Source organism: Frateuria sp. sgz306004 (assembly GCF_057750885.1).
Window position 1 is genome coordinate 629,087 of record NZ_JBYLFE010000002.1, and the last position, 57,671, is coordinate 686,757.

40 protein-coding genes (2 of these 40 running past the window's edge) are annotated in these 57,671 nt (G+C 65.9%); 20 read left to right on the forward strand and 20 right to left on the reverse strand.

Annotated elements, in window-relative coordinates; all coding sequences use genetic code 11:
* Positions 1-1,379 carry the 5' portion of a 1-deoxy-D-xylulose-5-phosphate synthase gene (gene dxs / locus AC3G2C_RS06070; RefSeq protein ID WP_488383715.1) on the reverse strand. 511 nt of this gene lie to the left of the window's left edge, so only the first 1,379 of its 1,890 coding nucleotides appear in the window; it begins with the start codon at positions 1,377-1,379; its stop codon lies off the left edge, out of view.
* Positions 1,380-1,520: 141 nt separating this feature from the next.
* On the opposite strand from dxs, the gene AC3G2C_RS06075 reads away from it, so the two are divergent.
* Positions 1,521-1,940 carry a low affinity iron permease family protein gene (locus AC3G2C_RS06075; RefSeq protein WP_488383716.1) on the forward strand — a complete coding sequence of 140 codons (420 nt, stop codon included), beginning with the start codon at positions 1,521-1,523 and terminating at the stop codon, positions 1,938-1,940.
* A gap of 3 nt (positions 1,941-1,943) precedes the next feature.
* Here the strand turns inward: AC3G2C_RS06075 and AC3G2C_RS06080 are convergent, their stop codons facing one another.
* Positions 1,944-2,546 carry an HNH endonuclease gene (locus AC3G2C_RS06080; protein ID WP_488383717.1) on the reverse strand — a complete coding sequence of 201 codons (603 nt, stop codon included), beginning with the start codon at positions 2,544-2,546 and terminating at the stop codon, positions 1,944-1,946.
* Between the two features lie 255 nt (positions 2,547-2,801).
* Here AC3G2C_RS06080 and AC3G2C_RS06085 point away from each other — a divergent pair, with 255 nt between their 5' ends.
* Together AC3G2C_RS06085 and AC3G2C_RS06090 are read left to right on the forward strand one after the other, a co-directional pair.
* Positions 2,802-3,566 carry a SapC family protein gene (locus AC3G2C_RS06085; protein ID WP_488383718.1) on the forward strand — a complete coding sequence of 255 codons (765 nt, stop codon included), beginning with the start codon at positions 2,802-2,804 and terminating at the stop codon, positions 3,564-3,566.
* 191 nt (positions 3,567-3,757) lie between these two features.
* A complete protein-coding gene (locus AC3G2C_RS06090; RefSeq protein ID WP_488383719.1) occupies positions 3,758-4,159 on the forward strand; it encodes an ester cyclase in 402 nt (133 codons plus the stop codon).
* Between the two features lie 45 nt (positions 4,160-4,204).
* Here AC3G2C_RS06090 and AC3G2C_RS06095 read toward each other — a convergent pair whose 3' ends face one another.
* The 4 genes from AC3G2C_RS06095 to AC3G2C_RS06110 all read right to left on the reverse strand — a co-directional run bounded on the left by AC3G2C_RS06095 (position 4,205) and on the right by AC3G2C_RS06110 (position 8,270).
* A complete protein-coding gene (locus tag AC3G2C_RS06095; RefSeq protein ID WP_488383720.1) occupies positions 4,205-4,906 on the reverse strand; it encodes a DUF899 family protein in 702 nt (233 codons plus the stop codon).
* Positions 4,907-4,971: 65 nt separating this feature from the next.
* Complete coding sequence (locus AC3G2C_RS06100; protein ID WP_488383721.1) at positions 4,972-5,445, reverse strand: GNAT family N-acetyltransferase; 474 nt, start codon at positions 5,443-5,445, stop codon at positions 4,972-4,974.
* Between the two features lie 529 nt (positions 5,446-5,974).
* The gene (locus tag AC3G2C_RS06105; RefSeq protein ID WP_488383722.1) at positions 5,975-7,750 is read right to left on the reverse strand and encodes an acyl-CoA dehydrogenase C-terminal domain-containing protein; all 1,776 of its coding nucleotides are present in this window, start codon (positions 7,748-7,750) and stop codon (positions 5,975-5,977) included.
* A gap of 37 nt (positions 7,751-7,787) precedes the next feature.
* Positions 7,788-8,270 (reverse strand): hypothetical protein, encoded by a 483-nt coding sequence (locus AC3G2C_RS06110; RefSeq protein WP_488383723.1) that lies wholly within the window; start codon positions 8,268-8,270, stop codon positions 7,788-7,790.
* A gap of 192 nt (positions 8,271-8,462) precedes the next feature.
* Here AC3G2C_RS06110 and AC3G2C_RS06115 point away from each other — a divergent pair, with 192 nt between their 5' ends.
* Positions 8,463-8,933, forward strand: a complete 471-nt coding sequence (locus AC3G2C_RS06115) for an SET domain-containing protein (RefSeq protein ID WP_488383724.1) — start codon at positions 8,463-8,465, stop codon at positions 8,931-8,933.
* Between the two features lie 107 nt (positions 8,934-9,040).
* Positions 9,041-9,502, forward strand: coding sequence for a cupin domain-containing protein (locus tag AC3G2C_RS06120; protein ID WP_488383725.1), 462 nt, complete (start codon positions 9,041-9,043; stop codon positions 9,500-9,502).
* A gap of 12 nt (positions 9,503-9,514) precedes the next feature.
* Here the strand turns inward: AC3G2C_RS06120 and AC3G2C_RS06125 are convergent, their stop codons facing one another.
* The gene (locus tag AC3G2C_RS06125) at positions 9,515-10,021 is read right to left on the reverse strand and encodes a GreA/GreB family elongation factor (protein ID WP_488383726.1); all 507 of its coding nucleotides are present in this window, start codon (positions 10,019-10,021) and stop codon (positions 9,515-9,517) included.
* 137 nt (positions 10,022-10,158) lie between these two features.
* Positions 10,159-12,198: an elongation factor G gene (gene fusA / locus AC3G2C_RS06130; RefSeq protein WP_488383727.1), complete on the reverse strand. Its 2,040-nt coding sequence runs from the start codon at positions 12,196-12,198 to the stop codon at positions 10,159-10,161.
* A gap of 400 nt (positions 12,199-12,598) precedes the next feature.
* Between fusA and AC3G2C_RS06135 the strand changes: the two genes are divergently transcribed.
* Entirely contained in the window at positions 12,599-13,486 is an 888-nt protein-coding gene (locus tag AC3G2C_RS06135; RefSeq protein ID WP_488383728.1) for a hypothetical protein, read from the forward strand.
* An 82-nt stretch (positions 13,487-13,568) separates the two neighbouring features.
* Positions 13,569-15,458, forward strand: coding sequence for a hypothetical protein (locus tag AC3G2C_RS06140; protein ID WP_488383729.1), 1,890 nt, complete (start codon positions 13,569-13,571; stop codon positions 15,456-15,458).
* 45 nt (positions 15,459-15,503) lie between these two features.
* On the opposite strand, the gene AC3G2C_RS06145 is transcribed toward AC3G2C_RS06140, so the two are convergent.
* The 6 genes from AC3G2C_RS06145 to AC3G2C_RS06170 all read right to left on the reverse strand — a co-directional run bounded on the left by AC3G2C_RS06145 (position 15,504) and on the right by AC3G2C_RS06170 (position 24,844).
* Positions 15,504-16,088, reverse strand: coding sequence for a DUF4136 domain-containing protein (locus AC3G2C_RS06145; RefSeq protein WP_488383730.1), 585 nt, complete (start codon positions 16,086-16,088; stop codon positions 15,504-15,506).
* Between the two features lie 88 nt (positions 16,089-16,176).
* Entirely contained in the window at positions 16,177-18,426 is a 2,250-nt protein-coding gene (locus AC3G2C_RS06150) for a patatin-like phospholipase family protein (RefSeq protein ID WP_488383731.1), read from the reverse strand.
* Between the two features lie 173 nt (positions 18,427-18,599).
* Entirely contained in the window at positions 18,600-20,867 is a 2,268-nt protein-coding gene (locus AC3G2C_RS06155; RefSeq protein ID WP_488383732.1) for a xanthine dehydrogenase family protein molybdopterin-binding subunit, read from the reverse strand.
* Positions 20,864-21,394, reverse strand: a complete 531-nt coding sequence (locus tag AC3G2C_RS06160) for a (2Fe-2S)-binding protein (protein WP_488383733.1) — start codon at positions 21,392-21,394, stop codon at positions 20,864-20,866. The genes AC3G2C_RS06155 and AC3G2C_RS06160 overlap by 4 nt, the downstream gene beginning before the upstream one ends.
* A 51-nt stretch (positions 21,395-21,445) precedes the next feature.
* Positions 21,446-22,771 carry an APC family permease gene (locus tag AC3G2C_RS06165; protein ID WP_488383734.1) on the reverse strand — a complete coding sequence of 442 codons (1,326 nt, stop codon included), beginning with the start codon at positions 22,769-22,771 and terminating at the stop codon, positions 21,446-21,448.
* A gap of 150 nt (positions 22,772-22,921) precedes the next feature.
* Positions 22,922-24,844, reverse strand: a complete 1,923-nt coding sequence (locus tag AC3G2C_RS06170) for a S53 family peptidase (protein WP_488383735.1) — start codon at positions 24,842-24,844, stop codon at positions 22,922-22,924.
* A gap of 438 nt (positions 24,845-25,282) precedes the next feature.
* Here AC3G2C_RS06170 and AC3G2C_RS06175 point away from each other — a divergent pair, with 438 nt between their 5' ends.
* The 8 genes from AC3G2C_RS06175 (at position 25,283) to AC3G2C_RS06210 (ending at position 35,027) form a co-directional block, all read left to right on the forward strand.
* Entirely contained in the window at positions 25,283-26,797 is a 1,515-nt protein-coding gene (locus tag AC3G2C_RS06175; RefSeq protein WP_488383736.1) for a fumarate hydratase, read from the forward strand.
* A gap of 434 nt (positions 26,798-27,231) precedes the next feature.
* Entirely contained in the window at positions 27,232-29,799 is a 2,568-nt protein-coding gene (locus tag AC3G2C_RS06180) for a bifunctional aspartate kinase/diaminopimelate decarboxylase (protein WP_488383773.1), read from the forward strand.
* Between the two features lie 126 nt (positions 29,800-29,925).
* A complete protein-coding gene (locus AC3G2C_RS06185; RefSeq protein ID WP_488383737.1) occupies positions 29,926-30,840 on the forward strand; it encodes a glycosyltransferase family 2 protein in 915 nt (304 codons plus the stop codon).
* Between the two features lie 330 nt (positions 30,841-31,170).
* Entirely contained in the window at positions 31,171-31,254 is an 84-nt protein-coding gene (locus AC3G2C_RS06190; RefSeq protein WP_488383774.1) for a DUF559 domain-containing protein, read from the forward strand.
* 103 nt (positions 31,255-31,357) lie between these two features.
* Complete coding sequence (murL, locus tag AC3G2C_RS06195) at positions 31,358-32,701, forward strand: UDP-N-acetyl-alpha-D-muramoyl-L-alanyl-L-glutamate epimerase (protein ID WP_488383738.1); 1,344 nt, start codon at positions 31,358-31,360, stop codon at positions 32,699-32,701.
* A 14-nt stretch (positions 32,702-32,715) separates the two neighbouring features.
* The gene (gene murD, locus AC3G2C_RS06200) at positions 32,716-34,071 is read left to right on the forward strand and encodes a UDP-N-acetylmuramoyl-L-alanine--D-glutamate ligase (protein ID WP_488383775.1); all 1,356 of its coding nucleotides are present in this window, start codon (positions 32,716-32,718) and stop codon (positions 34,069-34,071) included.
* A 63-nt stretch (positions 34,072-34,134) separates the two neighbouring features.
* Positions 34,135-34,620: a GNAT family N-acetyltransferase gene (locus tag AC3G2C_RS06205; RefSeq protein WP_488383739.1), complete on the forward strand. Its 486-nt coding sequence runs from the start codon at positions 34,135-34,137 to the stop codon at positions 34,618-34,620.
* Between the two features lie 29 nt (positions 34,621-34,649).
* Positions 34,650-35,027, forward strand: coding sequence for a DUF6632 domain-containing protein (locus tag AC3G2C_RS06210; RefSeq protein ID WP_488383740.1), 378 nt, complete (start codon positions 34,650-34,652; stop codon positions 35,025-35,027).
* 145 nt (positions 35,028-35,172) lie between these two features.
* Here AC3G2C_RS06210 and AC3G2C_RS06215 read toward each other — a convergent pair whose 3' ends face one another.
* From AC3G2C_RS06215 to AC3G2C_RS06235, 5 genes are all read right to left on the reverse strand, one after another.
* Positions 35,173-37,251 carry a M13 family metallopeptidase gene (locus AC3G2C_RS06215; protein ID WP_488383741.1) on the reverse strand — a complete coding sequence of 693 codons (2,079 nt, stop codon included), beginning with the start codon at positions 37,249-37,251 and terminating at the stop codon, positions 35,173-35,175.
* 139 nt (positions 37,252-37,390) lie between these two features.
* Positions 37,391-41,194, reverse strand: coding sequence for a translocation/assembly module TamB domain-containing protein (locus AC3G2C_RS06220; RefSeq protein WP_488383742.1), 3,804 nt, complete (start codon positions 41,192-41,194; stop codon positions 37,391-37,393).
* Between the two features lie 10 nt (positions 41,195-41,204).
* A complete protein-coding gene (locus tag AC3G2C_RS06225) occupies positions 41,205-42,965 on the reverse strand; it encodes an autotransporter assembly complex protein TamA (RefSeq protein ID WP_488383743.1) in 1,761 nt (586 codons plus the stop codon).
* A 115-nt stretch (positions 42,966-43,080) separates the two neighbouring features.
* Positions 43,081-45,708 (reverse strand): glycosyltransferase, encoded by a 2,628-nt coding sequence (locus tag AC3G2C_RS06230; protein WP_488383744.1) that lies wholly within the window; start codon positions 45,706-45,708, stop codon positions 43,081-43,083.
* 227 nt (positions 45,709-45,935) lie between these two features.
* A complete protein-coding gene (locus AC3G2C_RS06235; protein ID WP_488383745.1) occupies positions 45,936-46,403 on the reverse strand; it encodes a Dps family protein in 468 nt (155 codons plus the stop codon).
* A 494-nt stretch (positions 46,404-46,897) separates the two neighbouring features.
* Between AC3G2C_RS06235 and hrpA the strand changes: the two genes are divergently transcribed.
* Positions 46,898-50,926, forward strand: coding sequence for an ATP-dependent RNA helicase HrpA (gene hrpA, locus AC3G2C_RS06240; protein ID WP_488383746.1), 4,029 nt, complete (start codon positions 46,898-46,900; stop codon positions 50,924-50,926).
* Between the two features lie 39 nt (positions 50,927-50,965).
* On the opposite strand, the gene AC3G2C_RS06245 is transcribed toward hrpA, so the two are convergent.
* Entirely contained in the window at positions 50,966-51,442 is a 477-nt protein-coding gene (locus AC3G2C_RS06245; protein ID WP_488383747.1) for a hypothetical protein, read from the reverse strand.
* A 111-nt stretch (positions 51,443-51,553) separates the two neighbouring features.
* On the opposite strand from AC3G2C_RS06245, the gene AC3G2C_RS06250 reads away from it, so the two are divergent.
* The 4 genes from AC3G2C_RS06250 to mrcB form a co-directional block, all read left to right on the forward strand.
* A complete protein-coding gene (locus AC3G2C_RS06250; protein WP_488383748.1) occupies positions 51,554-53,689 on the forward strand; it encodes a RelA/SpoT family protein in 2,136 nt (711 codons plus the stop codon).
* Positions 53,690-53,766: 77 nt separating this feature from the next.
* A complete protein-coding gene (locus AC3G2C_RS06255; RefSeq protein ID WP_488383749.1) occupies positions 53,767-55,476 on the forward strand; it encodes a tetratricopeptide repeat protein in 1,710 nt (569 codons plus the stop codon).
* 9 nt (positions 55,477-55,485) lie between these two features.
* Positions 55,486-56,331: an SDR family oxidoreductase gene (locus tag AC3G2C_RS06260; RefSeq protein WP_488383750.1), complete on the forward strand. Its 846-nt coding sequence runs from the start codon at positions 55,486-55,488 to the stop codon at positions 56,329-56,331.
* Positions 56,332-56,457: 126 nt separating this feature from the next.
* Positions 56,458-57,671 carry the 5' portion of a penicillin-binding protein 1B gene (mrcB, locus tag AC3G2C_RS06265; RefSeq protein WP_488383751.1) on the forward strand. It continues 1,114 nt past the right edge of the window, so only the first 1,214 of its 2,328 coding nucleotides appear in the window; its start codon is at positions 56,458-56,460; its stop codon lies beyond the right edge, outside the window.

Consider the following 57,671-nt stretch of genomic DNA (forward strand, 5'->3'; position numbering starts at 1 on the left):
AGCATGGTGCGGCACTCGTTCTCGTCGGCCGGCGCCATGATCACCATGTTGGGCAGGCAGCGCATGAAGGAGAGATCGAAGCTGCCGGAGTGCGTCGCGCCGTCCGGGCCGACCACGCCCGCGCGGTCGATGGCGAAGGTCACGTCCAGGTTCTGCAGCGATACGTCGTGGATGGCCTGGTCGTAAGCGCGCTGCAGGAAGGTGGAGTAGATCGCCACCACCGGCTTGGCGCCTTCGCAGGCCATGCCGGCGGCCAGCGTCACCGCGTGCTGCTCGGCAATCGCCACGTCGAAGTAACGCTGCGGGTATTCCTTGGAGAAACGCACCAGGCCCGAGCCCTCGCGCATGGCAGGGGTGATGCCCAGCAGGCGCTCGTCGGCGGCGGCCATATCGCACAGCCAGTCGCTGAACACGTCGGTGTAAGTGGGCTTGGACGGGCCGGACTTCTTCACCAGGCCCGCCTGCGGATCGAACGGACCCACTGCGTGATACTCGATCTGCGCCTGCTCGGCGGGCGCGTAGCCCTTGCCCTTGGTGGTGATCACGTGCAGCAACTGTGGGCCGGGCAGGTCTTTCACCATGCGCAGCGCGGCGAGCAGTTGCGGAATATTGTGGCCGTCGATCGGGCCGGTGTAGTGGAAGCCCAGTTCCTCGAACAGCGTGCTGGGCACGAACATGCCCTTGGCGTGCTCCTCCCAGCGCTTGAAGAAGCGACCGAACAGCGACTGCTTGGGAATGGCGCGCTTGGCGCGCTCGCGCCACTGGTTGAGTGTCCGGCTGGACATGGCGCGCGCGGCCATCTTGGTCAGCGCGCCCACGTTCTCGCTGATGGACATGCCGTTGTCGTTGAACACGACCAGCATGTTCGGTTCCACGTCGCCGCCGTGATTGAGCGCCTCGAAGGCCATGCCGGCGGTCATCGCGCCGTCGCCGATCACCGCCACGAACTTGCGCGGGTCACCCTTGCGCTGTGCGGCGATGGCCATGCCCAGCGCGGCCGAGATGGACGTGGAGGAGTGGCCGACGCCAAAGGTGTCGTACTCGCTTTCCTCGCGGCTCGGGAACGGCGCCAGGCCATCCTTCTTCTTGATGGTGGTGATGCGGTCGCGACGTCCGGTGAGGATCTTGTGCGGGTAGCACTGGTGGCCCACGTCCCACACCAGGCGATCAGTCGGCGTGTCAAATACGTGGTGCAGCGCCACGGTCAGCTCCACCACGCCCAGGCCGGCACCGAAGTGCCCGCCGGAGCTGGCGACGGCTTCGATCAAATACTGACGCAGCTCATCGGCAACGGCCGGCAGCTCATCGTCGGCAATGCGGCGCAGGTCGGCTGGCGTCTCAATGGTCGCCAGATGGGGGAAGCGAGACAGATCGTTCATCGGCATATTGTTGGCCCAGAGCAGGGGCGGGGCAAGGGCGGCCGCGAGGAAACTTGCGGTCAATCCGCAGGATGCCCTCTCCACGCACCGCAGACACGCTCGGCGGGAGGCTTGTCCCTCGTGCCCCGCCGAGACCCTCTTATGAGCATCAGCAAGGCTTTCCAGCGGTTTGCAGAGGCCGTGGCCCGGTATTCAGGTAGGCCAGCCACCTTTGTTCTGGCGGTGGTCGTGGTGGTCGCGTGGGCGGCCACCGGCCCCATGTTCCATTTTGGCGATACCTGGCAACTGGTGATCAATACCGGCACTACCATCGTGACCTTTCTGATGGTGTTTCTTATCCAGAACACCCAGAACCGCGACACGGCGGCCTTGCAGATCAAGCTGGACGAGTTGATCCGCAGTTCGTCCGCCCACAACGCGCTACTCAACCTGGAGGCGCTGGATGAGGCCGCGCTGGACAGGATTCGCCGCCATTACACCCGATTGGCGCACCTGGCGGCGGAATCGGCGGTGGAGGACATCGAGCGCGCATTGAATAAGGACGAGGTGCGCGGCGACTGAGCGTCAGGCCATGTGTTGCCGGCGGTCCCGCGGCAGATGGTTCACCAGGAACTCCATCTGGTCGGCCAGGATGTTGCGGTTGGACAGGATCAGGTGCTCCACCCAACTGGGCCGGTAGGGCACCGCAAGCAGTGGCATATGGGCCTGCTGGGGCGTGCGGTTGGCCTTACGCAGGTTGCAGGCCAGGCAGGCGCTGACCACGTTCTCCCAGGTGTCCTTACCCCGATGGGAGATGGGCACCACATGGTCGCGGGTCAGCTCGCCGCGGCTGAAGCGCTCGCCGCAATACAGGCACAGGAAGCGGTCGCGGGCGAACAGCGCGCTGTTGGTAAGCGCCGGCGAGGGGTCGATGGCGTGATCGCGGCAATGCCCGGTGCTGGCGACGATGGGATGCAGGGAAAGCCGGCTCTGCTCGCCGCTCAAGCGGTTGTGGCCGCCGTGGACGGTGAGACAGGGATCGCCCAGGGTCCAGGCAACGGCTTCGCGTACATAGAGGCAAACGGCCTCCTGCCAGCTGATCCAATCCAGTATGCGGCCAGCGGCATCCAGCGAAAGCACGCGGGTCGAATGAAGGTCGACAACGCGGCCAGGTACTTCCATCAGCATGCAAAACCGTCCTTCAACCCAGGGGAATGAACGTTCGGGCGCAGCAACGATGCTCGTAACGCGGCCAGCATAGACCATCTTTCGTTACAGAACACACGCAAATGGTTGTCAGGGCAGGCAGAACTGTCCTACGGAGGGGGTTCGCGAGGGGCGGCAGGCGCTGATATAGTGTTTGTTCATCTAAAGACCCGTGGCCGGGTTTGGGAGGGGGAGCCTCGGTGGCGACCCCGGCGCGGCAGGGGAGAGGTAGTAATCGTGTCCGAAGTTCTTTTCTACGAGCGTCCCGTTCCGCTCAACCGCAACCAGCACAAGGACCTGCGCATCAAGCCCGTGCCGAACCTGAAGTTCGCCACCACGGCGCACTCGGTGCCGCTCACTGGCGTGGAGTTCCCTGCGGCGGCTCGTGACCTGCCGATCCTGTTCGGCGGCACCACGGTGGAAGACGCCGGCCCGATGGCCCTGCTGGGTCTGCGCCAGAACGAGAACCTGTTCATCGACGCCAACGGTTTCTGGGAACAGAACATCTACATCCCGGCCTTCATCCGCCGCTATCCGTTCGTGCTGGCCGAGAAGCCGGCCGGTCAGGAAGGCGACGACTTCACCGTGTTCCTCGACGAAGCCTATGAAGGCTTCAGCACCGCCGAAGGCGACCGCTTGTTCAAGGAAGACGGCACCGACACCGACATGCTGACCAACGCCGTGCGTTTCCTCGGCGAGTTCCAGCAGCACGTGACCCGCACGCAGTGGTTCATGGAGCAGCTGCGCAAGCACGACCTGCTCGAGCCGCGCAACATTCGCCTGGAGAAGGATGGCAAGGCCATCAACCTCAATGGCCTGTTCGTGGTGAACGAAGACAAGCTGCGACAGCTCGACGAAAAGACCACGCACGAGTTCGCCCGCGAAGGCGTGTTCGGCTGGATCTACGCGCACCTGCTGTCGCTGGCCAACATCGACCGCGTGTCGCTGCGCCTGAGCCAGCGCGAGCAGGCCGAAGAAGCGGCCTCGGCCGTCAAGAACTGAGGTACCCGACGCCGCGCTCCTTCATGGGGTGCGGCGTCACCGCCCGCGGCGCGCAAGGCGCCGCGGACGCCGGAAAGATGGTGTGTGACGCTGCCGTCCTCACGTCTTCCACGCGAAGTGGGCGATATGCTCCTCCTCGCGCGTACTCACCCGGGCAGGGTAGGTGTGCGCCCAGGCGCAGGGGGCGCTGCATGTCCGAACAGAACAAGCGTGTCGTATTGACCTATGTGGACGCCTTCAATCGCGGCGACCTCGAGGGTGTGTGCGCCACGTTTGCGTCGGATGCGCTTGTTCACGGTGTTCTGGGCTGGGGCGGAGTAGAAGCTGCGCGGCCGCTCTGGAGCGAGTTGATGCGCTGCTTCCAGGTCAGCCTGGAAGTGGATGCGATGGTGTCCGAAGGTGACACCGTGGCGGTTCGCTACACCGAGCGCGGTCGCTCCGTTGCGCCCTTTCGTGGTGGCCCGGTGACCGGTCGTGACTACGAAGTGCTCGCGATGGAGTGGTTCGCGGTCAAGGAAGGCCATATCGAGCGACGCTGGGGCGTGCGTGATGCCGGTGCCATGTTTCGCCAGATGGGGTTGCCGTTGCCCTGACGCCTCCTGCTCGCCGAGCTTGTGACAGCGCCTGATCGCGCAGCATCAGTAGTGCAGGCTGGGCCGCCAATCCGCGCCACGGCCTCCGGGCGTGCAATCGAGCACATGCCACAGCGGCCAGATCGCATCGACGTGGCGCGGGTCCTGACCCGGCTCCGGCGGCACGAACATCAGCTCGCTGCACCAGGTGTGATGAATGGCGCCGTCGCGTTTTACGAACACATTGAGCGCAGGCATCTGCCGGCCGTCGCTGCTCTCGCCGTGGTAGTCGGCGTTGTACGTATTGTGCGCACTGGAGAGCAGATGCAGGTGACGCCAGCCGCGTTCGCGCGCGAAATGGCGAATGCGCTGGATAGGCGATTTCGCTACGACCGCCACGTTGATGCGCTGGCTCAAGTGGGGCACCTGGCCGTCCAATGCATCCAGGATGGAGGTGCACGATGGGCAAGGCTGCGCCATCGATGGTCCGTACATGAAGCTGTAGATCGCCAGCGTGTCGTGACCATCGACGAACAGCTCCGACAGGCACACCTGCCGTTCGATGTCGGTATCGACGGGCGTGTCGCCCTCATCGTCGAAGTGATAATCCACCGGTACCGCGCCACCCAGCGGCAAGGCGCGACGAAGCGCGGCAGTGTCTTCGATCTGTCGACGAAGCTCGATCTCCGCGCGCAGTAAACGGTCGCGCGCGGCGCGATAGGTACTGGACTCTCCGGGAAAGCGCACGGTGTGCAGCGGCTCGTTCATGGATCGTCTCCGATCATGTCGCGGCCGTGAGCGCCACGGTCAGGCGTCTCTCCCGCATACCGGGCTCATCGCACGGGCTTGGCCAATCGCAGCAGGTCGGCGGCGTAGCCCGCGCTTTCGTATATGGCTCGCGCCCGCTCGTTGCCCGGGAACACGGCCAGCGTCACCAGTTGGCAACGATGTTCGCGTGCCCATGTCTCGGCATGCTCGAGCAAGGCTCGGCCGGCACCGCGTCCTTCGTGCTGCTCGGCCACGGCGATGTCGGAGATGTGGCAGTTGTTACGCCCGGTGAAGTAATCCTGCGTTTTCTGCAGGTGGACAAAACCCACCGCCGCGCCGTCTTCGTCCTCGGCCACGAACAGGAAGCTGTTGGCCGGCTGGTCTTCCAGGTGGCGCAACAGGTCCTTGCGTATGCCTTCGATGCATTCGTGACGCCGCCGCCAGGGAGGCAGGGAGAAGTTCACGAAACGGGGTACCAATCCGAGGATGAAGTCGTCGTCGTCCTCAGCGAGGCGGATCAGGTATGTGGTATCGCTCATGCGGGTGTGACCGGACAGCGAGAGGGGTCTGCCGTTTCTACACCCAAGGGGCGCGGGGTGGTAGTCCCTTGCGTTGTGCCGGGGAGGGGCGCCGTATCTGCCGTGCTCCTGCCCGGGCGTCATTCGCCAGCTTGCTCGCCTGCGAACGCAGGGACTCCTCGTGCGGCGACGGGCTTCCGAATTCCAGCCGGAGGCCGGATCGCGTTCTCTTGCTTGCGGCGGTTTCAACTGGTCGACGCAACAACATCGCGTCGCCGGCAGGCGATCGAAACGCCCGCCGCGCAGGCGGCCAGATCGCCATATCGTTGCAGCTGCGCGAACGCGGACAAAGCAGTTCAACCTTCGTCAGAACGACAAGAGAATTCCCACCACGCACATGTCGTACAGCTCCAGAGCGCGCCGCGCACAACGCGCGCAAACTACCGATCAAAACACCCTCGTGGCTCCCCCGTTGTCCAAGAAACACGAAAAAAAACGGCCCCTCTGCGAGGGGCCGTCCAGCGTTCCATCAAAAGCGGAGAATCACGCCTCAGGCAATCGCCGGCAACGTATCCACACCCGCCTCAATCGCCGCCTTGTGCATCAGACAACGCGGCAGGATGCGTGCGAAATAGAACTTCGCCGTATCGCGCTTGGCCTGCTTAAACGACTCCTGCTGACTGCTGTTGGCCAACGCCGCCACGCTGCGGGCCCACATGTAAGCCAGCGTGATGTAGCCGGAGTAGTACAGGTAGTCGCTGGCGGCGGCACCGAGTTCTTCCGGGTTGGCCATGACGCGCTGCGCCAGGGCGATGGTCAGGTCCGCCCACTCCTTGGTGTGCGCGGCCAGCGGGCCGATCAGGCCGGCCATGGCCGGGTCCTGGGCGTGCTGCTGGCAGAACGCCTGGATCTCCTTGGCGAACAGCTTGAAGCCTGCGCCTTGCAACTGGAGGATTTTGCGGCCCAGCAAGTCCGCCGCCTGGATGCCCGTGGTGCCTTCGTACAGGGTGATGATGCGGGCGTCGCGCACGAACTGCTCCACGCCGTTCTCGCCGATGTAGCCGTGGCCGCCGTACACCTGCAGCGCTTCCTTGGTGCACTCCTGGGCCAGCTCGGTTACCACGCCCTTGGCGATGGGGATGAGGAAGGCCACCAGGTCGCTGGCCGTCTTGCGGGTGGCCTCGTCGACGCCGCGCGCTTCCACGTCGGTCTGCAGCGAGGTGTACAGCAGCAGCGTGCGCGAGGCTTCCACGAACGCGCGCTGGGTGAGCAGCATGCGGCGCACGTCCGGCTGCACCAGCAGGTTGTCGGCCGGCTTGTCGGGGAACTTGGTGCCGGAGAGCGAACGACCCTGCAGACGCTCGCGCGCGTAGTTGAGGCTGTTCTGCAGTGCGCGCTCGGCCAGCGCCAGGCCCTGCACGCCCACGCCCAGGCGCGCGGCGTTCATCATGGTGAACATGGCGGCCAGGCCCTTGTGCGGCTGGCCGATCAGGTAGCCTTCGGCGGCGTCGAAGTTCATCACGCAGGTGGCCGAGCCCTTCAGGCCCATCTTGTGCTCGATGGCGCCGGCGGCGGCGCTGTTCCGCGCGCCCAGCGAGCCATCGGCGTTCACCTTGAACTTGGGCACGATGAACATGGAAATGCCGCGGCTGCCGGCCGGTGCGTCGGGCAGGCGGGCCAGTACAAGATGGATGATGTTCTCGGCCAGGTCATGCTCGCCAGCGCTGATGAAGATCTTGGTGCCGGTGATCTTGTAGCTGCCGTTCTCGCCGGGCTCGGCGCGGGTCTTGAGCAGGCCCAGGTCCGAACCGGCCTGCGGCTCGGTCAGGCACATGGTGCCGGTCCAGCGGCCTTCCACGATGGGCTTGAGGTAGGTGTTCTGCTGTTCCTCGGTGCCGTGCAGCTCCATCGCATGGCAGGCGCCTTCGGAGAGCAGCGGGTAAAGGCTCCAGGAGAGGTTGCCCGACTGGAAGATTTCGGTGGTGGCCGTGCCGATCGTGTTGGGCAGGCCCTGGCCGCCGAAGTGCTCACTCTGGGTGAGGCCGGTCCAGCCACCTTCGGCGAAGGCCTTGAAGGCTTCCTTGAAGCCCTTGGGCGTGGTCACGGTCTGCGTGGCCTTGTCGTACACGCAGCCTTCGGCGTCGCCACTGGCATTGAACGGGGCGAGCAGGGCTTCGCTCAGGCGGCCGGCTTCTTCGAGCACAGCGTCGAACAGGTCGCGCGTGTGGCCTTCGCCATTTTGCAGTTGGGTGAGGACGGCTTCGGCGCCAAGCACGTCAAAGAGGGCAAAACGCTGGTCGTCGAGCGGGGCCTTGTAGATGGTCATGGCGAAGTTCCTTCGGTGGTAGTGCGGGCGCTGAAGCTCAGCGCCAGGTGTTGGGGATGCCCGGCACCGGCGAAAGCCAGTCGTTGCCGTGGAAGGTGAAATCCCGAGCTTCCTTTTCCTGCTCGGGCTTGGCGTTGGCGCTGCCGCTCACGCTGTAGGGCACGGAGCCGGCGCTGCCCTTGACCGCGGCGGCCTTGAGGGTGGCGGTCATCTCCGGCGTGGGCAGCACGGTGATCTGGGTGACGTCGGCGGCAAAGGCGGGAATATCGAGGTCGAAGCGGCTGTGCAGGCGCACCGGCACCAGCTCGGCCACCTTCAGCTCGCCGTCGAGGCTGTGGAAATCCATGCCGCCGTAGCTGTTGTTCTGGATGCGCAGGGTCAGGCGCCACTCGCCATTGGGCAGGGTGGCCATCTCCTGCACGCTCACGGTGGGCGGAAACACGCTCTTGCGCGGCGGCCCGCAGGCCACCAGCCCGGCTACCAGACACACAAGCACCGCACAGCGAAGCAGTCGTCCCATGGGTTCACCTCAAACGATTGTTTGAATCTTAGCAGGAGGACCTTGCCGTCTGTCCACGGGGGAGGGCAAGGCGATGGATCTCAGCGCGAATGCGATCACGCCTTATCGATGGAGGCCAGCGGGCGCCGGAGGTTCCCATTGCGCAGCGCAACAGGCATCATCCTTGGCTCTTTCTTTGTATACAGCCCACTTATGACCCGTCGCATCGTTGCCCGTCGCTCGCCTATCCATGGCAATGGCGTTTTCGCCGTCGCCCCGATCAAGAAGGGCGAGGAAATCATCGAGTACAAGGGCACGCTGATGACCCACGGCGAAGCCGATGTGATGTACGGGGACGGCGGCGAAACGGGCCATACGTTCCTGTTCACGCTCAACGACGAGTATCTGATCGACGCGAACCGCAAGGGCAACACGGCGCGCTGGATCAACCACAGCTGCGATCCCAACTGCCAGGCGCTGATCGAAGAAAGCGCCGATGGCAATCCGCGCAAGGATCGCGTGCTGATCGAGGCGATCCGCAATATCAAGCCGGGCGAAGAGCTGACCTACGACTACGGCATAACGCTTGAGGTGCCGCACACCGCGCGCCTGAAGAAGCTGTGGAAGTGCCTGTGTGGCTCGAAGAACTGCACGGGCACGCTGCTCAAGTCCAAGAAGGCTTGAGTTCACGCGATGTTGCAGACGGCGATGCGGTTGCATCGCCGCCGCGGCTTTTTTTCTCGCCTGCAAGGCATTCCCGTGAAAGCACGGTTGTCTGGAGATCGCTTTCCATGAAGAACGCGCTGTTGGCCCTGTTGCTTGCCCTGGGTGTCACAGGGGCCGCCCAGGCGGCGGACGCCGCCAAGGTGATTTCGCCTGGCGACCTGCCGTTCGTCACCGTGTCGCCAGGTGTGCGCCTGAAGGAACTCACCGGTCGCGCCGCGCCGGTGGGGGCGCGCTCGCAGTTGGGCAGCGTGGCGCTGTTCGAGCTCGATCCGGGCCGTGCCAGCGCGTGGAGTCACAACAAGGAGGGTGAGGAATCGTTCTTCATCCTCGCCGGGCATGGCGAGGTATGGACCGGCAGCACGCCGCATGCGGTGGGCCCGGGCGACTACATCCTGGTGCCGCCGTCGGTGGTGCGCTCCATCCGCGCCAGCAAGGGCGAAACGCTCACCTTCTATGCCATCACCACGCCGGCCTGGAGCAAGGACGACGACGTGCTGGTCGCGCCGCCGGCCGGCGCGCCCAAGTAATCGTCGCTTGCGTTAATCAGCATCGGGCGGGTAATCGATCGCCACCACTTCCACGGTGACATCGCCCGACGGCCGGGGCCACACCACCTCGTCGCCTACGCGCGCGCCCAGCAGGGCCTTGGCCAGCGGCGAGGCGTAACTCACCAAGCCGTGCTCCACGTCGGCCTCGTCCTCGCCAACGATGCGATAGCGCAGTTGGCCCTCTTCACTGTCCACGATGACCCGCGCGCCGAAAGCCACGCGGTCGCGAGGCTGCTGCGTCAGATCCACCTCGATGGCGCTGCCCACGCGGGCATTGAGCCAGCGCAGCTCGCGCTCCACCTCGCCAAGTTCGCGTTGTTGCGGCAGGGTGTCGCCGCTGGCGCGTAAGGCGTCGCGTCGCTCGCGTTGTGCCACCAGGCGCGCGCGCAAAAGAGCCAGGCCGCGTGGGGTCACGTAGTTGGGGTGTTCACTGAGCGGGATGTCCGGCAGGCGTTCGCCGACGGACTCGTCCGCGTCCTTCACGAAGGAGCGGCTCATCGCAGGCCTCCAGCGCCGTAGCGTTCGGCGCGTTCGTATACGGTGCATATGGCGGCGCGTATGGCGCGCCTCAAGGCGTACAGGACTTGCGCGGACAGCGGATCGGCGCCGCCCGCGCGGATCGCCAGGCGGGGGCGTCAATCCTCGTCCAGATGTGGCTTCCATGCCTCGCTGAGCTGCTTTTGCACCGGCGGCGGCACCGGCTCGTAGTGGCTGAGGTCGAGGCTGTAGCGGCCGCGGCCGCCGGTCATGGCCTTGAGTTCGGTGGGGTAGTCGATCAACTCCGCCAGCGGCGCCTGCGCCTTGATGACCAGTTCGCCACCGCGAAGGGCATCGGTGCCGAGGATGCGCGCGCGTTTGCTGGCGAGGCCGCCCGTGACATCGCCGACGTTGGCTTCGGGAATCGCCACTTCCACATCCACGATGGGTTCGAGCACGACGGGTCGCGCCTTGCCTACCGCGTCGAGAAACGCCTTTTTGCCGGCACTGATAAAGGCCACTTCCTTGGAGTCGACCGGGTGGTACTTGCCGTCGTACACGGTTACGCGCAGGTCTTGGATGGGGTAGCCGGCGATGGCGCCGTTCTCCATTGCTTGGCGCACGCCTTTCTCGATCGCCGGCAAAAATTGGTTGGGAATAACGCCACCTTTCACCGCGTCGATAAACTCGAAACCAGCGCCGCGATCGAGCGGTTCCACGCGCAAAAACACTTCACCGAATTGGCCCGCGCCACCGGTCTGCTTTTTGTGGCGGTGGTGCCCTTCGGCATGGCCCACGATGGTTTCCCGATACGCAATGCGCGGCGGATGCGTCACCACTTCTACGCCGTAACGCTCTTTCATGCGCTCCAGCATGATCTTCAAGTGCAGATCCGATAGGCCTCGCGCCACGGTTTCGTTGAGCTCCTTGTGGTGCTCCACGCGAAAACAGGGGTCTTCCTCGGCCAATCGCGCCAGTGCTTGCGAGAGCTTCTGCTCCTGGCCCTTGTGCTTGGGTTCCAGAGCCAAGCCAAACATGGGTTGCGGGAAGCGCATGGGGGCGAGATGGATGCGATCTTCGTCGTGCGAATCGTGCAGCACGGCGTCGAAGTGGATTTCCTCCACCTTCGCCACCGCCGCGATGTCGCCGGGAATCGCCTGCTCGATCTCCTCGTGCGTCTTGCCGCGCAATCGAAACAAGTGACCGACCTTGAACGGCTTCTTGTTGTCGTCGATGAATAGCGAGGTGTCGCGACGAATCGTGCCCTGCCACACGCGGAACACACCAAGCTTGCCGACGAAGGGGTCGTTGACGATTTTGAAGACGTCGGCAATCACATGCTGGCGCGCATCGGCATTGACGGTGATCGATTCGTCGTCGCCATTGAGAAAGGGGGGCGTGTTGCCTTCGGCCGGGTTGGGTAGCAAGCGGTCGGCCAGTTCGAGAAACTCGTTGACGCCTACGCCCGTGCGCGCGCTGAGAAAACAGATGGGGACGAGGTGCCCTTCGCGCAGGCATTGCTCGAAGGCGTCGTGCAATTCCTTGGGGCTGAGGTCTTCTTCGCCTGAGTCGAGATAATGACCCATCACCGATTCGTTGATCTCCACCACCTGGTCCAGGATGCGCTGGTGCGCCTCGCGCAACGAGGAGAAATCGGTGACGCCGTCGCTGTGGAAAAAGCAGTCGAGCACGCGCTTGCCACCATCCGCTGGCAGGTTCACGGGCAGACACTGGCTGCCGAATTCATCACGCAATGCGTCCACCAGCGCACCGAGCTTGGCCGCGTCGGCGTCGATCTTGTTCACCACGATGATGCGTGCCACGCCGCGTTCGCCGGCGCGCTCCATCATGCGACGCGTGCCGTACTCGATGCCATTGATGGCGTTCACCACGATGGCGACGGTTTCCACCGCGGCGAAGGCCGAAAGCGTGGGGCCGCGAAAGTCCGCGTAGCCTGCGGTGTCGATAAGATGGATGCGGCTTTCGCCGAACGGCACGCTGGCGATGGCGGTATCGATGGAGTGGCCGCGTGCCTTTTCCTGCTCGTCGGTATCCGATTGCGTACTGCCGCGCTCGACCGAACCCTGGGTCTGGATCACGCCGCCGGCATGCAGCAAGGCCTCGAACAAGGTGGTCTTGCCGGCGCCGGCGTGTCCGGCGAGCGCGATGTTGCGGATGTTTTCCGTGTTGTACGACACGATGCGACCCTCCCATGCAAGGGCGCGAAATCGTGCTGGCGATGACCTGCGGCGCCGCACGAAGCCGCGCTGGCGGCTGACGATGGCGGGCCGTCATGGTCGTCCAGGCGTGCGGGACGCGGGGGCGGTCATGGCGGGTACGGTCGGGGTGACCGTACGCATAGCCTTGAGCCATTGCCCCCCGGGGTCAAGTTGCACTGCGGGGAACCCGCGAGCGTTCTGTTGGTCAGCAGATGACTTCCCCGCGTGACAGCCTCGAAGGAACCAAGCTGTGCGCACTTCCCAGGCTGGACGGTAGGGCTGTCTCATCGAACACACAGAGCAGGTTGAACACCACCGCTGGACGCCGCCCGACTCCCATGCCCGGGGACTGGCGCCCCTCGATGGACCCACGCGCGCGATGCTGCATCAGCTGCGCTGGCGTCGGGCGCCGCCGGATCGGCGGCGCCGCTGGTTGGCGCTGGGCATCGTGCTGGTGCTGCACGTGCTGTTCGCCGTGTTCACCTGGCATGAAATGCACGTGATGCGTCCCGACGAGGCGACACCGGCGCGCACCGGGGCGCTGTTGGTTCGCTTGATTCCTCGCCCAGTTACCAAAACGGCGCCAGCGCCGGTCGAAACGCTGCCAGCTCCGTCGCCTCCCGTTACCCCTAAGCCGCCACAAGTGCATGAGGCGCCGGCCAAGAACGCCATGAGCGTGAGCCTGCCCGCGAAGGAAGCCGCGCCGGCCATGACCGCCTCGGTGGCCACTCCTCCGCAACTGTTCGATCCGACCGGACAGCCCTTGTTGCCCCCGCAGCCGGGACAGCCCGCGCCCAGCCCGGGGGGCTATGTACAGCGAACGCCGCAGGGCGACACCCAGGTGATGCAGCACAGCAGCCCCGTGACCTACAAGGCGACGCGTTTCGAGAAGGATTGGTCCAAGGGCGGCGGTAGCTCGGTGGACGACGCGCTCAAGCGCGCGGTGGACAGCACCACCGTTACCCACACGTTCCATGTCGCGCCAGGTGTGCGTATTCACTGCGCGGTGACGCTCGTGGCGTTGGCCGGCGGCTGCGGTGGTGATCCGCCGCCCCAGCCCAGCAGCAAGAGCCGCGATATGCGCCTGAATATGGCGCCGGCGAACACGTTGGTGCCGGATATCAACCCGGTCAAGGCGCCGAGCCTGCAGGAGTGCATCGACATCTACCGCGCGGACAAGCCGTTGCCGCAGGGCTGCCCCGTCGATACGCCCACGCGTTCGGTGGACGCCGAGATGCGCGAGCGCGCGCAACGAGGCGGCTCGTAAGCAGGCGCTGCGGTTAGCCAGAAAGGCGCAGCGCCCCGTTACACTGCGCCCTATGGAAAGGGAATCCGCGCACCGACTGACCGTGACGTTGCCATCGCCCAAGTCGGCGGCGGAGGCTGCGCGCGTGTATCGCCGCCGCCGCACCGAGCGGCCACGCGAGCGCTGGCTGCGCATCCTGGGCATGGTCGGCGCGTTGCTGGTGCATCTGGGTTTTATGGTGGGCGTGATCCTGGGCCCTGCCTATGAGCTTGAAGATCTCCCGGACAACAGCCCGCCGCTGGTGGTGCGACTGATCGAGAAACCCAAGGAAGAGCCCCCGCCGCCCCCGCCGGTGCGCGGCACGCCGCCCAAGCAAGTGGGGCCGGTACATCGCGGCAACGCCAACAATGCGCCACGCACGGCACGCCAGAGCAGTTCGTCCACACAGACGAATACCGAGCTGGCGCCCATTCCCGTGCCTGCCCTGCAAACGCCGGTGATCGCCAAGGCATCCAAGGCCAGCGCACCCAAACCGACCATCACGGCTGCACCGTTACCGCCGGTCACGCTGCCCAAACCGGCGCCGGCGGAGCAGTTGCAGCCGGTTCCGGTGGCGCCAACGCCGCCCCAGGTCGCACTGGAGACGCCACCGACGCCCACGCCAGCACCACCTAAGTTTCAACCCGAACCGGTGCGCAAGCCGCAGTTGGAGGGCAACCAGCCGCAACCGCCGCCGGCATCCTTGGCCATTCCCGAGGTGCCGCCGCAGTCGGCGCCCCCGGTGAGCGTGCCGACCATCGCCATGGAAAAGGCCGCGCTGGTGAACACCAAGCCCAGCCTGGCGCAGGTGACCCGGCCAGAGTTGCCGGCCGCGCCGCCGGAGCCGGAGATGCAGGCAGTGCCGCTACCGGCGCAGGCGGCACCCACGGTCAACCTGCAACCGCAACCTAGTACCGTCACCACGGTGGTGCCGCGTCAGCAGGCACGCGTGGAGGCGCCTGCCATTCGCGTGGCTGAGGCGGAGTTGGAAGCCGTGCCACTGCCACCCCAGCCGCAACCGAGCCTGGAACACCCGCAAGCGCCGCGCCTGCAGACGGTGGCTCCCACTGCGATTGCGCTGGAAGCCAAGCCCAGCGTGGCGCGCCCGCAGATCTCCACGGAACCGCCGGCGAGCGAGCCGGCCAATCAGCCCAGCGCCGCTTCGGCGCCCGCGAATGCAGCGGCTTCGTCCAGCTCTGCCAGTGCCCAGGCGAATGCCAGTGAGGCGAGCAACGCGCCGGGCGAAAGCGGTGTGAGCAGCGCGCCCAACGCCACGCCACAAGGCAGCGCCAGCGGCACGCCGGGCCAGCTCAACGGCGTGGCCCAATCGCCGACGACTGGCGGCAAGAACGGCTTGAACTTGTCGTTGCCGCCAGGCCAAGGGCAGGGGCAGGGCGCGAGCGGACAAGCCGGGCAGGGCGCGGCCAACAATGGCGTCAACGGCACCTACGTGCAGCTCAAGCCGCGCGGCAACACCGAGATCATGTCGCACGGCACGCCCAACATCGGCTATCAGGCCACGCGCTTCGAGAAGGATTGGACGCCCGAAGGCGAAAGCTCCATCGACACCGCGCTGCGTCGCGCGGTGGAGAAAACCACCGTGCGTCATACATTCAACCTGCCTCGTGGCGTGCGCGTGGAATGCGTGGTGATGCCGCTGTTCCCGATGGCGTTGCTTGGCTGCGGCGACGGCAACCCGCCACCCAAGCCGGTGGACGACGTGGTCTACGACAAGATGAAGATGGCGCCGACCAACCCGCTGGTGCCGCCGGCGGCCACCGTCGCTGCGCCGGCCGTAGCCACAGTAAAGCTGGACAACAGCGCGCAGTGCGCCGCGGCGCGCGTGGCAGGCGGCCCGATGCCGCCGGGCTGTGGTGTGGACTCGGCTCCGACGCCCACGGTACCGGCACGCGCCAGCAGTAGCTGGGTGCCGGCAAGCGACCAGTTCCACTGATCGGGCCGGCGCGACGCCCAGCGGGGCGTCGCGAGGGGCAGGCGCTTAGCGCAGGATGCCGTCGGTCTTGAGCTTGGGAATCAGCGTCTGTGCGAGCTGCGTGGTGGCCTTGGGAATGTTCTTTCGGCCTACCGCCTCGGTGGTCACCGTCCACACCAGCTTCTCGGTGCGCGGATCCCACACGCTGGTTTCCAGCGTCACCACGTCGTACTGGGTGACGTCCGGCGTGGCGGCCCACGCACCGCCGTACCAGCCCCAGAAACCGCCATACATCGGGCCGGAGGGCGTCACGCTGATGCGTTGCTCCACGCGCTGCACGCGCGTGACCAGCACGGCGGTGGCGCCACTCTGCTTGACCAGGTCGCGCAGGTTCATAGCCCCTTCGTTGCCGGCCGGAATCTGCGTGTAACTGGGCGTGGCCTGGACGCCGGCGGCGCGCAATTGCTGGGCGAAGGTATCCTCGAAGACGCGGCGTACCGTTTCGCTGCGGGAAATACCCACCACCACCACGTTGGATGCCGGCGGCCCCGGCCAGGACGTGTCACGCCATTGATTGGTCACACTGACGGAAGCGCACGCGCCGAGCAGCAGGGCGGCGGCGAGCACAAGCAGGACATGCAAACGTTTCATGCGCAGGCTCCTGGGCACAGCCTCGTTAAGAGTAAAAACTCATGGTGGCTACTCGAACGTGCACGCAGCGCGACAGTTGACGCCCCACTCACTGCGTGGGGCGCAGCAGCGAGCCGAAAGTGAGGTAGACCGACGAATGGCCGCCCTGGGCCAGGCCGTAGCCGAGGAACAGCGGCCCCAACGGCGTCTGCACGCCCAGGAACATGCTGCCGGCGTAGATCAGCGACCCCAGTTGCACCTGGCTCTTGCTGGCCCAGGTATTGCCCGCTTCCAGGCTGGCACCGATGTAGACCGGCGTGGAGAAGATCGCATCCATTTGGCCAGTGCGGCGATACACCACCGCGCGCGCCAACGCGGCCTGGTTGCCGTTCAATGAGCGCTCGGCGTAACCGGACAGGTTGAGAAAGCCGCCGAGGAAGCTCTGCGTTTCGAAAAGCGTGGCATTGTTGAGCGAGCTGGATAGGCGCAAGCCAAGCAGCACGTTGTAGCGGCCATCGGCGACACGGCTGAGATCGGGCACCCAGTCGGCGCTCAGGCGCGCAGCGTCGGCGTTGATGCTGCCGCCCATCCAATGGCGATACCACTCGTAGTCGAAAGAGAGGCGCGCGCCGCGTGAGGGAAACTGAGCATTGTCCAGGCTATCCCAATCCGCGCCTACCCTGGCCAGGCTGTATTGGGTGGTCTGGCTGAGCGTGAAATCCGCCGGGTTGCCAATGCGCAGGTCGCCGCTGTCGCGTCCGCGCTGGAGTGCGCCCGAGATTCGCCAGTTGTCCGTTGCCGACCACCCGGTTTCCAGGCCCATGTAACGCCGCTTCACGCGGTATTCGGCGAGCTGGCGATCGCCGTCTTCGGTATAGACCGGATAGTTCTCGCTGCGCACTAAGGCATAGGGCATGACGTAGCCGCCAGCGCCGCGCCAGAAGGGCTGGAAAAACTCGGTGGCCGCGCCGCTATAGCGGCCTCCCCACACCGTGTTGCGCCACTCCGCACCCATGCGATTGATGTTGGTGGCGTTGAGTTCGGCCGATAGGAGGTATTCGCTGCGTCCTTTGAAATCGTCGTCCAGCTGAAAGCCGAGCTTGCCGTACAACGGCCCCCACGGCTTGTCGTTGGGGATGATCAGCAGCCCACGCTGGTCGCCTTTCTGCTGCAGGCGATAGTCGATCTGTTGGTAGCTGCCGCGCCCGTACAGGCTGCCGATCTGATCTTCGAGCTTTTCCGGATCGAACGGTTTGCCGACATCCTTGCTGAGCCGTTCCTTGACGTACTTGGCGGTGTCGGTGTGGCTGCTGTCCACCTTGAGGAAGGCGATCAAGCCGGGGTCGAAGTCGCGCTTGCGATGCTTTGCTTCGAACGCCGCCCATTGCTCGGGTGACGCGGCGAGCGCACGCAGACGAGGCAGGGCGGCTTCGGCCGCCGCGCGACCGATGGCGATGGCCTCCGCGCCGCGGTTGAACTCCGCCGCGCTCATCTCGCCCAATTCCGGCGTGATCAGGATGTCGTCGGGCGCGAGCAAATCGAGTTGGCGGCGGGTCTTGTCCTCCATCAGCGCGCTTACCATCTGGTTGAGCACGGCGACCGGGTTGCTGAGCTGCTCGCGTTGCAGCAGGGGCGAGCTGACGTTCACCACAATCAGGCGATGTGCACCCATCTCGCGCACCACGTCGATAGGCACGTTGTCCATCAAGCCGCCATCGACCAATAGTTGATCGTCGATGCGGGTGGGTGCGAAGGCGCCCGGCACCGACATGCTGGAGCGAATCGACAGTGCCAGATCGCCCGCGCCGAATACCACTGGCTTACCGGCGACGATATCGGTGGCGATCGCGCGGAAGGGAATGGAAAGCTGGTCGAAATCGTGCACATCCCAGGTGGAAATAAGCAGTCGACGCAGCAGCAATAGCAGCTTCTGACCCTGCACCACGCCAGCGGGCGTGATGATGTGGCCGTTCTTGTAGCCCACCTCGAAATTGAGCAGGTAGCGGTAGTCGGCGTCCTTGCGCCGCATGGGCATGTCCGAACGCGCGGGGTCGTCGGAGAACAGGTCTTTCCAATCGAGCGTGGTGACGAGGTGTTCCATCTCGTCAGGGCGATAGCCGGCTGCGTACAGGCCGCCCACGATGGCTCCCATGCTGGTGCCGGCCACGTTGCACACAGGAATGTGTTCGCGCTCCAGCACCTCCAGCACGCCGATATGCGCGGCGCCACGCGCACCGCCACCGCCGAGTACCAAGCCCACGCATGCTTGCGAGGTCGAAGGAGGCGATGTTTGCGCTGCAAGCGGTGTAACGGCGATGAACAGCGACAACAAGCCGAGCCAGGCAAGGGGGCGACGCATGGAGTTTCCTTTCAGCCGTGGACGCGGCGAAAGTTCCAAGGTTGCCGCTGGAGGCATCCTATGACAGGAGCACGAGCTTTCGCACGATGCTGAAGGCGACTTCGCTTGCAGCGCCATGCCGCCTCGAGCGGCACACCCTGGAAACGCCAGGCGTTTCCAGGGTGACGCAAGCGTTACAGCATGCGCAGCAATTCCTTCATCAACGGCAGGCGACGCACGCGCACCGCGCTCACGCGGAACACGGCGTTGGCCAGCGCTGGTGCAGCCGAAGGCATGGCCAGGAAGCTGGCGCCGGTGGGGTCACGGTCACCAGGCACCACGATGACTTCGGTGGTGTCGGGCAACTGCGCCATGTTGGCCAGGGGGTAGTCCTTCCAGTTGCGCTGTTGTACCTGGCTGTCCTTGTAGGTGATGGACAGGTTGAGCGCGGCGGAGAGCGCATCGAGCGTCGCGCCGGCAATCTGCTTTTCCAGTCCCAGCGGGTTGATGACGCGACCCACGTCCACGGCGCACACCACGCGCTCGATGTTCAGGCGCTCACCTTGCAACGAGGCCTCCACCGCGTGCGCCACATAGGCGCCATCGATGTGCCAGCAGGCGACGCCAAAACCGTTGACGGTGCGCAGCCAGTTCTTCCAGCCAAGACGATCGGTGACCAACTTGAGCACGTTGGCGAGACGGCCGGTATCGAGCGAGCGGCCATCGCCAAGCGTAATCATGCGCGGCTCGCCGATCAGGCGCAGACGCGTGACCAACGGGTCTTCCTTCAGCGAATAAGCGATTTCGTCTATGAAGCTTTCGACCGCGAAGGCGTTGCTCAGGTGCGGCATGCCGCGTGCGGGGCCGCGTGGCATGGCCGACTGCAGCGCATACCAATCGCTGCGCAGGTTAGGCACGAGGCCGGCGGGCAACTGGTGCGCGTCCACTTCGGACGTCCATAGCTGGTTGTCCGGCACGCCGCGCTGGGCGAGTGCGGAAGCGCTGGCCATGCGTTGGTTCCAGGTGACGATCTGGCGCTTGCCGTCGAGCGTGGCGCTGAGCTTGTGCACGCTGGCGGAGCGGTAATAGTCCTGGGTGAGGTCTTCGTCACGCGTCCACAGCAGCTTGACGGGCTTGTCCACCTGCTTGGCGAGCATCACGGCTTCGGCCACGTAGTCGTGATCCAGGCGACGGCCATAGCCGCCGCCTACACGCGGTACGCGAATCTGTATCTGCGTGGGCGTCAGGCCGGTAAGGCGCTGTACCACGCGCCAAGCCTGCTGCGGTGCCTGGGTGGGCACCACCAGGGTGGCACTGTCCTTGTCCACGCGCACCACGCAGTTCATTGGCTCGCTGGTGGCATGCGCCAGCCAAGGCTGCACGTAGGTGGCCTCAAGGCGACGCGCAGCTTTTTTGCTGGCAGCTTCAAGGTCACCGTCGTTGCGCACACGCGCAGCGGGCGTGGCGTCCTTGTCGTTCACCAGATCGGCGGCTTGTTGCTCGAACCAGGCGCTGCTTTCGCTCTGGCTGCCGGCCTTCCATTGCAGCTTGAGCTTGGCGCGACCTTGCAGGGCGGCCCAGGTGTTTTCCGCGAGTACGGCCACCGCCGGCGCGCGCACGGTCTGGCCAAGTGGCACGCCTGCTTCAGGCTTGAGTTGAATGACCTTGACCACGCCCTTCACCGCCAGGGTGTCGGTAGTGTCCAGGCTTTCCACGCTGCCGTCGGTCCAGGGGCAATGGCTGAGCACCGCCACCAGGGTGTCGCCGGCGTAGTTGTCGAGGGTAAAGAGGGCTTGTCCGGTGACGATGGCGCGTGCGTCCACATCTCCGGCCGGCTGACCGATCAGGGTGTAGCGGTCGGGCGTTTTCACGGCGACCGGCGAGGTCGGCGGTGCGATTTTGGCGGCCGCCTCGGCTAGCGCGCCGTATCCCAGGCGCCGGCCATCGGGGGCGATGACATTGTTTTGTTCGCAGCGTAGGCGATCGGCCGGCACGCCAAGGCGGCGGGCGGCGGCTTGCAGCAACAACCAGCGAGCGAGCGCGCCAGCCTGGCGCAGATCGGCCCAGGCGGCAGGAATGGAGTCACCCAGCCCGCTCGTTTGATGACCATAGGCCCAGCGCGGCTTGCCGTTGTCGTCTTCCACGCCCAGGCCCAGCGGCACCACGGTGACGCGGGTCCAGTCGGCGTCCAACTCGTCGGCGATGATGCGCGGCAGCGCGGTGGCGGTGCCGGTGCCGGTATCCGGGTCACGCGCGCCGATGATCACGCTGCCATCGGCATCGACGCGCACGTAAGCACCCAGGCCGTACAGCGCATCGCCCAGCAGGGCGGCGGGCACGGGTGCATCCACTGCTTCGGCGAACGGAATGCCCACGATGAGAGCACCGGCGGTGCCGGCGAGCACCTTGAGGAATTGGCGGCGTGCCGGGCGTGCCAGGGTGTCGTGATGGCGGGTGCTCATGCGCGGCCTCCATTGGCCACGCGCTTGATCGCACGGCGCACACGGGTCTGGCAGCCGCAGCGGCACAAGTTGGGCAACTGGTCGATATCGTTGTCGCTAGGCTGCGGATGGCGGTTGAGTAGGTCCAGCGAGGCCATCAGCCAGCCGGGTGTGCAGTAGCCGCAGCCAATGGCATCTTCATCCACGAACGCCTGCTGCAGCGGATGCAGCTTGCCGTCGGCGGCGGCGAGCCCTTCCACGGTAGTGACGGACTTGCCGGCCAGATCGATCAGCCGGTGCTGGGAGGCGGAAGCAAGCTTGCCCTCGATCAGCACCAGGTCATAGCCACCCTCGCCGTGCTCGCCGCTGTACTTGGTGCCAGTGAGGCGCAGCACATCGCGCAGGTACCACAGCAGAGGCATCTGCTCGTCACCGGTGTGCCGGTAGGAGCGGCCATTGATCTCCAGATCGACACCTTCGCGCACCTTCTCGGGCACGATGGGGGTGCCGGCTTGGGGCGTCAGGATCTGGTCTTGCGCGTGCGCCATCGGTCAAAGCCTCCATCTGTATCTGCCCATTGTGGCATTGCGGGGCCGGGCTTAGGAGGTGACGGGGCTGAACAGGCGTCGCCAGATGAAGTAAACCGGGATGCCTGCCGCCATGATCAGCACGCCGATGCCGGTGTTCACCGGGCTGGCCAGCAGGCTCTGCACCACTACCAGGGCCACCGCGGCAATGAAGATCAGCGGCAGCAACGGGTAGGCCGGCACGCGGAAGCTGGCCTGGGCGCCTTCGTTGCGGCGATACCAGAACAGCGTGCCTACACCCACGGCGCAGGCCAGCCAGTCGCCAAAAGTGGCGTAATCCAGGAGTTGACCGTAGCTGCCCGACCACACCAGCACGATGGCCCAGCCCGAGAGCAGCAGCAGCGCGGTGTTGGGCGTGCGGTGCTTGGGATGCAGCCGTGCGACGCTGCGGAAGAACAGACCATCCTCGCCCATCACCTGCAGTACGCGGGCGCCCGCCACCAGGGTGATATTGCAGAAGCCCAGTGCGGAAATCGCCACGCCCACCGCGATGAGCTTGGCGCCAGCCGTGCCGAACACGCGCTGCATCACGTCCGCGGCGGGCGCACGGCTGGCGGCGAGGCCGGCGTGGCCGAGCACGGCGAGGTACGCCAGGTTGACCAGCGCGTAGGCGGCGATCACCAGCAGCATGCCGATCAGCAGCGCGCGCGGCAGTGTGCGCTGCGGGTTGCTGACTTCACCGGCGAGGTTGTTGAGGTACGTGAACCCGGAATAGGCGAACAGCACCGGCAGCGCCGCGCCCATGAAACCTACATTGGCCGTCTGCGGATCGGTGGCCAGCATGCCCTCGCCGTGCACACCGGCCAGGAACAAACCGCACACCACCAGAACCGCCACAGCCAGCAACTTGAGCAAGGTGAACAGGTTTTGCACCTGCGCGCCCAGGCGCAGGCCAAACAGGTTGATCAGCGCCACGAACACCAGCGCGCCGATAGCCAGGCTCGTGGTGGCGGTGGCCGGCAGCCCGAACAGCGAGGTCGCATAGCTGGCGAAGATGGTGGCCACCGCTGCGCTCGAACCCGAATAGATCACCAGCAACATGCTCCAGCCGAACAAGAAGCCCGCGAGCGGGCCGAATGCTTCGCGCAGGTAGACGTAGCTGCCACCGGCATGCGGGCGACGGGCCCCGAGCTCGGCGTAACAGAGCGCGCCGATCAAGGTCAGCAGGCCCGCGCCGATCCACATGAGCAGCAGCGACAAGCCGGACGATGTGCGCATCGCCACCACGTACGGGTTGAGGAAGATGCCGCCGCCGATGATGCCGCCGACCACGATCATGGCCGCGTCCAACGGGCGGAGACGGCGCACGTAACCGCCGGGCGTCGAAGTGTCGCTCATGGAACCCTGCAATGCTGGAGATGGGGCGAGCATGGCGGTTGGGCCCGCCCTCAGCAAGCCCTGGCGCCGCTCCAGCGACGAAAAGGGCCGGCGTCTCGCGACGCCGGCCCCGGGGTGCTGCACAGGGCGGTTGCCCCGCCGATGCTTGGATCAGAACACGCTGAGGAACAGGGCCAGGTTGGTGACGTTGAGTGTGCCAATGCCCGCGCCGGGCTCGTAGCCGGGCGCGCCGTAATAGAACCAGTTGTCGCCCGAACGAATATCCCCGAAGGCCGAGTACGGCCCGTAGCCGAAGATGTTCTGCAAGGCGTACACCTGCGGATTCCACAAGCCGATGCGGCCGTGCGTGGTTTGTGCAATCAACGCCGAGATACCGTTGAGCTGCGGCGCCACGAAGCTGGTGCCGCCTTCACCCGTAAGCAGACCCGGGCCATCGGTAGAGGAGACAAAGCTGTAGCCGGTCTCCGGGTCCGCGTTGAGCGAGATATCCGGCACATTGCGGCCGCGATAATTGGCTGGCAGCGTGTAATTGATGCCGTAGGCCGGCAGCGAAAGCGTCTGGTTTTTCTCGCTGCGGCGGATGCCCTGGGTGAACTGCTGATAGCGCGGTACCGGCCAGAACACGCTCACACCGCCGCCGCCGCCCACCGAGTACACATTGGGCAGCAGGTTGATGCCGAGGTTGGTCTGGAAATAGTTGGCAATGTAGTCCCAACCCCAGACCGACTCCTTGGTTATCGACGCGGTCGGTCCTTTGCGGAAGCTGTAGCTAAAGGGCACCGTGGTGCCGCCGGCCGTGGTGATGTACGGGTCCGTGCCCGGTGCGTCCGTGGTGAGCGGCGGGGGCACGGGATCGCTCGGCAAGCCGCCGAGGTCGCGCACCGTGTCGTAAGCACCGGAGTCGCCGGCGGTGGCGAACATGGAGATGCCCTGGGCCGCCGCCTCCAGGAAAACCTGGTGGAACGCGCGCAGCTCATCGGTAAAGTCCACGCCGCCATTGAGCTGCGGGAAATAGAAGATTTCCGGCGAACCCCAGCTCACCGAGAGGCTGTCCACCTTGTTGTCGGACACGGCTTGGTTGAACACATCGAAGAAGCCCGCATCGGTATTGGGTGCGTCGTAGACGATGATGTCAGCCCACGGTGCCAGGCCGCCCGACTGCTCCACGTCCAACGAGGTTTCACCCGAGCCGGCTGCGCCGCTCAGCTGGCCGCCGCCATCCACGTGCACCTGCGTGATGCGGTTGGGCTTGACCGAGAGGCCGATAGTGCTCCAGTAGGTGTAGGCATCGGCCGGCACGAAGTCCGCCAGCGTGGCGATGCCAATGGTTGCGCCGCGCCCGTTGATGCCCGCGCGATAGAGCGGGTTGATGTTGTAGCGGTTGGCTACATCGCCCACGGTGAACGCGCCCGGCGTGCAGGTAGCGGTGGCGTTGCCTGGGCAGGGATTGCTGGCGGGCGCGGCGGCGGTGGCACTCTTTGCGAGCGTCTGCGCCTGTGCAAGTGCGGTGGTCGGCTGCGGTGGTTCGATCGCACTCAAGCGATGCGAGCGATAGCGCGCCTGCGTGCTCAGACCCGAAGCCACCACCAGCGTGCTCGACAGCGAAGAGGGCAGGGTGGGCGTGGCATTGGGACGGCGGAACGTGCTGCCGTCAGCGGCGCGGTAATCGTGGATGGAGGTCTGGAAGGCCTTGTTGAACTGCCCCACCGTGCCGTTCACCTTGATGGCGAGGTGGTTGGGCAACAGTTCCACCTGGGTAAGGCCCTGTTGCTTGATGAAAGCCTGCACCTGGGCGATATCGCCGGCACTGGCGCCGAAACGGTCGGCGAACTGGTCGGTGGTGAGGAAGCGATGATAGTTAGGGTTGCCTTGGGTCACCGTGCTCTCGATGAAGCGTTCCAGAGCCGCTTGGTTGCGCAGGCCCAGCACCAGGGTGACGCTTACTTTCTGGCCAGTGTCGCTGGCGCCGAGGTCGGTGGGGGATGCCGTATCCGCCATCGATACGGCGGAATAGCCACAAAACAGCAGAGCGAGCGAAGCCGCGAGCGACTTGCGAGGCAAGATCGAGAGCATGTTTTGATTCTCCAGGGTGGTTGCGGCTCGGCGGGAGAGCGCAGCGGCGTGGGCAATGCCACCTCGCTTCCGGCGAGACCTTGAGCCTTGAAACAGATCCGTTCCCCAACATGCGCAGCGCGGCCCCCTGACTTATCCGCGCTGGCCCAGTGACCCTAGCTGTGCACGAAACATTGAGACAAGTGACTGGTTTAACGTAAAAAAATGCGAAATCGTTGAGCTGCCTTAAATGCATGCCGCATGATTTTGCGACTATGCCTTTTGGCGGATAAGAATGTTTGAGAGTGGCGAGCGCGGGCCGTCAGCGCGCCGTGCAGGCAGGGATGCGGGCGATGTTTTCGGGCTTGGGGCCGGTTTGCGGCACAATAGTAGGGTTGTGCGTCGTCAGCAGGCCCTGTTTTCGACGCGTTGTGTCCCCCCGGAGTCGAAGCAGCCGCCATGACCATCATCAAGCAAGACGATTTGATCCAGTCCGTCGCCGACGCCCTGCAGTACATCAGCTACTACCACCCCGTCGACTACATCACCAACCTCGCCGCCGCCTACGAGCGCGAGGAGTCGCCGGCGGCCAAGGACGCGATGGCGCAGATCCTGATCAACTCCCGCATGGCCGCGGAAGGCCATCGCCCGCTGTGCCAGGACACCGGTATCGTCACGGTCTTCCTCAAGGTCGGCATGAACGTGCAGTGGGACGCCACCCTGTCGCTGGAAGACATGGTGAACGAGGGCGTGCGCCGCGCCTACAACGACCCGGACAACAAGCTGCGCGCCAGCGTGCTGGCCGACCCGGCCGGCAAGCGCAGCAACACCAAGGACAACACGCCCGCGGTCATCAACGTGTCGATCGTGCCGGGCAATACGGTTGAGGTGATCGTCGCCGCCAAGGGCGGCGGCTCGGAGGCCAAGTCCAAGTTCGTCATGCTCAACCCGTCCGACTCCATCGTGGACTGGGTGCTCAAGACCGTGCCGACCATGGGTGCCGGCTGGTGCCCGCCGGGCATGCTGGGCATCGGCATTGGCGGCACCGCCGAGAAGGCGATGCTGCTGGCCAAGGAGTCGTTGATGGAACACATCGACATCCAGGAACTGATCGCCCGCGGCCCGCAGAACCGCATCGAAGAGCTGCGCGTCGAGCTGTACGAGAAGGTCAACGCGCTGGGCATCGGCGCGCAGGGCCTGGGTGGCCTCACCACCGTGCTCGACATCAAGATCAAGGATTACCCGACCCACGCCGCCAACCTGCCGGTGGCGATGATCCCCAACTGCGCCGCAACGCGCCATGCGCACTTCACGCTGGACGGTTCGGGCCCGGTGGCGCTCGATCCGCCGTCGCTGGAAGACTGGCCCAAGCTCACCTATGACGCCAGCAAGGGTCGCCGCGTGAACCTCGATACGGTCACGCCGGAAGAAGTGACCAGCTGGAAACCGGGTGAAGTGCTGCTGCTCAACGGCAAGCTGCTCACCGGTCGCGATGCCGCGCACAAGCGCATGGTGGACATGCTCAACAAGGGCGAGCCGCTGCCGGTGGATTTCAAGGGTCGCTTCATCTATTACGTGGGCCCGGTCGATCCGGTGCGCGACGAAGTGGTCGGCCCCGCCGGCCCCACCACCGCCACCCGCATGGACAAGTTCACCGAGCAGGTGCTGGCGCAGACCGGCCTGCTCGGCATGGTCGGCAAGGCCGAGCGCGGCCCGGCCGCCATCGAGGCCATCAAGAAGCACCAGTCGGTGTACCTGATGGCCGTGGGCGGCGCTGCCTACCTGGTGTCCAAGGCGATCAAGTCCAGCCGTGTGGTGGGCTTTGCCGACCTGGGCATGGAAGCCATCTACGAGTTCGACGTGCAGGACATGCCGGTGACCGTGGCAGTGGATTCCGCCGGCACCTCGGTGCACCAGACCGGCCCGAAAGAATGGCAGGCCCGCATCGGCAAAATCCCCGTGGTGGTCGCCTAAGGCCTCATGTGCGCCCTCGCCCCCAGGGGCGAGGGCGCGTGAGCGGCTTGCTGTCACACTGAAATCTCTCTCACCGTCATTCCCGCGAGCGCGGGAATCCAGCGCCTTTTCAGCACTGCACGCGCAAGTACGGGACGCAACGACACGCGCGGCCCGCGCCCGGATTATCGAACGGCGCCCCGTTCGGGCGAGCGAGGCGGCACTGACGAGCCAACGCGAGAGGAGCGATCCGCGCACCCGTGACTGGCCAAGATCAGCGCCATTTCCATACCCGTGCGCATTTAGCCATCCATACGCCGACAGCCCCTGGCGGTTGCATTCCGCCTGCTGCGGCGCAACACTCGCATGATTGTCTTTTTCCACCAACGCAACCGAAGGTAACCGTGAACCCGCAAAGCCCCGCGTCGCTCCCTGCCGACGCATCCTGGATCGTGATGAAGTTTGGCGGCACCAGTGTCGCCACCCTGCCGCGCTGGCAGAACATTCGTGAGCTCGTTGCCAGCCGCCGCGCCGAAGGCGCCCGCGTGCTGGTGGTCGTGTCCGCGCTCACCGGCATCACCGACGCACTCAAACAACTGTGCGCACAGGAAGACAAGGGCAAACGCATCGAGGCTGCCAAGGCGATCGCGCAACGTCATTACGACCTGCTCGATCACATGCAGCTGGCGGTTCCGGACACCCTCGGCGCCCGACTCACCGAGCTGGCCAAGCTCGCGGAAGAGGGCCCCGCGCAGCTGGGCGAGCTCGCCTGGCAGGCGCTGGTGCAGGCGCACGGCGAGCTGATGTCCAGCGCGCTGGGCGCGGCCTTCCTCAGTCATAGCGGCCTGCCCACGCAGTGGGTGGATGCGCGCGACTGCCTCAAGGCCATCGCTCTGCCCAACCAGAACGAGCGCACCAAGCTGCTCTCGGCCATGGTCGAAACCAAGCCGGACCCGGCGCTCAACGCGCGCCTGGCCGCGCAGGGCGAGGTGTTCATCACGCAGGGCTTCATCGCCCGCGAGGAGAAGGGCCGCACGGTGCTGCTCGGTCGTGGCGGTTCGGATACCTCCGCCTCGTACTTCGGTGCGCTGCTCAAGGCGCAGCGCGTGGAAATCTGGACCGACGTGGCGGGCATGTTCACCGCCAACCCGCGCCAGGTGCCCAGCGCACGCCTGCTCCAGCGCCTGGACTACGAAGAGGCCCAGGAAATCGCCTCCACCGGTGCCAAGGTGCTGCATCCGCGCTGCCTGTCGCCGCTGCGCGAGCCGCGCGTGCCGCTGCTGATCAAGGACACCAACCGGCCCGAGCTGGACGGCACCCTGATCGGCCCGGAGGTGCGCGAGCACGCACCCAGCGTCAAGGCGATCAGCGCGCGCAAGGGCATCACCCTGGTGTCGATGGAATCGGTGGGCATGTGGCAGCAGGTCGGCTTCCTGGCCGACGTGTTCGCCAACTTCAAGCAGCATGGCCTGTCGGTGGACATGATCGGCTCGGCCGAAACCAACGTCACGGTGTCGCTGGACCCCACCGAAAACCTGCTCGACTCCGATGCGCTGGCCGCGCTCGCCAGCGACCTGGCCAAGGTGTGTCGCGTCAAGGTGATCGCGCCGTGTGCGGCCATCACGCTGGTCGGTCGTGGCATGCGCTCCATGCTGCACACGCTCTCTACCGTGCTGGCGGAATTTGGCCAGCTGCGCGTGCACATGATTTCGCAGTCGTCCAACAACCTCAATCTCACCTTCGTGGTGGATGAGAACGTGGTGGACGAGCTGCTGCCGCACCTGCACGAACTGCTGATCACCGCCGGCGCACTGCGCACCGACGACAGCGCCTTGTTCGGCCCGAGCTGGCAGGCACTGTACGGCAGCGGCGACGTGCTGCCGCCGGCCGCATCCTGGTGGCGCGAGGAGCGTCGCGACGAGCTGCTCACGATCGGCGCGCAGAGCACGCCGCGCTACGTCTACCACTTGCCCACGGTACGCCAGCAGGCACGCGACCTGAAGTCGCTGGCGGCGGTGGATCGCCTGCATTACGCGGTCAAGGCCAATACGCATCCGGCCATCCTCAAGGCCCTGGCCGACGAGGGTTTTGGCTTCGAGTGCGTCTCGCCCGGCGAACTGAAGGCGGTGATGGCGGTGGTGCCCGAGTCGGCGCCGCTGCTGTTCACGCCCAACTTCGCCCCGCGCGAAGACTACGCCTGGGCGCTGACCACCCGTGCCACGCTGTCGCTGGACTCGCTCTACCAGCTGGAGCAGTGGGGCGAATTGTTCCGCGGCCGTGACGTGGTGCTCCGCCTGGATCTGGGCCGCGGCCTGGGCCATCACGAAAAGGTGCGCACCGGCGGCAGCGGCAGCAAGTTCGGCTTGCCGGTGGAACAGCTGGACGCCTTCCTGCGTCTGGCCGACGCGCATGGTGTCACCGTGCGCGGCCTGCACGCCCACCTGGGCTCGGGCATCCTCGATGACGCCCACTGGGGCGAGGTCTACAGCCAGCTCGCCAGCATCGCCGAGCGCATCGGCAGCGTCTCCTTCCTGGATATCGGCGGCGGCCTCGGCGTGCCCTCGCATCCGGGCGAGGCGCGGCTGGACATTGCCGCGCTCGACCGCGTGCTGCGCGAGGTCAAGGCGGCCTATCCGCACTACAAGCTGTGGATGGAACCGGGCCGCTACCTGGTGGCCGATGCGGGCGTGCTGCTCACCAAGGTCACCCAGACCAAGGGTAAGGGCAACGGCCAGATTCGCTACCTGGGCGTGGACACCGGCATGAACAGCCTCATTCGCCCCGCGCTGTACGAAGCCTGGCACGAGATCGTGAACCTCACGCGCCTGGACGAGCCGGCTACTGCGTTGTTCCAGGTGGTGGGCCCGATCTGCGAAAGCGGCGACGTGCTCGGCACCGACCGCCGCCTGCCGGAGCCGCAGGAAGGCGACGTGATGCTGGTGGCCCAGGCAGGCGCGTACGGCAAGGTGATGTCCTCGCCGTACAACCTGCGGGATGAAGCCGAGGAGATCATTCTCGATTGATGCCAGCCGCATCGCTTTGCGATGCCGCTGTAGGTGCAAGCCGATTTCCGCACCTACGCATTGCCATCACAATGCCTTGAATCAAGGGAGCCCTTATCGGGCTCCCTTCCAACTCAAAGGTGCAGGATGGCAGTCGTTTCCGTCGTAATCCCCGTCTACAACGGCGTGGCATTTCTCCAAGAAAGTGTCGGTTCCATCCTCGCGCAGACCTACCAGGATTGGGAGCTCATCCTGGTCAACGACGCATCCACGGACGACTCGGCGAACCTGATCCGCTCATTCGACGACCCGCGCATCCGTTGCATCGATCAAGCGCAGAACGGCGGCACCGCACGAGCCACCAACGCAGGGGTAGACGCGGCTACGGGCAAATACGTTGCGTTCCTCGACCAGGACGATATCGCCATTCCGCAGCGCCTGGAGAAACAGGTTCGGCTGATGAATGGAAATCCTCGCCTTTCCATTCTGGGCGGACAAATGCTGTTGTTCGGTGCGCGCGCTGATGCCACCACCGGTATGCCCAGTCATGACGGCGCCATCAAGGCCAACCTGTTGGCGGGCGCGAACAACCTCTGTAACCCCACGGTGATGATTCGGCGAGAGTTCTTGCACAAGCGGTCTCTGCGATGGGATCCCGAGTGCGGGACAGCCTTCGACTGGGATTTCTTTGTGCGTGCCATGCACAGTGGCGCGACATTTTCCAACCTGCCGGACGCGGTGATTCGCTACCGCATCCACGAAGAACAACAGACGCGAGATCAGAGCCAGGTTCGCCCGATATTGCGGGGTATTCGACTGCGCTGCATGCAATCTTTCTTTCCGCGCTTGTCGCAGGAGGAGCGCGATCTGCTGGAGCCTCTGTTGCAATGGGCGCAGCCGCCGGCTATGGACCACCGAGCGTTGGAACAGGGTTTGGCAATTATCCGCAAAGCGTTTGCGGAGAAGAAAAGCGCGCTGGGTGAGGACCGCCTTGTCGTGAATGCATTTCTGCAGGCTTGCCAGAATCGCTGGACGCAGGCCATGGCGCAGTCTGGGCGGTAAGCAGCAAAGCGCCCAGCGGCGCAGTCCCTTTAGCTCTTGGGGTGCTGCTGCCCACCTGCCCGCTCAGCGTCGGCGGGTCAGGCATCGCTCTTCAGTGCGAGACCGCACCATCAGCGTTCGCGACGAACGTGGCACAGGGTGGCGCCTCATGACGAGGGGGTGTGGCTGACTCCCCAAAAGGCGTGTCGTGGTCAAGCCATACCCGTGACCAGCATTATCGCCGCATGCCCTTGGGCGCTTCTGGCGTCGCCTGCACGTCGCGGTGCTGATCTGCATCGCTCCCTTGCCGGCCTGATCGAGGCGTTGGACGGGGCGTGGCGAGGCGAACAAGTGATTTATGATCAGTCGCGTACGCAAAAGCTCCAAAAAGGGGGTTATTGCGTGCCGCGTTTCTGGAACAATGACGCACTTTAGAACGTGGAAGGCGCGCTCGAGGTGATTTTGGAGGCCTTGGCCGGTCCGGCCCATCATCCCAGCCCTCTCCCCTCTAGGGGGTAGCGTCGACGGAGATTTGAGAGTGACGACCAACATCAACCCCCGCCTGACCCAGGTATTCCGCTTCGTGCGATGTAGCTACGCCGATGGCGTGGCGGAGCTGGTGTACGCCTTCGATCATGGCGAGGAGCTGATCGAGCGCGTGCGCTTTCCCAATGCACCCGCGTTGCCCAGCACGCATCAGGCGGCCTTCGACCAGGCGCTGAAACTGCTGCATCTGATCGCCGGCGTGAGCTACTACAAGGCTGGCGTGCCGCCGCGCATCGAGGTGGCCTACGGTCCACTGGACGACGCCACGGCCAACCTGCTGGATGCCCTCTACCTGCACGGCCTGGCCGAGTTTGCGTATCGCAACGGCCTGGATCTGCGCGGACGCATCGCGTTTCCGCGTGGCGCGGCGGCGTTGCCGGCGGCCTATGCACTGAACCTGCCGCATCGCACCCTGGTGCCGATCGGCGGTGGCAAGGATTCGCTGGTGGCGGTGGAAGCGATCAAGTCCATCGGCAGCGACGCCACGGCGGTCTGGGTGGGCAACTCGCCGCTGATCGCCGCCTGCGCCGAGCGCACCGGCCTGCCTCAACTCAACATTCAGCGCGAGCTGGCTCCGGGCCTGTTCGAGCTCAACCGACTGGGTGCGTGGAACGGCCACATCCCGGTGACGGCGGTGAACTCGGCCATCCTGGCGCTGGCGGCCATCCTCTACGGTTACGACAGCATCGCCTTTGCCAATGAGCGTTCCGCCTCCGCCGCCACGCTGGAATACGACGGTCAGCAGGTGAACCATCAGTGGAGCAAGGGCTACGCCTTCGAGCAATTGCTGGGCGACTGGCTGCACCAGCACGTGGCGAGCGACCTCACCTATTGCTCGCTGCTGCGCCCTTATTCGGAACTGGCGGTGACGCGTGCATTCGCCAAGCTCACGCCGTACTTCGACGTGTTCTCCAGTTGCAACCGCAACTTCAAGCTGCTCGGCCCCAAGCCGGCGGATCGGTGGTGCGGGCAGTGTCCCAAGTGCCACTTCGTCTTTCTCGCGCTGGCGCCATTCCTCGCCAAGCCGCGACTGCTCTCGATCTTCGGGCGCAACCTGCTGGACGATGAAAACCTCGCGCCCGGCTTCGATGCGTTGCTGGAATACCAGGATCACAAACCGTTCGAGTGCGTGGGCGAGGGCGCCGAAGCACGCGCAGCCCTGTACGCGCTGAGCCAGCGTTCGGAATGGCAGGAAGACGCCCTGGTGGCACGCTTCCGCAGCGAGATCCTGCCGCAGCTGGACGTGGCGGAACTGGCTCTGGAGCCGTGGCTGCAGCCGTCGGCGGAACAGCGCCTTCCCGCGCGCTTGCAGGCGGCGCTGGCGTTCTTCGCGTGACCGACGCCACGCCGTTGCGCATCGCCGATCTTGCCGGGCGCCGCGTCGCGGTGTGGGGCTTCGGGCGCGAGGGCAAGGCAGCCATCGCCGCCATCCGTGCGCGCGTGCCGCAACTGGCGCTTACGCTGTTTTGCAGCGCGGGCGAAGTGGCCGATGCCAGCGCCTTCGACGCAGCGCTGGATGTTCGCGGCATGGAACCCGATGCCGCGGCATTGTCGGCATTCGATGTCGTGGTGAAGTCGCCGGGCATTTCGGCCTACAAGCCGGCCCTGCTGGCCGCACGCGAAGCAGGCGTTCGCGTTACCTCTGGCACGGCGCTGTGGTTCGCCGAAAACCCCGATGCGCGCGTGGTGGCCATCACCGGCACCAAGGGCAAGAGCACCACCACCGCCTTGCTGGCGCATCTGGCGCGCAGCCTGGGCGTGCGCACGGCGCTGGCCGGCAACATCGGCATGCCGCTGCTTGAGCTCTTGGGGCAGAGCGCGCAACTGTGGGCCCTCGAACTGTCCAGCTTCCAGACCAGCGAAGCCGGTCCGCTGGACCTTGGCGTGATCACCAGCCTCTACGAGGAACACCTGGACTGGCACGGCTCGCGCGAGCGCTATATCGCCGACAAGCTCAGGCTGGCCGACGTGTCGCGCCGCCTGCTGGTCAACGCGTTGCAGGCATCCTTGCTGGAGCGCACGGCGCAGCATCCGCACCGCCTGTTGTTCGGCCACGCGCCGGGCTGGCATGTACGCGGCCACATGATTCATCGCGCCGACCTTGCCGTGTTCGACGCACGCCTGCTGCGTGCGCCGGGCGAGCACAACGCACTCAACGCCTGCGCCGCACTCGCCGCGCTGGAAGCCATGGGTTTCGACGCCGTAACGGCTGCGCCGGCCCTGGCCGATTTCCGCCCGCTGCCGCATCGCCTGCAGCCGCTGGGCGAACAGGGCGGCCTGCACTGGATCAACGACTCCATCAGCACCACGCCGCAGGCGACGCTCGCGGCCTTGGCGAGCCTGCCTGGCCGCGCCGTCAGCGTGATCGTGGGTGGCCATGATCGCGGGCTGGACTGGAGCGAGTTCGTGCACGCCATGCACGGACACGAGCCGCACCTGATCGTGGCGCAAGGCGCCAATGGTCCGCGCATCGCCAAGGCCTTGCGTGACGCTGGCGTGGTGCATCTGCACGAGGCGGCGAACCTGGACCAGGCCGTGACCATCGCACGCGAGCACACGCCGCCCGGTGGCACCGTGCTGCTCTCGCCGGGTGCGCCCAGTTTCGACCAGTTCCACGACTACGCCGAACGCGGGCGCCACTTCGCGGAGCTGGCGGGTTTCGATAGCCACGCCATCGTCGGGATCGAAGGTTTGGGCGTCGCGTAAGTTCACATAGCGCGACACGCGGCCTTGGACGCTGGGTTTTTCTGTCGCTCAACAGGGTCTGCCATGCGCTTTGCCATTCGCCTCGACGATCTACGCAGCGCGGAAATCGCGGCCCTGCTGCAGGAACACCTGGACGACATGCGGCGGCATTCCCCGCCGCAGAGCATCCACGCGCTCGACCTGGACAGGCTGCGGCGCCCCGAGATCACCTTCTGGAGTGTGTGGGAGGGTGATGCGCTGGTGGGTTGTGGTGCGCTCAAGCAACTCGATGCAACGCATGCCGAGATCAAGTCCATGCGCACATCCATGCATCATCGGCGCAAGGGCGTGGCGGCGTGCATGCTGCGGCACCTTCTCGATGAGGCTGCGCGTCGTGGCTACCGGCGATTGAGCCTGGAGACTGGCGCGCCGGCAGCCTTTGCGCCAGCGCGCGAACTCTACGCGCGCTTTGGGTTCACGACGTGCGGCCCCTTCGCGGACTACGCCGAAGATCCCAACAGCGTCTTCATGACCCGGGAACTCCGGGTGGTGGGTGGCGGCGTAGACTGAAGCCCTCGCCACTGCCGTGGATGGGTGCCATGAACGAAGCGTCGCGCCTAAAGTTGCTGCGTATTGCCCTGGTTGTGCTGGGCATCGTCTGCCTGGCCGTGTATCCCCTGATGCTGGTTTGGCCGTCCGGCTGGGTGTGGCACGAAGGTTATTCGGACTACCCGATGATGATCGTGGGCATCTACGCGACGCTCGGTGTGTTCCTGATACGCGCCGCGCGCGATCCACTGGCCAACCTGAGCCTGATCTGGTTCACCGTGTGGTCCAGCGTGGTGCACGGGGGCATCATGGCGGTACAGGCCATGAGCCATCCGGCGCACATGGGGCATCTGTGGGGTGACGTACCTGCGTTGTTCGTCCTGGCGATCGTGCTGGCGGTGCTGGTGCCGCGACCCGCAAACACCTAGAAAAGCACAGGCGGTGCCGGCGCATCGCCGCGATGCGTTCGGTGCAGGCAGCCCAGTTGGCGCAGCGCGCGTCGTGCTCGCGGCCCCAATGAAAAGGCCACGCCTCTGGCGAGGCGTGGCCTTGTTCACGCGATCGAACGCAGGCTTACCAGATCTTCACGCGTTGCGACGGATCCAGGTACAGCGCTTCGCCCGGCTTGGGCTGGAAGGCGTCGTACCAGGCGTCGAGGTTGCGCACCGTCTGCGCGCGGAAGCGGCCCGGGGCGTGCTCGTTGCCGATCACGCGCTGGCGCATGGCGGCGTCACGCACCTTCTCGCGCCAGGCCTGACCAAAGGCGAGGAAGAAGCGCTGGTCGCCGCTGAGGCCATCGATCACCGGCGCGGGCTTGCCGCCCAGCGACTTGTGGTACGCCAGGTAGGCGATGGTCAGGCCCGACACGTCGGCGATGTTTTCGCCCAGCGTCTGCTGGCCGTTCACGTGCAGGCCTGGCAGTGCTTCGTACGCGTTGTACTGCTCCACCAGCTTCTGGCCGGCCGCCTTGAAGTGGGCCTGGTCTTCCGGCGTCCACCAGTTGGCGAGGTTGCCCTGGGCGTCGAACTCGGCGCCGAGGTTGTCGAAGCTGTGGCTGATCTCGTGACCGATCACCGCGCCGATGGCGCCGTAGTTGGCGGCGGCGTCGGCCTTGGGGTCGAAGAACGGCGCTTCGAGAATGGCCGCCGGGAAGTTCAGCGCATTCTGCAGCGGCAGGTTCACCGCGTTCACCGTCTGCGGCGTCATCCACCATTCGCCGCGATCCACCGGCTGGCTGAGCTTGGCAAGCTGGTGCTCGTACTCGAACTTCTGCGCACGCTGCTGGTTGCCCAGGGCGTCATCCGCTTTGATCTCCAGCGTGCCGTAGTTGCGCCAATGCTCGGGGTAGCCAACGCTCACGCGAATGCTGGCGATCTTGGCCTTGGCTTTCTGGCGGGTGGTTGGCGTCATCCAGTCCAGGCCGTCCACGCGTTCGTCGAAGGCGGCGAGAATGTTCTTCACCATCTGCTCGACCTGCGCCTTGGACGAGGCCGGGAAGTACTTTTTCACGTACAGCTCGCCTACGGCGTCGCCCAGCGCCACGTTGGTGCTGGCGATGGCGCGCTTCCAGCGGTCACGCTGCTTGGGCGTGCCGGAGAGCGTCTGGCCATAGAAACCGAAGCTCAGGTCGGCATAGGGCTTGGGCAGCAGGGAAGCCGATTCGTTGAGCGCGTGGAAGGTGAGGTAGTCCTTCCAGGTCTGCAGCGGCTCGCTGGCGGTCAGCGCGGATAGGCCCTTGACGCCCGGCACCTGCCACACGTCGATGGTCTTCTGCTGGTCCAGGCCGGCGGCCTTGAAGTAGGCGTCCCAGTCCAGGCCCGGGGCGTTCTTGGCGAAGGCGTCGCGCGCCCACGGGTTGTTGGCCTTGTGCACGTCCTGGCTATCGACGATGTCCACCTGTGCCTTGGCGATCTTGGTTTCCAGATCGAGGATGGCTTTTGCCTTGGCATCGGCGTCGGCCACGCCCGCCTGCTTGAGCAGGGCGGCAACGTAGGCCTGGTACTTGCCGCGCGTTTCCACCATGGCCTTGTCATCGGACAGGTAGTAGTCGCGGGTGGGCATGCCCAGGCCGCCCTGCAACAGGTAGGGGATGTTGCGCGAGGCGTCATCCAGGCCATGCGACACGAACAGGCCGAACAGGTGTTCGGTCTGGAAATTGGTCGCGTTCACCGGGTCCACGTCGGCGCGTAGACCTTGGCCGAGCACGCGGGCCAGGTCTGCCTTGCTGGCGATGGCGTCGATGGCCTTGAGCTGCGGCTGCAGCGGCGCCAGGCCGCGCTTCTCGATGGCGGCCTCGTCCATGAAGGCGGCGTAGTAGTCGGCGATCTTGCGCTGATTGCTGCCGGCCGGCGCGTTGCTCTTGCCGACCTCGCGGATCAGGTCGGCATTGCGCTGCTCGGCCTTCTGGAACACCTCCAGGAACACGCCAGTACTGGAACGGTCCGCCGGAATCTGCGCGGTCTTCTTCCAGTTGCCGTTGGCGTAGTTGTCGAAATCGTCACCGGGCTTGACGCTGTGGTCGATGCCGGTGAGGTCGATGCCGCCGGCGTTACGCGCCGTAGTGTGCGCGGGGGCGGGCGGGGTGGCCGTGGCGGCCAGTGCGCAGGTGCTGGTCAGCGCCGCTGCGGTGAGGATCCAACGAAATTGCCGCATGGAGTGCTCTCCTGGAGGGGGTGAACACGATAATCCCACGCCCTCGCCGGGTGGGCATGACCTATGGGCTATGGGCAGTGGCTGACAGCTGTGTTGTGTGCGGCTGCTGACGCCATGCGCTCCCGCCTGGCGGGAGCGCCTATTTCTCGTAGCGGTAGTTGAGGCTGGCGCGGCTGAAGTCGGTGGCGTTCTGTGCCTCGAAATTCCAGCGTGCGTTGAAGTGGTAACGCAGCGTGATCACTTGGCCCGGGTCGAACAAACCCACGCCATAGCTCAGGTACAGGCGTGGCGAGAGGTACTTGCCCACCGTGAAGGCCGAGCTGCCATTGAGCGCGTCGTTGCTGCTCACGCCGATATCGTCGATGCCCAGGCGAGAGCCGATACTCTTGGCCAGCAGGTTGCCGGTGGCCGAACCCAGCGCTTGCGCTGCCGCGCCCACCATGTTGCCTTCGCCACCACGCACCTGCGACAGCGGCTTGCCGGTGACCAGGTAGGAGAGCGCATCCGACTGCTCCATCACCGGTTGCGAGAACACCGTCAGTACGGGGCGTTGCGCCGTGCCGGCGATGTAGAGGCCCACCTTTTGCCCATCGTCGATGGTGGCGTTGGGGTTGAGCTTGCGCACCGCGCGGATGTTGAGGCCCGGGTTGTCGATGGGCGTGCTGGCGAACAGCAGTTGCCCGCGCTCGATCTGCAGGTTCTGGCCGTAGGCCTTATAGGTGCCGTCCACCTCGATCTGGCCCTGACCCGTGGCCGCGCGCCCGGGGCGTTCGCTCACCACCAACTGGCCACGCAGCTTGCCGTCCAGCCCCATGCCGATCATGTGGGTCTTGTTGCCAAGGTTCACCGTGACGGTGGCATTGATCGGCAGGTTGCTCGCCGCTTCCTCGCGCTGCTTTTCGTCCACTACGACCACATCGGGCGAAGCCTTGGTGGCGCCGGTGCCGGGGAGCTTGTCCAGGTTCACTTCGGCATTGTCGAGGGTGACGTTGCCGCTGATGTCCAGGCCGTTGGCGTTGTGGCGCACGGAAAGGTCCGGCGTCACGGCGACCTTGGCGGCGGGAATATCCACCACCCGCACATTGCTGCCCTTTACCGACAGCACGCTTTGCGCTTGATCACCGAGTGTCGCGGTGCCGGCTAACATCAGCGCTCCGTCACCCGAGTGCACGCTGCCGTCGAGGCGGAATGTGCGTGCATCGTGCGTGGATACCACCACCTGGCCTTGGCTGAGCTTCAGACCCATGGCCGGAATTTCCGCGGCGAAGTTGCTCAGGTTGGCCTGCCCGTTGATGGCCGGCTGGGCGAGCGTGCCGCCAAGGCTGAATTCGCCGAGCAAGGCGCCCTTGGGGTTCACCACTTCGGTCGTGAGGATTTCGAGCAGCGCCAGGTTATTCACGTGCACGGAAACGTGACCACCCAGGGCCTGCTGCGCACCAGTGAGCGTGAGCTGGCCATCGAGGCGGCCGTTGTCGCTAAGCCCCGCGTGCAGCTCCACGCGCTGGCTGGATGGGCTGAGCTGGGCCGTCAACGCGAGCTGGTCGTACGTCAGCATCGGCTGGTCGGGGTGATCGGCGTAGGCGATCGAACCGCGTGCGGACGTGATGGACGCGTTGCCGGTGAGCGCGCCCGCGGTATTGCGACGCACGCTGCCGTTGCCTTCCAGCGTGCCTTCCACGCGCATCGGCACGCTGGCCGTGCTGGCGGCGCTCATCAGCAGCGCGATGGGAAGGTGGTGCAGGCGATAGCTGGCGTCGAGGTTGCCGGCTTTGTCCTGTTTGGCGGCGGCGCACAGCAGCGGATCGCCAGCGGTGAGGCAGAGTTCGGCGATGGCGAAGGCGCCGTCCTTGTACGACAGGGCGCTGCCTTGTTGCAGGCGCCAGCGTGGCAGGCCCGCCAGGTCCAGGTTGAGTGTGGAGAGCGTACCGTTCCATGCCTGGTTCTTGTCCAGGCTACCGCTCAAGGCGAGTTCGGCCGAGAGCGGCTGGCCGCGCGCTTCCAGCGTGAGGCTGTGGCGATCGGCGGTGCCGTTGCCGTGCACGTTCAACTGGTTGAAGTGCAGACCGACGGCGTTGACGTTGGCGGCTTGCACATCGAGCTTGCCGCCGGGGTGGCTGATGTCCGGCAGGTCGGCCAGCAGATGCAGACTGTCCACGGTTTGCCCGGCATAGCCGAGCGTGCTGCCTTGCAGGTTGCTGTCCACCGCCAGCGCGGGGTATTTGCCACGCACGCGGACGGTGCCTTGCAGGCGGCCCGCCGCATCGGGCAGCCAGTCGCCCAGGGTGGCGACGGCCAGCTTGACGGTGATGTTGTTGCTGCTGCCCGGTTGCGCATCCACCTGCACATCGCTGCCGCCGGAGATCAGGTGCAACGTGCCATCCAGCACGCCCTCGGGCGGCAGATGAAGCTTGCCGTCGCCGTGCACGTTGCGGTCGCGCAGGCGGCCATCGAGTTGGCGGATGTCGAGCGTGACATCCGGGTGCCCCTGAGGCAGGGTGCCCTGCGAGACAAGGTCGGCATCCAGCGAGCCCTTCCATTCGGCGAACAGCTGGCCCGGATCGAACTTGCTGGCCTTGGCCTCAAGCTGCCAGCCGAAATCCGGCTGCAGGGTGAGCGAGCCGTTGGCGGTGAAATGGCCTTGCGGCTGCTTGATGGTCAGCTCGTGCACGTTGATGAGCTGCTGAGTGCCATCGAGGTTGAGGATGACATCGGCCAGCTTGCCCTCGGGGCCGATGCCCAGCGCACCCTCGGCGTGAAACTGCTGCGCGCTGCCCTTGGCCTGCAGGCGGCCGTGGCTCAGCAGGCGTTGTCCGGCCCACTCCTCGGGCAGCTCCACGCCTTGCCAGTCGAGCGTAAGGTCGGCGGTGAGCGGGTTGGCGCCCAGCTGCACGATGCCGTGCGCCGTGACATCACCTTTCAATTGCGGCGAGCCGAGCGCGAGCTGGTCGATGGTGAGCGTGTTGAGGTCGTCGCTGAAATGCGCCTTCAGCGGATGCAACAGGAGTTGATAGTCGTTGAGGTCGAGCTTGCCGTTGAGCGTGCCGCCGCGTTTGTCGCCCTCGGCCTCCAGCGCGGCGGCCAGATGGGTGAGCGCGCTGTCGCCGAGCAACGGCTTTGGGTTGAAGCCGGGGGCGTCCAGCGTGGCTTTCCACGCGTAGTCACCGCTTTGCGCCAGGTGCAGGTGCAGGCGGGCCGCCATGGGCTGGGTGAGCTGCAGTTCCACGTCGGCCTGCTTGCCATCGCCATGGGCATCCAATTGACCGGCGTACTCGGTGTCGGCCACGCGCCAGGCGAAAGACGCCTTGCTGTCGCCGCTGTAGTTGCCGGCGATGACGAGGCGGCCATCGAGGTCTGCCTGGCCGTCCGGTGCGCGCAGCGCCAGTTGGTGAAGCTCGATGCCGCGCTGCGTCCAGCCGCCGGCCAGGTCGAGCGAGTCGGAGGCGAACAGGGCTTGTCCGTCCTGGCGAACATGCACGGCGCCAACGTGCAGGCGATCGAGCAGCATGTCGAACGGCGGTTTCCACGAGAAGCTGCTTTCGCTGGCGGGCTCTTCCGGCTTGCTCTTGGGCAGCGTCACGTCGACGTCGCCGACGTCGAGGGTGAGTACGTGCAGGCGTTTGCGCAGCAACGCGCTGGCGCGCAAGTTCAGGTGCGCGCGGGTGACGCGTACGTCCAGACCCTCGCCATCGGCATAACGCAGGCCCGTGACATCGAGTGGGCCGAGCAGGCGACCCTGGGCCGATTGCACGCTGAGCGCGCCGTGGGTAAAGCCCTCAGCGCGGGCCAGGGCGAAACGCAGGCCCGAACCCGTGCCCAGCAACCAGCCCACAAAAAGCAGCACGATCAGCAGCAAGGCCAACAGCGTGTACAGGCTCCAGCGCAGCCAGCGACGAGGCGCGCGCGGCGCGGGGGCAGGGGATGCGGCGGGTGTGGCGGCGGTCATCGCATCGTTCTCACAGGTCCGGCCCGATCACGACGTGCAATTCCACGCCATGGTCATCCGGGTTATGCACCGGCGTGCCCAGATCCACTCGGATCATGCCCACCGGCGAAAGCCAGCGTACACCCAGGCCCGCGCCGATCTTGGGGCGATAGTCCGTGCCGTCGAAGGCGTTGCCGGCATCGACGAAGGCAGCCATGCCCCAGTTGCGGCTGAAGTAGTGCTCCACCTCGGTGCTGCCCACCAACAGGTTCTTGCCGCCGATCACGCGACCGAAATCGTTCTTGGGGCCGATGGTCTGATAGCCGTAACCGCGTACCGAACGGTCGCCGCCAGCGAAGAAGCGCAATTGCGGCGGCAGGGAGGAGAAGTCGTTGGTCCAGGTCATGCCACCCGAGCCGCGCAGGATCAGGCGATTGTTGCCGGCGAAGGAGGTGATCCACTTGGCGTCGGCGGTGACCTGGCTGAAGGCCGCATCGGAGAGCAGGCCGCCGACCGTGCCGCGCGCGGCCAGTGTCAGCGACCAGCCGTTGCGCACGAAGATGGGGTTGTCGCCCGATTTGCGCGATAGCGACACCTCTGGATAGAACAGGTTGCTGTTGCCGCGTTCCACACCTGGCGCGTTGTCCGGCTCGCCGCTCTGCTTGCCGACGGTGAAGGTGCCGTCCAGGGCATGGATGCCGATGGTGCGCACCCAGCCATGCCATTCGCGTGTTTCGTTGGCGACCACTTCCAGCGTCTTGGACTTGGAGGTGTCGGTGTTGGAGTCGCGATAGGTGGCGCCGTAGTTGAAGCTGCGCTGGTTGGGGCCGGGCATCGGCACGGAATAGAGCGTGGAAAGCGTCTTGAGGTTCTGCGCGATCACCGCCTCGTTCTTCCACTTGTGGCCGCGCCGGTTGACCCAGCGGCGCTCGCTGCCCAGGCGCACGCCAAAGCCGGTGTCGGTGCCGATGAAGGGCCCACCGGTGTAGATGGTGCGCTTGGCGGGCACCAGCTCCACGTTGACGTCGACCACGCCGTTTTTCTTGTCGTCGACGTCGGGCAGCACGTTCACGACCGAAAAGTAGTCGGCGCCGTTCAGGGCCTGCTGCAACTGGAGCAGCTTGTCCTGGGCGAAGTACTCGCCCTGCTTGAAGGGCACATAGCGGTCGAGCAGGCCTTCGCGAAATTGCGAGCCTTCGAAATGCACTTCGCCAAAGCGGTAGCGCGGGCCGGCCTCCCAGGCGAGCTTGATCACCGCGCTGCGCTCGCCACGGTTCACTTCCACCGTGTGGGTGATGAGGCGGGCGTCGAGGAAGCCGTTGGCGGTGAGCGTGCCGCTCAGCGTGTCGCGCGCGCTGTCATAAGCGCCGTGGTCGAGCGTTTGGCCCTTGAGGTTCTCGATGGCGCGCTTGGCGCGACGGATCGCGGGGATGTCGGCGGCCTTGGCATCCAGTTGCAGGTCCACGGCGGCGACCTTGACCGGCGCCCCGGGCGTCACGTGCAAGGTCACCCGCCAATCGTTGCCGGTGGGTTCGAGCTGCCCCTGCACCGCGGCCTCGTAATAGCCGTACGGCTCCAGCGCGGTCTTGGCCTGCTCCAGCGACTTGTCGTACAGGCGGCGTACCTGCGCTTCGGTGACGTCGCGATTGGCGTACTGGGCGAGGTCCACGCCCGAGGTCACCGCCAGCTTCAGCGGATCGTCCACGCCATCCACCACCAGCTGCACCCCGGCATGCGCGAGCAGCGGGGCGAACAACAGCGGCAGCAGCGTCAGGCGTCGAAATCGGCGCATGCGGTCCTTGTTCCGTCCTGGAAATGGAATGCGCGTGCCAGTGACACGCGCGGAACAAGCTTAGCCGATTGGCCATGGGCGGCCGATGAACGACGCCCGGTGGCCGGCTGATGCATCAGCCGGCCTTGTCGCCTGCCTTGTGTGCGATCCATGCACCCACCACGGCCGACACGTACGGAATGGACTGCGCAGCCAGGATGAACATCCACAGCATGCCTTCCAGGTAACTCGTGCCGAAGCGCAGACCCATGCCGATGACGCAGCCGAGCAGGGCGATGGCCATCAGCAGCTCCTCGCGCACCGGGGCGAACGCCGCGAAATTGCTGCCGCCCAGGCGACGGCTCTTGGCGGTCACCACGAAGGAGGTCTTCTCGCGGGTGAGGCCGTGCAGGATGCCGCGCGCGATGGCGTGCGACAGGCCCATGCTGGCCAGCGACGCCATCAGCGTGTCGTACCAGCTGCAGGGAACACGCGCACGGTAGAGCACGATGCCGAAGATGGCCTTGGCAAAGAAGAACCCAATCACCGGGATCAGGAACAGCTGCATCGGCAGACTGAACACGGACGGGAAGGCCACCATGCCGGCGGTCCAGAAGATCGCCATCATGGTGAAGATCAGGTGCAGCGCATCGGCGAACCAGCTGAACCAGCCGGTGAGGAAGTGGAAGCGCTGGCCGCCGGTAAGCGGGCCCTTGCGGGTCATCCAGTCCCAGCGACCCTTGAGGATCTGCATGGCGCCGAAGGCCCAGCGGTAGCGCTGGCTCTTGTATGCCTTGAAGTCGGCCGGGGTCAGGCCCACGCCCATCAGCTCGTCCACGTAGACCAGCTCGTAGCCGGCGTGCATCAGGCGCAGGCCGAGCTCGGCGTCTTCGCAGATGGTCCATTCGGACCAGCCGCCGGTGCCTTCCAGGGCCGAGCGGCGCACCATGGTCATGGTGCCGTGCTGGATGATGGCGTTGCGCTCGTTGCGGTGGTGCATGCCGATGCGGAAGAAGCCGTCGTACTCCCACGCGGTCATGCGGCGGAAGCGGTTGTGCTCGAAGTCGCGGTGGGCCTGCGGGCACTGCACCACGGCCACCTTCGGGTCATGGAAGTAACCGGTGAGCGAGGCGAGCCAGTCCTTGCGCACCACGTAGTCGGCGTCGATCACGGCGACCACGTCGGCTTCGGGGTTGGTTTCCTTCAGGCCGAAGTTGAGCGCGCCGGCCTTGAAGCCCGGCCACGGTTCCAGATGGAAGAAGCGGAACTTGGGGCCGAGCTTTCCGCAGTATTCCTGCACCGGCTTCCAGATCGCCGGGTCCTTGGTGTTGTTGTCGATCACCAGCACTTCGAAGTTTTGGTATTCCAGCGCGGCCAGCGAATCGAGCGTGACGATGACCATTTCCGGCGGCTCGTTGTAGCAGGCCAGATGGATCGACACGAACGGCTGCTTTTCCACCGGATCGGGCGTGAGCATGCCCGCATGACGCACCCAGTTACGGCGCCACAGTACTTCGGTGAACTCGAAGCCATTGATGAGCAGGATGGCGAGAATGGCGATCTGGGCCGGGAACAGCAGCACCAGCATGGTCCAGTCGACCCAGCTCAGGTAGAAATTGAAGGGCAGGGTGGCCGACCACACGATCAGGCCGCAGGCCAGCTGGATCAGCGCGCAGAAGAAGAACCGGCCCATCAGCTTGAAGCGGCTGTAGTGGCGGGCGAACCAGACCATCGGCAGCAGCGCCAACAGGCTCGCGGCCAGCGCCTTCCACGGCCACGCGGTGTCTTCGGTCACCGGGCCGAGGAACGGGAACTTCAGCTGACGGTCGGCATTGAACATGCCCCAGTAGGCTTCGGTGCGGCCGGAGAGCTTCTCCTTCCAGGGCTGGTCGAAGGCCTCCATCACGTAATAGTCGATGTTGCGCTTCTTGGCTTCGTTGAACCACGTGCGCAGGAAAATCGCCTCGTTGGACACCGACGGGTCGGCGTACTTGAAGCGGTCGCCGTTGGACGGCCAGCCGATTTCGCCGATCACGATCGGCTTGTTCGGGAACATCTTCTTGAGCGACTCGTAGCTGCCCAGTGCGTCGGCCACCGCGGGGAACGCGTCGATGCCTTTGCCGGGGCCGGTCACCGGGATGCCGTTCCAGTACGGGAACAGGTGCACGGTGATGAAGTCCACGTGGTCGGCCAGCTCCGGGTACTTGGCCCAGATATGGAACGGCTCGGCGATCGACACCGGCTGGTGGATCGCGGCGCGCACGCGGTCGGCATACGCCATCAGCTGTTCGGGCGGGATGTCGTTGCGGAACAGCACCTCGTTACCCACCAGCACGCGATTGATCGCGTTGGGGTAACGGCGGGACTGGGCGATCAGCGCCTCGATCTCGTTTTCGTTGTTGTCCAGGCGACGGTCGATCCACGCGCCGGCCATCACCTGCAGGCCATCCTTCTCCGCCAGACGATAGGTCTGCGGGTTCTGCAGCATCGAGTAGGTGCGGATGCGCGAGGTGTAGCGACTGATCAGCTTGAGGTCGCTGTCCACTTCGTCATCGGAAGGGAAATCGTTCTTCAGCGGATTCTGATAGCGCTGGAAGGCGGACAGGGCAAAGCCGTTGATCGGGCCTTTCCAGTCCTCGGGGCCGTGCGGCAGATTGCTCCACCACCATAGGCCGATGTTCATGGCCGCGACGATCAGGGCGAGCAGGATGGCTGAGAGCAGCGGGTGCCGGCTGTCGTGTTGGGTGGTTGCTGTGGTGCTCAAAACGGTCCCCGTGGGCTGCCTCACACGAGGCCGAAAAGCACAGGGAGCTTAACGTTGACGCGCTTTTCGCTCAATAAAGGCGGCACCGGGGTGGTCAGCCCGAGGTCAGGCCTCCCGCCGCGGTGCGCCGGTATTTGCAGGGGATGTTCAAAGCGCGTGACGGGCCGGATCGATACGCCCGGTACCGCCCGGGGCTTCCGCGAGGAGAGCCCCTTCAAGCGTGGCGATCATTTGAGCAGCGAGCGCAGCATCCAGGCGGTCTTCTCATGCTCTTTCAGGCGGCCGGTCACGATGTCGGCGGTGCCTTCGTCGCCCGCCTCGTCGGCCACCTTGATGACTTGGCGCGCAGTATGGGCGGCGATCTCATGGCCCTCCACCAACTGGCCGACCATCTCCTTCCAGTCGGGCACGCCGGCTTCTTCCTTGATGGAGGTGAGCTTGCCGAACTGGCTGTAGGAGCCCGGGGCGAACACGTCCAGGGTGCGGATGCGCTCGGCGATCTCGTCGGCCGCCAGCCACAGTTCGTTGTACTGGGTTTCGAACATCGTATGCAGGCTGTTGAAGTGCGGCCCGGTGATGTTCCAGTGGAAGCTGTGGGTTTTCAGATACAGCGAGTAGGTGTCGGCGAGCAGCTTGGACAGATGCTCGCCGATCTGCTCGCGATCTTTCTTGGCGATACCGATGGAAATGGCCATGGCGTGCTCCTTGAGGGTGACGTCGAAATGAGGACTGCCCCCAAGGCTAGTGGCGGGCGATTGATCAGGGAAATGAATAATCCTGATTCCATTGATAGGTGAAATCTATGGCCGGCTCTCCGGGGCGCTCAGGGTGCGGTCGGTGACATGGGGCAGCTATGCTCGATCGCGAGGCGCACCATGTCCACGCCGGTGGTGTGGTGGGCGATGCGTTCGCTCTCGCTCATGGTGCCCACACATCCACATCCGCGCAGACCGGATCAATGCCGCCTGCCAAGCCCTTGAGCAGGCAAACCGCACCCGCCAGCCCCTGCTGGCGCGGATCGACCATGCGGAATCTGGGCACGTGAGGCGCGCGTTGCACTGGCCTGTGACAAGCATCGGCGCATCCTTGTGTTCGGTCACTCCGCCGATGGACCGGCGCGGTCGCCTGAAAGTGCCTGCGCGGCGGAGGGCGCTTGAGAGCGGGGCCTGCGGCTATCATGTGCGGTCCGATGACACAGACACCCGCTCCCCGCCCCGCCGCCGGCGATGCCCGCCTCAGACCGCTGCGCCAGTCGCTCGACCTGGTGTGCAGCCGCGACTACGGCCGCCTTCTCGGCCGCTGGCGCGAACTGACGCGTCGCTTCGACGAGAAGAAGCTCGCCGCGCTCGCCAGCGACATCGACGCCTCGCTGGCGCGCCGCCGTGCCCGCGCCGAAGCCAAGCCGGCGATCCGCCTGGACGAATCGCTGCCTATCACCGCGCGCGCCGAGGAAATCGTCGAGCTGATCCGCAAGCACCAGGTGGTGGTGATCGCCGGCGAAACCGGTTCGGGCAAGACGACCCAGCTGCCCAAGCTGTGCCTGGCTGCCGGTCGCGGCGAGGCGGGCATGATCGGCTGCACCCAGCCACGCCGCCTGGCCGCCCGCTCCATGGCGCACCGCGTGGCGGAGGAATTGGCCACGCCGCTGGGTGACCAGGTGGGTTACCAGGTGCGCTTCAACGACCAGGTGTCCGAGCGCACCCTGGTCAAGTTCATGACCGACGGCATCCTGCTGGCTGAAACCCAGGGCGATCCCTGGCTGAGCGCCTACGACACGTTGATCATCGACGAGGCGCACGAGCGCAGCCTCAACATCGATTTTCTGCTGGGCTACCTCAAGCGCCTCGCCGTCAAGCGCCCCACGCTCAAGATCATCGTCACCTCGGCCACCATCGACACCGCGCGCTTCGCCGAGCATTTCGATGGCGCGCCCATTGTTTCGGTGGAAGGGCGCACCTATCCGGTGGAGGTGCGCTGGCGCTCGGTGGACGAGGTGGCTGCTCGCCGCGGACAACGCGCGGGCGACCTGTCGCAGGGCGGCGCCGACCACATTGCCGCCGTGCTCGATGAGATCACCCATGACGACCCGCGCGGCGACGTGCTGGTGTTCCTGCCGGGCGAGCGCGAGATTCGCGACACGCACTTGCTGCTTTCCCGCCGCCAGTACCGCGAAACCGAAGTGCTGCCGCTGTACGCGCGCCTTTCTGCGGGCGATCAGGACCGCGTGTTCAAGCCCGGGCCCAAACGTCGCGTGGTGCTGGCCACCAACGTGGCCGAAACCTCGCTCACGGTGCCGCGCATCCGCTATGTGATCGACTCCGGCCAGGCGCGCGTGAAGCGCTACAGCCAGCGCAGCCAGCTCGAACGCCTGCATGTGGAGCCGGTGTCGCGCGCCGCCGCCGACCAGCGCAAGGGTCGTTGCGGACGCGTGGGTCCGGGCATCTGCTATCGCCTTTACGACGAGGCGGACTTCGCCAGCCGCGCCGCCTATACCGATCCCGAATTGCTGCGCTCTTCGCTGGCCAACGTGATCCTGCGCATGCTCTCGCTGCAATTGGGCGAGGTGGACGAGTTTCCGTTTCTGGAGGCGCCCGATCCGCGCGTGGTGGCGGACGGCTATCGACGCCTGGCCGAAATTTCGGCCATCGACGAGCAACGCCACCTCACGCCCATCGGCCGCACGCTGGCGCGCCTGCCCATCGACGTGCAGCTGGCGCGCATGCTGGTGGAAGCGCAGAAGGTCGGCGGCCTGCGCGAAACGCTGGCCATCGTCGCCTTCCTCAGCATTCAGGACCCGCGCGAGCGGCCCGCCGATGCGCGCCAGCAGGCCGATGCGGCGCACGCGGCCTTCGCCGATCCCAAGTCCGATTTCGTGGGCGTGCTCAATCTATGGCGCGAGTACGGCAAAGCGCACGAGGAACTCACGCAATCGAAGTTGCGTGACTGGTGTTCGCGCCATTTCCTGAGCTTCATGCGCATGCGCGAGTGGCGCGAGCTGCATCGCCAGCTGTTGCTTGTGGTGCAGGAGCTCGGCTGGAAGCTGGAATCGATCGCTGCCGCTGCGCCGGCCGCATCCGTGCGTGGCGGCGCCAAGGACAAGGCCGTCGCCGTGTCGAACCGGCGCGAGCCTCGCGCAGCGCGTGAGCCGGCCGCGCCGCCGGCCAAGGCCAAGGGCGGCGAGGAGGACGAGGCTGCGCGTCAGTACGAGGCCGTCCATCGCAGCCTGCTCGCCGGCCTGCCCACGCAGGTGGGTCACAAGGACGACAAGGGCGTTTTCCGCAGCACGCGCGAGCGGCGCTTCCAGGTGTTTCCGGGTTCGGCACTCGCCAAGACGCCGCCCAACTGGTTGTTCGCCGCGCAGATCCTCGATGTGGGCGGTCGCGTGTGGGGCATGATGTGCGCCCGCGTGGAGCCGCTGTGGATCGAGCAGCAGGCGGCCCACCTCCTGCGCGCCTCCTGTCGCGACGCGCACTGGTCGCGTAAGCGCGGCCATGTGGTGGCCTATGAGCAGGTGAGCCTGTTCGGCCTCACCTTGGTGGAACGCCGACCGGTCACCTTCCACCAGCAGGACCTCAAGCTGGCGCACGAGATCTTCCTGCGCGAGGCGCTGGCGCGTTGCGACATCGATACCCGCGCCGATTTTGTGCGCGCCAACCAGCGCGTGCTGGAAGACGCCCGCGGCATCGAGGCCAAGCAGCGCCGCGAAGGCCTGTTGCGGCATGAGGACGAACTGGCCGGCTTCTTCGAGGGCAAGTTGCCCGAGGACATCAGCGACAGCCGCGCGCTGGATGCGTGGTATCGCCGCGCGCGCCCGGCGGAGCAGGCGGCGCTGCGCTGGTCGCTGGACGATGTGATGAGCGGTGGCGCGGGGCTGGACCCCAAGGCCTTCCCCGCGTCGCTCGATGTGCCGCCGCAAAAGTATCGCCTGGAGTACCGTTTCGTGCCCGGCGACGAGGCCGACGGCGTTACCCTGCATCTGCCGTTGGCCATGTTGAATGCCTTGCCCACCGCGCGCTGCGAATGGCTGGTGCCGGGCTTGCTGGGCGAAAAGGTGGCGGAACTGATTCGCGGCCTGCCCAAGGCGCTGCGGCGCAACTTTGTGCCCGCGCCGGATTTTGCGCGTGCCTTTATCGAGGCCGAGGCGCCACGTGATGAGGCATTGAGCAAGGCGCTGGCCGCCTTCCTCAAGCGCGCTACGGGTGTGGAGGTCAGCGCTGCCGAGTTCGATGCGGTCGAACTGCCGATGCATTTCCGCATGCGCTACCGCCTGCACGACGAACAGGGCAAGACGCTCGCCGCCGGTCGCGATCTGGCGGCGCTGCGCGCGCAGTGGGAAGGCCAGGCGCGTGAGGCTTTCTCGCGCAAGACCGACATCGAACTGACCCGCGAAGACGTCACCAGTTGGGATTTCGAAGAGATTCCCGAGCAGGTGCGCTCGGCGGGCGGCTTGCTGGCCTACCCGGCGCTGGTCGATCTGGGTGAAACGGTGGCTCTGCGCGTCTTCGAACGCCGTGATGAAGCACGCGAGGCGCATGAGCAGGGCGTCATCCGACTTCTGCGCAATGCGCTCGCCAGCGACATGAAGCAGGCGCGCAGACGCCTGCCCATCGCCAATCCGCTCGCACTCAAGTACGCGCCGCTCGGCAGCGTGGATAGCCTGCGCGAAGCGCTGGTGGAAGGCGGCTTTCGAGACCTGCTGACGCGACACACGTTGAACGTGCGCACCGCTGGTACATTCGAGGCGCTGCATACCCAGGCGGCACGCGAGCTTTTCGGCGCGGCTGTGGAACGCTTGAAGCTCGCCGAGCCCATCATCGAGGCGCAGGCCGAACTCAAGCCGTGGTTGCAGCCGCCGTTGATGGGCTTTGCGCGCGCCAGTTACGACGACCTGCGCGAACAGCTCGATGGCTTGCTGGTGCCGGGCTTCCTGCGCGACCTGCCTACATCACGCCTCGCGCACTATCCGCGCTACCTCAAGGCCATGCGCCTACGCGCCGAGCGCCTGCGTCAGGATCCTGCCAAGGACCAGCAGCGCATGCTGCAGGTGCTGCCGTTCTGGCGGGATTATCTCAAGTACCGCGCCGAGGGCACGGAAGGTCTGGATGAGTTGCGCTGGCTGATCGAGGAGTGGCGCGTGTCGCTGTTCGCGCAGGAGCTGAAAACCGCCGAGCCGGTGTCGGCCAAGCGGTTGACGCGGGCGGTGGAAGCGCTGAACTGAACTCGCTCGGCGACAACGTTGCCGCCGAGCGAGGTGCGATCAATGCGTGCGAACCACGGCCGTCGTGCTGGGGCAGCCATCCACGGCCATCATCCAGTTGCCCATCAGCGATCGGCGCAGGGTGACCTTGGGAGATTCGGCCGACATGCAGGCGATGCTCGTGGTGTCGGCTTGCTTCCAGACCTGGCCGTTGTCCAGGCTGAACACGCCGTGCCCGTTGAAACCGGAAAAGCCGCCCTGAATGCGGGCTTGAATCGGGCCGACCTTTTCCTTGCCGGTATAGAACACCGGATTACCGCTGGCATCCACCATCTTCGTCACGACCTTGCCGTGGCCGCTGAGCCAATTGTCGAGGTTTTGCAGCTCATCCGGCGACAACTTGTTCAGGCCGGCGGCCTTGAACTCATCCGCCGACATGCGCTGTTGCAGCGGCACGTACTGGTCGGCGGCCAGGGTGAGGGAGGGTACGGCAACAGCGGCGCACAGCAGCAACGGCAATACACGAACCAGACGCATGGGGCGATCCTCTCTCAAAGGGGCGGGGTAACGCGGGGAGCATACACGTCTACTTAAGCGCATTCATGCGGCATGTCGGGGAATCGTCGCGCGTGCACTAGAATGGCCGGCATGGTTCAAGCCGCCCCTTATCCACGCTCGGGTCTCGCCGAGTGGCGCGAACGCGCCGGCGACGTGCCGCCCATCCTGGGCGAGGCGTTGGAGGCGGCTGCGTCCGTGGCGGTGAACCAGGCCGAATGCGTCGATGTGCTGGAACTGCTCGCCATGCTCGGCTGCGATGCGAAGACCCAGGCCGCCGCGCTCTGGTTCGAGGTGTCGCAGCAGGACCCCGCCCTTTGGGCCGCGCGCGAGCCCACCCTGCCGGCGGAGCTGCAACGCCTGGTTGGTGGCCAGGTGGCGGCTGGGCGCGTATGGGCGTTGCATGCCCAGCATGGCGCGGACCACGGCGCCGAAGGCCTGCGCCGGTTGTTGCTGGCGATCATCCGCGATCTGCGCGTGGTATTCATCCTGCTGGCCCGTCAGTTGGCCCGCATGCGCATGGCCAGCGCTTGGCCAGATGCCGAACGCCAGGCCCTGGCCCGGCTCACCCGTGACATCCATGCGCCGCTGGCGAACCGCCTGGGTATCTGGCAGCTCAAGTGGGAGCTGGAGGACCTCAGCTTCCGCTACCTACAGCCCGATACGTACAAGCGCATCGCACGCCTGCTGGACGAGCGTCGCGTCGATCGCGAGGATTTCATCCGCGAATCGCTCGCCACGCTCAAGCGTGCGCTCGATGAAGCCGGCATTCGCGCCGACTTGGCCGGTCGCCCGAAGCACATCTATTCGATCTGGAAGAAAATGCAGCGCAAGTCGCTGGAGTTCTCCGATCTCTATGACATTCGCGCCGTCCGCGTGCTGGTGGACAGTGTGAGCGACTGTTATGCCGCGCTCGGCGTCGTGCATACCTTGTGGCCGCACCTGCCGGGTGAATTCGACGACTACATCGCGCGCCCCAAGGGCAACGACTATCGCTCGCTGCATACCGCGGTGATCGGCCCGCGCGGCAAGACGCTGGAAGTGCAGATTCGCACGCACGAGATGCACCGCGTCAACGAGCTCGGCGTGGCCGCGCACTGGCGCTACAAAGAGGGCGGTAGCGGCGACAGCGAGTTCGAGGCCAAGATCGCCTGGATGCGTCGCCTGCTGGAGCCGCGGGCGGACGGTGATGCGAACCTGGCCGCCGAGCTGCACACCGAACTGCTCGAAGATCGCGTCTACCTGCTCACGCCCAAGGGCGAAGTGGTGGACTTGCCGCATGGCGCCACCGTGCTCGATTTCGCCTACCACGTGCACACCGAGGTTGGGCATCGCTGTCGCGGCGCCAAGGTTAACGGCCGTATCGTGCCGCTCACCTACCAGCCGCACAGTGGCGATCGCGTGGAAGTGCGTACGGCCAAGATGGCCGAGCCCAGTCGCGATTGGCTATCGCCGCATCACGGCTATCTGCATACCTCTCGCGCCAAGGACAAGGTGCGCGCCTGGTTCCGTCGCATCGCCCACGATGCCAACCTCGCGGCGGGTCGCACCATCTTCGAAAAGGAACTCAAGCGACTCGCCCTGCCAGCGGCCGACATCGGCAAGCTGCCGGCGCACTTCCACCTGAAAACGCACGACGAACTGCTCGTGGCACTGGCCATGGGCGAAGTGGCGCCCGGGCAAATCGCCCGCGTGTTGCAGGAGGCGGCGGCGCCGCCGCCCGTGCTCGCGCCGCCGCCCGTGTCGACCACGCAACGCCAGCAACTGCGCGACCACAGCGCGTTGCGCATCGAGGGCGTGGGTAATCTGCTCACCACCTTGGCGCGCTGCTGCCAGCCGCTTCCCGGCGACACGGTGCGGGGGTTCGTTACGCGCGGGCGTGGTGTCTCGGTGCATCGCGCCGATTGCGTCAGCCTTGCCCGCCTGGCGCGGCGCGATCCTGATCGCGTCATCGACGTGGAGTGGGGCAAGGCCGCCGCCCAGGCCTACGAGGTGGACATCGAACTGCATGGCTACGATCGCAAGGGCTTGCAGAAGGATGTCACCAGCCTGATCACCAACTTCGGCACCCATATCATTGCCTCCTCCAGCCGGGTGTTCACCACCACTGGCGAGGTGGAAATGCGTTTTACCTTGCGCGTGCGTGACTTCGAACAGCTCTCCAGCCTGCTCGGCCGGTTGGCGGCCATGCCCAACGTGGTGGACGCACGGCGCGTCAGCGCAGGCTGAACACCGTGCGCCGGCGCGCGGGCGGGGCGCTGGCCCGATGCTAAAGTGGCGCCGATAATTCTCATCCTCCAGAGCCCATGAACGGACGCAAAGACCCGCACGAGCACGGTACGCAAGGCCGCACCGAGCCTACCTTGGGCAATCTCGACAACTTGGATGCGCCCGCTTCGGCTCCCAAAGACGATGGCCTGCCGCATTTTTCCAGCGAGCCCGAGCGCCGCCGCACCGGGCCGACGCGCCCGGCACCGCCCCGCGAACGCAAGCGCGGCTGGCTGATCCCGCTGGTGCTGTTGCTGGCGATTGGCGCCGGCACGTTGTTGTGGATGGAGCAGGACAAGTTGCGCGGCCTGGTGCCGAGCACCGAGCTGGACGGCGTGCTCGGTCGCGCGGAAATCGCCCTGCAGGAAGGACGTCTGGACGGCAATGACGGCAGCAGCGCACGCGAGTTGTTCGAAGCGGCGCGCGCCTTGCAGCCAGACAACGATCGCGCCCGCGACGGCCTGCGCCGGGTGGGCCTGGCCGAGGTGGCGCGCGCCGATGCGGCGCTCCAGGCCGGCAGGCTGGACGAGGCCGATCAGGCCCTGGCAGCCGCGCGCGAGCTGTTGGGTGGCGGTAGCGATGTGGATCGTCTTTCCCAGGCACTAGCCAACGCCCGCAATGGTTCGGTGCAGACCGGGCACCTGATCGAACAGGCCCAGGCTGCACTGGAGGCCGGCAAGCTGGACGGCGACGACGGCGCTGGCGCGCTGTACCGCAAGGTGCTCTCGGCCGACCCGGGCAACGCTGTGGCTTCGCACGGTTTGGACAAGGTTGGGGAGGCGCTGGCCGCCCAGGCGCACAAGGCGCTGGACGCGGGCGATCGCGCCACGGCATCCGCGCTCACCGACCGCCTTGCCGCGCTGTTGCCCAACTACGGTGAGCTGCCGGCGTTGCGTGCGGCCCTGGTGCAGGCCAGCCAGCAGGACAACGGTCAGCTCACCGACGCCATCAAGCAAGGGCAGGAAGCACTGCGCGCCGGCCGTATCGCGGGCGAAGGGGACGACACCGCACTGGCCCATTTCAAAGCGGCGCTCGCCATCGATCCCGACAACGCCGATGCCAAGGCAGGCCTGGGCCAAGTAGCGCAGGCGTTGATCGTGCAAGCCAATGCCGCTATCGACAGCGGCGACAACGCGCAGGCGCGCAAGCTGCTCGACCAGGCCGCCCAATGGGCGCCGCGTTCGGCCGAGCTGGCATCAGCACGCGCACACCTGGGCGACAACCGCAAGGCCGGCACCGTACCACCCAACAACACGGTGGTGCCGGCAGACGAGGCAGGTGACCTGCAACATCCACCGCTCACGCCGCAGCAGAGCGCCGAATTGGCACGCACCATCCAGCGCGCCTCGGCTGCCGCCGCGCAAGGCAAGCTCATGTTGCCGCCGGGCGAGAGTGCCTATGACCTTTACCGCCAGGCGCTCGCCATCGACGGCAACAACGAAAGCGCGCGCCACGGCCTGGAAACCTTGCCCAATCTCGCCATCAGCCAGTTCAACCAGGCATTGGCGGCCGGGCGCCTGTCGGTGGCTGGCGAGCGCCTGGCCGATCTGGGCGATCTTTCGCCGGGCGATGCGGGCCAGGGCCAGTTGCGCCAGCGCCTGGCCGGTGCCTGGATGGACCAGGCCGAGCAGCAATTGCAAAGCGGCGATCGCCCCGGCGCGGCGCAGTCGCTGGATAGCGCGCGCAAGCTTTCTCCCGGCAACCCTCGGCTGGCCGCCTTGATGGCGCGCCTGTCGTCGGGTCCCTGAGGATCGCGCATGAGCATTGTGGTATTTGGCGCCAGCAGCCAGATCGGCCGCTTTCTGCTGCCGCGCCTGCATGAGCGCGGCGAACAGGTGCGCGCGTTGAGTCGAGTGCCGCGCGTGGACGAGCCATGGTTGCGCTGGTCCCAAGGTTATTTGCCCGATCACATACCGGACATGGGCCGCCCGTTGGCGGTGATCAGCTTTGGTCCGCTGTTGCCGTTTGCCCGGTGGTTGTCGACCACCACGCTGTCGCCGGGTACGCGAGTGATCGCCACCAGCTCGATGAGCGCCGAGTCGAAACAGGCCTCCGACGTGCCCGCCGAGCGCGCCATCGCCCAGACCTTGCGCGATGGCGAGGCGGCACTGGCGGCGGCATGCGAACGTCAGGGCGCGTTGTGGACCGTGTTTCGCCCTACGCTTATCTACGGTGCCGGTCTGGATAAGAGCCTCACGCCCATCGCGCGCCGCGCGATGCGTTTGCGGGTGTTTCCGCTGCCCGCCGGGCGTGGCCTGCGCCAGCCGGTGCATGCCGACGATATCGCGGCGGCCGTGGTTGCCGCGCTCGATCATCCGGAGGCGGCGGGGAGGGTATTCCCGCTGGGCGGAGGCGAGCGTCTCACCGCGGGTGACATGTTCGCGCGGGTGCGCCGCAGCCTGCCGACGCCAACCCTGCCGATACCGATTCCGGCGGCGCTGTTGAAGCTGGGGCGGCACATGGTGCCGCGCTTGCGCGGCCCGCTGACGCGGCTGGAGTCGAACCTGGTGGCCGACAATAGCGAGCTGGAACGACTACTTGGCGTGGCCCCGCGCCCGTTCCAGCCCGACGCCGCTTGCTGGGGCGCCGCGCAGCAGCGCTAGTTCGCGCTGACCCGGAACCTGCTCCAGGCCGCCCTCTACCCGCCACAAACCGCCCCCGGCGTTCAGATGCCCGCCGGGAAACAGGCCCTATGATCGCCGGGCCCTCCTGTTCAGGATTCCCCTTCCTTGGCCTTCTTCACCCGTCTACGAGAGTTCCTCAGCGCCATCTGGCCCTGGATTCGCATCCCGTTCTGGGTGTGCATGGGCCTGCTGTTCGGCTTCGTGCTGCCGTACACGCTGATACTCAACAAGCGCGTGCAGGATCGCTTCAACGACCTGGTGTTCGCCGTGCCCACGCGCGTGTACGCGCGACCGCTGCCGCTGGCTGCCGGCACGCCCATGACGCCCGCCGCGCTGGAGTTGGAACTCACCTTCGCCGGCTACTCCAACGACGGCCACGGGCAGGTCGCCGGTACCTGGGCGAAAGAGGGCAGTAACTACACCATCGCCTCGCGCGGCTATGCCGGCCCCGATGGCGGCGAAGTGCCCAAGCGCATCCGCGTGTCCCTGGGCAAGGGGCAGGTGGCTGGCGTGAAGGACCTGGGCAGCGGCAAGGCGCTGCAAATCACCCATCTGGACCCCGCGCGTATCGCCACCGTATACGGCTCGCAGCAGGAAGAACGCCGCATCGTGCGCCTGGCCGATGTGCCGCCGCTGCTGCTTGGCGGTCTGCAGGCGGTGGAAGATCGCGACTTCAAGCATCACTTTGGCATCGACCTCACCGCGATCCTGCGCGCCACCTTCGCCAACCTGCGCGCGGGCCACACGGTGCAAGGCGGCTCCACGCTCACCCAGCAGCTCGTGCGCAACCTGTTCCTCGATCGCGAGCAGAACTTTTCGCGCAAGTTCAACGAAGCGCTGATGTCCATCCTCATCGAGGCGCATTACGACAAGAGCCGCATCCTGGAGGCGTACGTCAACGAGGTCTTCCTCGGCCAGCAGGGCAACCAGGCGGTACACGGCTTTGCCGCCGCGTCGGAGTTCTACTTCGGCCGCCGCATGGAAGACCTCAAGCCGCAGGAGATGGCGCTGCTGATCGGCATGGTGAAGGGCCCCAGCTACTACGACCCGCGTCGCTACCCTGATCGCGCGTTGGCGCGCCGCAACCTCGTGCTCGATCAGTTCGTGGAAACGGGCTTGCTGCCGAGCGATCAGGCCGCCGCATACAAGGCGACGCCACTGGGCATCGTCACCAACGGCCAGTTGCCGCATAACCGCTTCCCGGCGTTCATGCAGCTGGTGCGCGCGCAGATCACCAGCGACTTCGACGACGACACACTTTCCAACGGCAATCTCAGCATCTTCACCACGCTCGACCCGGCCGCGCAGATGTATGCGGA

Excerpts from the sequence above, each read along its gene's own strand:
- AC3G2C_RS06145 (WP_488383730.1), bottom strand. The coding sequence starts at position 16,088 with ATGAAACGTTTGCATGTCCTGCTTGTGCTCGCCGCCGCCCTGCTGCTC.
- AC3G2C_RS06225 (WP_488383743.1), bottom strand. The coding sequence starts at position 42,965 with ATGCGCCGATTTCGACGCCTGACGCTGCTGCCGCTGTTGTTCGCCCCG.
- AC3G2C_RS06245 (WP_488383747.1), bottom strand. The coding sequence starts at position 51,442 with ATGCGTCTGGTTCGTGTATTGCCGTTGCTGCTGTGCGCCGCTGTTGCC.
- AC3G2C_RS06165 (WP_488383734.1), bottom strand. The coding sequence starts at position 22,771 with ATGAGCGACACTTCGACGCCCGGCGGTTACGTGCGCCGTCTCCGCCCG.
- AC3G2C_RS06235 (WP_488383745.1), bottom strand. The coding sequence starts at position 46,403 with ATGGCCATTTCCATCGGTATCGCCAAGAAAGATCGCGAGCAGATCGGC.
- AC3G2C_RS06135 (WP_488383728.1), top strand. The coding sequence starts at position 12,599 with ATGCTGCATCAGCTGCGCTGGCGTCGGGCGCCGCCGGATCGGCGGCGC.
- AC3G2C_RS06220 (WP_488383742.1), bottom strand. The coding sequence starts at position 41,194 with ATGACCGCCGCCACACCCGCCGCATCCCCTGCCCCCGCGCCGCGCGCG.
- AC3G2C_RS06210 (WP_488383740.1), top strand. The coding sequence starts at position 34,650 with ATGAACGAAGCGTCGCGCCTAAAGTTGCTGCGTATTGCCCTGGTTGTG.
- AC3G2C_RS06205 (WP_488383739.1), top strand. The coding sequence starts at position 34,135 with ATGCGCTTTGCCATTCGCCTCGACGATCTACGCAGCGCGGAAATCGCG.
- hrpA (WP_488383746.1), top strand. The coding sequence starts at position 46,898 with ATGACACAGACACCCGCTCCCCGCCCCGCCGCCGGCGATGCCCGCCTC.
- AC3G2C_RS06075 (WP_488383716.1), top strand. The coding sequence starts at position 1,521 with ATGAGCATCAGCAAGGCTTTCCAGCGGTTTGCAGAGGCCGTGGCCCGG.
- AC3G2C_RS06215 (WP_488383741.1), bottom strand. The coding sequence starts at position 37,251 with ATGCGGCAATTTCGTTGGATCCTCACCGCAGCGGCGCTGACCAGCACC.
- AC3G2C_RS06090 (WP_488383719.1), top strand. The coding sequence starts at position 3,758 with ATGTCCGAACAGAACAAGCGTGTCGTATTGACCTATGTGGACGCCTTC.
- AC3G2C_RS06170 (WP_488383735.1), bottom strand. The coding sequence starts at position 24,844 with ATGCTCTCGATCTTGCCTCGCAAGTCGCTCGCGGCTTCGCTCGCTCTG.
- AC3G2C_RS06255 (WP_488383749.1), top strand. The coding sequence starts at position 53,767 with ATGAACGGACGCAAAGACCCGCACGAGCACGGTACGCAAGGCCGCACC.
- AC3G2C_RS06125 (WP_488383726.1), bottom strand. The coding sequence starts at position 10,021 with ATGAGCCGCTCCTTCGTGAAGGACGCGGACGAGTCCGTCGGCGAACGC.
- AC3G2C_RS06150 (WP_488383731.1), bottom strand. The coding sequence starts at position 18,426 with ATGCGTCGCCCCCTTGCCTGGCTCGGCTTGTTGTCGCTGTTCATCGCC.
- AC3G2C_RS06105 (WP_488383722.1), bottom strand. The coding sequence starts at position 7,750 with ATGACCATCTACAAGGCCCCGCTCGACGACCAGCGTTTTGCCCTCTTT.
- AC3G2C_RS06160 (WP_488383733.1), bottom strand. The coding sequence starts at position 21,394 with ATGGCGCACGCGCAAGACCAGATCCTGACGCCCCAAGCCGGCACCCCC.
- AC3G2C_RS06250 (WP_488383748.1), top strand. The coding sequence starts at position 51,554 with ATGGTTCAAGCCGCCCCTTATCCACGCTCGGGTCTCGCCGAGTGGCGC.
- AC3G2C_RS06095 (WP_488383720.1), bottom strand. The coding sequence starts at position 4,906 with ATGAACGAGCCGCTGCACACCGTGCGCTTTCCCGGAGAGTCCAGTACC.
- AC3G2C_RS06155 (WP_488383732.1), bottom strand. The coding sequence starts at position 20,867 with ATGAGCACCCGCCATCACGACACCCTGGCACGCCCGGCACGCCGCCAA.
- AC3G2C_RS06175 (WP_488383736.1), top strand. The coding sequence starts at position 25,283 with ATGACCATCATCAAGCAAGACGATTTGATCCAGTCCGTCGCCGACGCC.
- AC3G2C_RS06110 (WP_488383723.1), bottom strand. The coding sequence starts at position 8,270 with ATGGGACGACTGCTTCGCTGTGCGGTGCTTGTGTGTCTGGTAGCCGGG.
- AC3G2C_RS06080 (WP_488383717.1), bottom strand. The coding sequence starts at position 2,546 with ATGCTGATGGAAGTACCTGGCCGCGTTGTCGACCTTCATTCGACCCGC.
- AC3G2C_RS06120 (WP_488383725.1), top strand. The coding sequence starts at position 9,041 with ATGAAGAACGCGCTGTTGGCCCTGTTGCTTGCCCTGGGTGTCACAGGG.
- AC3G2C_RS06100 (WP_488383721.1), bottom strand. The coding sequence starts at position 5,445 with ATGAGCGATACCACATACCTGATCCGCCTCGCTGAGGACGACGACGAC.
- AC3G2C_RS06115 (WP_488383724.1), top strand. The coding sequence starts at position 8,463 with ATGACCCGTCGCATCGTTGCCCGTCGCTCGCCTATCCATGGCAATGGC.
- AC3G2C_RS06180 (WP_488383773.1), top strand. The coding sequence starts at position 27,232 with ATGAAGTTTGGCGGCACCAGTGTCGCCACCCTGCCGCGCTGGCAGAAC.
- AC3G2C_RS06260 (WP_488383750.1), top strand. The coding sequence starts at position 55,486 with ATGAGCATTGTGGTATTTGGCGCCAGCAGCCAGATCGGCCGCTTTCTG.
- AC3G2C_RS06185 (WP_488383737.1), top strand. The coding sequence starts at position 29,926 with ATGGCAGTCGTTTCCGTCGTAATCCCCGTCTACAACGGCGTGGCATTT.